The organism is Puniceicoccus vermicola (assembly GCF_014230055.1).
In the GTDB taxonomy this organism is placed as follows: Bacteria; Verrucomicrobiota; Verrucomicrobiia; order Opitutales; family Puniceicoccaceae; genus Puniceicoccus; species Puniceicoccus vermicola.
This window is the reverse complement of the sequence record NZ_JACHVA010000123.1, coordinates 1-43,715: the sequence shown is the minus strand read 5'-3', so window position 1 is coordinate 43,715 and position 43,715 is coordinate 1. Positions and strand designations below refer to the sequence as shown.

The following is a 43,715-nucleotide window of genomic DNA, read 5'->3' as shown; positions in this document are numbered from 1 at the left end:
CGGTCACGGGCGACACCCTATCACCGTAGACTCTTACCGTGAACGTGTCCGAGCGCACCGTCATATACGGGGACAGCGCCTGCAGGATATCTCCTTGCTGCAGATAGCCGGGAAAACCGGCGGCCTGCGACATTTGCCCGGGGACGGAGGGATTCGTGGCCTCCTCAGCGATATCCCCGTCTATGCTGATGTTGATCGTCCGATCAATCGCCGCCTGTAGCGCACCCGCCTCTCCCAGCTCGCCGTCCTCCAACTTCCGATTGACGAAGTCGCCCAAGCTCAGAAATGGACCCCGCTTGCGGACTTCCACGACGATCTCTTCGGCCAAGCGCCGCACCTCTTCCTGCTTCAGCGTGCGGAAGCCGATCCAGAAACTATCGTTCCCCTCCCCTGCCGGACTCTCCGGGCTGGTATTATCCATTACCATCTGCACCCGGGGGAACCGCACTCCCTCGATTTCGCTTGAAGACCAAAAATCGGCGATCTGACCATTCTCGGTGAGCTTCTGGACCGGCAGTTTGTGCGTGCCGGAAAGAAAAGCTTCCCACGCATCGACCGAGGTCGAGTTCACATTGAACATCCCTTCAACCATGAGATGACCCGCGTTGTGAAAGAAGCTTCCGGACTCCTCGTCGCCAACATCCTGGAGCACCTCCGCAGTGAATTGGGAATCGCCCGGAGTGTAGGGCTTAAAACGGGGATTGGGCAAAGAGGCCTCGCCGCTCAGCAACTCTTCGAAGGACGGCTCGATTCCCGTCTCACCGTAGTTGTCGGCGACCTGCGGGATCGTCGTAAAGATGAAGCTATCCCAAAGGTGTTCATTGACCAGATACGACGCGTCATAGAGATTGAACGATCCACTGATTCCCCAGTTTTCATCCTCGTCCAGACCCGTATCGAAACCGCTAAACTGATCGGTCACGCTCGCCCGCCATTGATCCAGTGGCTTGATCCGGGGATTCGGGTACGAGTTGCCGACAATATAAGACGGCTCGTAACTAAAGCGTCCGGCGTTTGCATGCTGCAACTGCCCGAGCGAAACCAGATCGACGCGCGGCACGTCGAAGAGAATCACTCGGTCATAACCATCCGCAGGGCCGTTTCCGGCTCCCCAATAGGAGTAGCCACGGCCATTATTTCCCGGCTTCATTTGCACCCGGGGTTCGTAGGTCTCGCCTTCGTTCTCAATACTGTAGGCCGCCAAGATCGGCGAGTCCGTTGAAGAGCTAATCCCGTAATCCCAACGGGGATTGCACCACATCGCCCGAACATTCGCAGCAGCAAGGAGCGGCACCGACTCCCCGGGCTCCTTGGTCGTGCGCAACCTCATCTCCGCGCTCAACACCACATTCCGGCTCGGAGGCACCGGGGCTATCGTTTTGAGTTTCTTGCCCGGTCGGGGAACGGCCCCCTTCTTAATTTTAAGGACCCTCTTACCATCCTCACTTTTTTTACTTAAATCTTCGTTAGCATAAGTCCATAAAACCCGATCCCACGCGAACGGAGCGAACATAACCTGGGCAGAATCGGGAACCAAACGATTGACTACCTCGCCGTTCCGATTCCTGACTCCGAGAACAGGCTTAGAGTGAAAATCCAAGCCATGCAAAAAGGCAGGATTTTCCCAAACCACGCTAGCCTCAAAAACTTCCGAATCGGTACTGATATCGTCGATTGGACTCTTGATCCCGTAAAGGGTCGGATCGGCAACCTCATCGGTAAAACCTGAAAATCTGGGACTTCCTGCAACGCTTATATCTTCCATCCGGGTCATCACATGACTACGGCCGGGCTGTAGAAGGACAGACCCTTCAACATGGGCGGAAAGAGTATAGAATCCAATATTGCCCGCATTATCCAACGCTTTAAACGAAGCAAAAAAGCTCATATCTCCGGCTGGATCCTCGATAAAATAGGTTCTTTCCAAATAATCAGTCAATGCACCTCCGTAGTTCATCTGCACACCCGGGTAGTTCATGAGAAACGGACCCCGAACCGGTTTCCTCAAGTCAGACGGACCAGCAGGCGTGACATAATTGGCTGTCATGTCGACGCCAATGTTATACGGGTTGTAGAGAGAGGACCATACTTGCACCTTTGAAAGGAGGTCGTCGTTCTCCGGATTAACCGGATTGTCGCGTCTTTTCTCCAGCCAAGAGTTCACCTGAAGAAGTGACAGCACCGGGGTAATCGGTGAATGCCTGTATTCATTGGAACGCCGCGGCAGTTCAGCCCGAGCCGAAGGATCTCCGACAGAGAACCCCCCTTCTCCCCTAAAATAGGTTACCTCATTTCCGTAATCGCTCGCTGCTACCAAAAAGTCGCCGTAAGGATGCTCTGGATGATACTCGCCCGGTTCCGCAGCCATATCATGAGGACCGAGAGCCCCTCCGTAAAATTTGTGATTAGGAAAGGAAGGATGGCCCGCATCAGTGAAACCGCTGGCGTTGAAAAGCGTGGGATCCAGAGACGCAACCTTTTCTCCAGTAGCTGGTTCCTCTAAATTCATGATGAAGCGCTTAAGATTATAATAGTCGTTGAAGACACCCCAATGGATGTAACCGCCCCGCAGTAGGTCGTCCGAGGTACTTAACTTCTCCCTGTCCATAAGCACCCGCTGCCGTCGCGGATCTCCGGTTAGAGCGGCGGGGGTCAATTTGGGACGCCCGCCTGCAAACGGATCGAAAACCTCGTCAAAGACCTCATCACGCTCAAAGGCGATCGTCAGGTCACGCTTAAGACCCCCATTCCGAACGTCTGCCAGCACCCCGAGAGACTGTGTCGTGTAGTCGAATCGCTTGTCCAAGGCGACGTCCTGATCGGCGCCCAAAGCCGATAATTGAGCCAAAGCGACGAGTAAACTCATATCCTCTGGAAGAATTCCGGAGAGGCCATCCATTCCCTCCAGAATTGCCAAGTCAAAAGCACCCGGCAAAACCCCACCGCCAAGGGGTTCAACCAAGCCTCCATCCAAGGGATCCCGAAGGGCCAACTGAGCTTTCAAGCCTTCATCATCGACGATCCACGCATACGATCCAAAATCGCTTTCGGAGTCTGCCCCACGGATCGGAACCCTTCCCCCTTCGATCGGTTTACCATCGCTCAGAAGAGCGAGATCTATACTTCCGTCATCAAAAAGTGGTATCGCTCCGCTCTCCTGGAACGGGTCTGAATCCGTGAGAGCATTGGAATCGTTATTCTTCAGACCCGACACAAGCCAAGCAACCGGAGTTTCTCCAGCGCTACGCTGAAAACTACTCTCCCCGTCCGAATCAACCACGCCAACCCACCATGCTTTCGGAGACTTCGCAGCCGGAAGATCCGAATCGGAAATGGCGATCCGTTCATCTCGGGCAATCAGTAGCGTTCGAGCATTGACCCGCGTATCCGGGCCAAGGCTGCACTGAAGCTCACCGAAAGCCACGCTTAATCCAAACAGAGCGTTCTGGCGAGCCAGGGTCAAATTACGCGAGCTCTCCGCTCCTTGAGTCTCGACTCGAAGAAAAGCAGAAAGCGCGACCGTCACTAGCAGCAAAAAGCTCAGCAGGCTCAGGGAGACCAACAGCGCAAAACCCATTTTATGATCCCAATCGATTTGGCTCTGCGGCGAAACTCCTTCAGTCATCACCCGAAAATATCACATTAATATCAAAATTGATCAAGCTTAAACCTGGACATCGTGAGTCTTTACAAAATGACTTCCCGCTATTAGCCTGCGAAAATCAAGGATAATATCACACCGATACCAAATGATAAAACTCTACCGAAACACGAACGCGGGGATCCAGCATTGCCGCAAAGACACCCTCCAATGCCTGAGCTGGCTCCTTGAGAGGCAATTGCGCTAACTCTTTGATTTTCCGAGATGAAGAAAAGCGCGCAGCGCCCGAATCAGATTCCGACAAAAAGCTTCACGGGCGAAAGAGAAAGTAAAGCCAGAAGAATCTACGAAGAGCTTAAGAATTACATAACCTCTCCAGAACGAGAAATCGGAGATCGGCTGCTATCCAATCGAAAACTGGCAGCGATGCTGAATGTAAGCACATTCCCCATCAGCCAAGCCCTGCAACGTCTTGAAAATGAGGGCTATGTGGAACTCCGAAACGGCTCAGGCACCTATATCGCGTCACGTCATCGATCCCTTACCATGGCAGACGTGGTTTCCCTTTGCATGCACTCAAAGGACCATTTGTGGAGCAACCTCCTAACCATGTTCATGGAAGCCTTGGCCGAGCACGGCAAAATTGGAAGTCTAGTAGGGATCGACCCCAAAAAGGGAAGCGGGCAAGGTGAAGTCATTCGAAGAATCGGATATTCCGAATCTAAAATCATGGTCGTTCAAGGAAGCGGACATTTCCCCTACAGCGTGTTCGACCTCCCAGGCATGAAGCAAAAGACGACGATTGCAGTCTTCTCATGGGTAAGCGAATCGACATGGCCAGGACTTTATCGGGTGCTTCACGACGTAGAAGCCGGAGGAGATATGGTCGCCAAACATCTCTGGGCTCAGGGACACCGCAAAGTAATGCTTGTCGGGACGGACACTCAGATCGCTCAGATCGAATCCGACAGGCCAGACCAAGGATACCCAGCTTGCCACTTCCGTCACAAATGGGAGTCGATGGGAGGAGAATGGACAAAACTGGCAAGCCATTCGACAAACATCCTCCACCACCATGAGCTAGACGAAAAGGCCTTCCTCAAACAGTTAAAGGCAAAAGCGGGACCAACTGCCATTTTCGGGTTACGCGACTACGAAGCTTGGCTGGCACAGAATATACTGTTGCACCGAAAACCTGCTCAAGCTGCAAACCTAGAGGTTGTCGGCTACGGAAACACCGAATGGAGTAAAGCGGGCAATGCATCCTTCAGCTCCATCGATTTCAATTTCGAAACAATCGTCAATAAAGCAATCTCGATCATTGATCAGGTGAGCGAAGGTCGAACACCAGCCAACGACCCTATCCTCATAAAGCCGAAACTCGTCATCAGGAACCACTCTAAAAAATGAGTGCGTGAGCGACTCAGACCGATACCCCCGGATCCAAACCGAGGACATTAGTTGCGATCCGAAGTTTTTACATCGCAATCCATCATTTCGTCGATCACGGAAGCCATTCCCTGTCCCCATACCCGGTAGCCATTCCCGTTCGGATGGAGCCCATCCGGCACAATCTCGCGCGACAGCTGTCCGCTCTCATCCAAGAAGTTCGCAGAAAGATCCAGATATCTCGTTTTCTCGCCGTCATCGAGCTTGGAGATCGTTTCATTGATCTTGCGAATTCGTTCCCGAATTTCACGAACCCTCTTTTCGGAGGGATCTCCTCCCCGCGGAAAGATTCCTAGAAGAAGCACCTCGGCCTTCGGAAGTTTTTCGTGGATGACATCGACAATCCGGGTAATCCCCGCCGCAATCTCCTGATTGGAATGGTGGGACAGATTATTCGTCCCGATCATTAAAACAACGACGCAGGGATCGATTTCGTCCAAAAACCCATTTTCGATGTGCCAAAGCACATGCTGGGTCCTCTCGCCGCCGATCCCCAAATTGACGGGATCGTATTGTAGAAAATATTCATTCCATGTGCGGATCCCGGCCCCGGTCCATCCCGCCGTGATCGAATCTCCCAGAAAGACCAAGTCGACAGACTCCTTTTTGCGGTTCATCCGTTCCTCATGCTTACGAAGAAATTTTTCGGAAATTTCACCGAAATGAGGATTAGGCCTCCCGACCACCCCAAGGTCCAGGTCCAAGAAAGCAACCGGCTCATCAGCGGGCTGAACCCCTCGCCGCATGCTATTAATGAGAAGCTTTTGCTCTTCATTGGGCTGTATTTTCTCACCCTCAACTTCAGCCCCAGCAGGCGAAACAAGGCCGCCAAAAATAACGGCCAAACACAGCGCAACTCGTCGTAGCGATCCCGGGTTCTCTAAAGTACTCATCCAATTAAATGCTCCATTCTCTAAATTTTCGAACGATTGATCGATAATACGAAATCTCTCCCCAGTCGTTGAGATGCAAGCCGTCGCTGTTCAATGCACTTAGCTGATCGACGACCGACAATCCGTCGACACACCGAAGATTCGGAATACCGAAACTCTCCACGACCTCACGAATCTGATCACGAATTGGCTGCACTGGACGCGTCAAGCAAACGATGGGGGTGACCACCACACACGGCGCGGAAAAACCATTGGCCAACACGATGGACAGGAACTGCCGGATCCTCTTCCGATGATCTTCCTTTCCATTCAAATTGGCCCCACAGTGGATACTGACAAAATCTCTGGGCAGACTGCCCACATACTCCGCCACCCGTGGATCGAACACACCGAACCCGCCGATTCCCAGATTGACCGCGTCCCAGTCTAACTCGCGGGCAACCATGTCAGGCCAGGCCAAGCTCGGAGTTGAGCAATTTGCCCCCTGTGTAATCGAGTCTCCATGCACCACCCAGCGCTTCTTTCTCGAAAGAGCCGGAAGAGAGAATTTCTCTCCCTCGACGTGAATCGACTGGATCGCCAGCGTGCAATGGGTTGGAAAATGGAAACGGATCGTTTCGTTCTCGATCCAGGCCGGGATCTCTACTTCGAACCGATAGGTTTCTCCTACTTTCGTAAATAGAATATTCGGCAGATGCTTGAAGGGCCCTATATAGCACTCCCCAACAAAACCATATCCGTCCGAATCAAGCAGATTCACTACAAACTCGGCCTTTCGAACCCCCAAAGGCAACTCGCAGACCAGGGAGGTCTGCATAGCTGCGACAGCTCGCTTTGAAGGATTGTCAAAGCTCTCGATCAGTGCCCGAGAAAATCGCAAGGGAAGCATGCCTTCCGGCTTTTCCTCGAGTTCTGCGGCATTAATCCAGTTTACATCCGATCTCAAATCAAGGTTCTTCATACTGAATATCTCGTGTGATTTTTCCCTCCCTCATTTAAGCAAAGATGATTGGCGCAAAACGGTTTGGCTGATGAAAAGTGAAAGGAGCCTCGCCAACCGGCTGCCAGCTCGCCCAATGCGGATGAGAGGTCTTATCGCCGCATTTATAAAAATTACAACGCCACCCTTGAACCGATGGGGAGACCGTCCGTCCCGGAAGCATCGCGCGGAACAGATCAAAAGGAACGAAAGCCTCTATTGTCCAGATGATTTCACCTACAAGCTCTGGTTCGACCGTCGATGGAAGAGAATGCTGCACCAAGATTTGGTCCATCCATTCGCCTGGAACTGGCGTCATAACCCTGTTCTGCGCCCGACCCGTAATATGGTAGAGCAACATCGTCCCCCCTGCGTTGATCTCCAAATTAAAATAACCTGCCCCAGCCACAGGCTCCACAAACCACTCCACACAGCTGTCACCACAGACCGAACTGTGATATCCCTGCTCGACCGCGCGAACGAACCGATCCGCCACTCGAAAATGAAGATACACCCCCTGAGCGCTGTAAAGCAGCTTCGCCTCTGTCTTCGGACGATGCTCGGTTGCTTGAGGCCTATCGTAAAAGTGTGCGATCTCAACCGATTCTGCAGCGGACCAAATCGGCCCTGCCCAGTCACCGAGGAGCCCGGTAGACCGCTGAACGGGTAGCACCGTGTATTGAGATGGTTCTGTTCCCATGAAATCAAGCACTTTGGTCGATCTAGCCTCCAAACAAAAGGTCCATTTCTCTCAAGCGCCTAGCGAAATTGGAAATTCATGTTCAACAAAGAAGACGTTTTTCTCCTCTCCTACCGTCAGTCAGTCTATGAAGGAAATCTCCGCTTTTTCCGCACCATTTCTGGCGACGACCCTAAAGGGGCGGCCCCGTGCATAGAGTCGATCAATCTCAATGGCCTCCCAGTCTCCGGGAAGACGAATCGGATGCTTGGCCCAGCCTTCGGGAGAACCTTCGACAATATCCAGACCGCATAATCCTAGAATAACGGCCGAAAGGATCCCTCCCTGAGCCGTGACAAAATTTTCATTGGGGCTGCCTTCGCGAAACTTGGCCGTTTCGCCAATCATGTTGAACGGCTCAAAATGCCTCGACAGATATCCGGTGTCCAAAAACTCTTTTGCCAATTCAGGCTCCCCCTCGCGGGCAGCCCAAACCACCGCATTCGCAGCCGCCATGGGCATCCCCATATAGGTGTGCAAATACTTCATATAGTGCCTCTTGGTCGCCTCATCCACCTCGGGGCTGTGGTGATATCCAAAAGGAAAATCAAGCATCATGGCCTCAATCGAGTAAATACCTTCATGAAAATTTCCGTGGGCTGCCTTTTTCTGTGGATCATAGACATAACCCTCGTGGGGCATAATCCATTTTTCTTCCGAATCGATCGGAACAAATAACTTCTCTGCGACTTCAGCCCACTTCTCGGTCGGAACCAACTCCAGTTTTCGAGCCCACTCTCCCGCCTGCTGCAACACAATCTTTGATACGCAATTGAGCGTACAATTATTATTCACGTTAACACAGCTTTCATCAATACCCACGACATGCTGAATCTCGTAGCCCCGATCCGTCTCGTCCGCACGGGAGACAACCCAGTCGGCAACCCCTTTGACTATCGGCCACGCGTGTTCCTTGAAGAAAACGTCATCGCCCGTCGCATTGACATACTGAATCATCGCAAAAGCGATATCCACATTGATGTGCAACTCAGCGTTCCCTTCGGTATAATAGCTGGTTACTTCATAACCGTCATTACTACTCTGCCAAGGGAACTGCAGACCTTCATAGCCATTAAGCTTCGCGTTCATTCGAGCTTGAGGTGCACAGCGGACACGATATTCCATCATCGCTTTTGCCGCACTCGGTGCTGTCAACAGAACCCCCGGAAACATGAACGTCTCCGCATCCCAGAAGACATGCCCGGAATACCCGTCTTGTGATAGCCCAAAGGGAGCTACACTACTGGGTGTTGCCTGATTCACTGAGCTGTGCATGTAGAAGAAAGAACTATCGAGCAGGTCCTGATATTTCTCTTCTGCGCCGACCAGGCGAATCCGGCTCTTCCACAACTCGCTCCAGGCACTGGCGTTACGCTGACGTAACTTTTCAAATTCAAACCACTTGGCCATTTGCAATTGGCGCATGGCCTGTAGATGGGGCTCGTTGTGCATCAAACTGGGCACCAAAACCCCGATTTGCTGCATGGAATATTCCCTTCCCGGCTCCCCATCGATCACAAAACGCGTAAGCTGAAGATCGCGCTCATGTCCGAAGTTATTTCTTATCGCGTCGAGATACTCGCCATCGCAGTGACAAGTGGCATGGTAACCTGCACCAATACGACTATACCCTCCTGGAGATTCCCACTGTAACAGTCCGTCAACCCTCTTTGCGGGCCGGAGCCAGTCCAGTAACTTGCCCGGCAACCCTCGTGGATCGAGCTGCGCCTGCAGGACGAGTTTACAGGGTTCATTGACCGACACACGAACCTGCTGCTGGACGATCGTCGGCATCGTCCGATTGCAGAATGTCAGAACCTTCACCGTCGCGACGACCGACTCAAAGGCATACTCGAAAGTCGACCTCAATTCACCACAATTCAGGTCATACGCCTGGGCGATAAAGTTCGCCGCAGCGGTCCGCTCCGAAAGATATCGCCCGTTGATGGCGATATCCGCACCCACCGGATAAGGCGCCGCGGAGACGGTATCACTCTCACCTGAGCAATCTTTGCCGATATATCCATTTACGAGAGCACTCCCGGCGATCAACGGGATCTGTCCAACGCGTAGGCCCACGAGACCATTGGCAAGGTATGCAGGCCGCAGAAACGGGTCGAACTCAGTTCTCACGAGAGTTTTCATACGTTCTAATTCAATTTCTTAACGGGAAGTTTAAAAGGAGGAGCGGGAAGGTTCACCCCAATTCGATCCTCAAGGCTCTATCCCCCTATTCATCGACATTACAAAGGGACGGGAACACGCTGTGTCTTTCCCCGCCGAATGCCAGTCTCTCCTGAAACGATCTATGTGAATGTTAACGCTTTTCAGAGAGCTCATATCAACCAGATACTTACGGGATATCCTTCATAATTTTTAAAATAGAGACTATGAGATTTTACATTCCATTCTCAGCCGATCCTACCGAATTGGATCCACTGATCAATGCAATCGACTCTTCGGCGAAGCGTGTGCCGAGAATTTTATATCCCTCTGGTGAATAGTGGAGATCGTTTTCCAGGACATTTCCCTTTCGATCGATTCCATCGTTCAGGTCATCGGTATCCACCCACGTTCCTCGGGGGCTGGCTTCGGCGAGTTGTACTTGTGCTTCACGGACCATAGTCCAGTGGGGATATTTCACGTTCATCATATCGAAATCGCTGAGGCGCCCGATGACGAAATAGAGATCGTCGCGCCCAAGATCTTCCGAGAGCTGGTGGATGAGACCGTTCAGGCTCTCGGCGTAGACTTCCCCATGTCCCTCGCTGGCATCCCGTTCCCCCTGCATCCAGATAAAGGTCACGGTCTCAAACTCCTGCCCCTTGGCAGCGGCATTCACTTTCTTCATCAACCGGTCGTAGAGTTCCCCGGTCGCCTTCGGCTCGTCTCCTTCTCTGGGCTTCCAGTCTTTGTACCATAGCCGGATGGGCCGTCCACCCATCGCGTCTTTTACGACGACGACATTCTCTTTTCCGAAAGCCGCTTCGACGGTCGGGGTGAAAGTGAGCTTCGGATTCAGTCTCGCCATATTGGATTGTCCCGAGAGGATGAATAAATGCTTTTCCAAATCCTGGGCGTTGAGAGATGTCATGAAAAAGAGGACGAAGAGTAGGACAGACTTCATTCGACGAGATTGCGTAAGTTGTTTTTCAAAGAGGAGGAGAAATTTTCTAATGGATCGCACATCCGGCGTAAACGGAGCGAACCCAGTTCTCACGAGGGTTTTCATGCGTTCTAATTCAAGTTACGAACGAGAAGTTTAAAGGGAGGAGCGGGAAGGTCCGATGCGTTGTAAAGGGAGCACGTTGGACTATCACACCAAGCGTAGCGAACCCATTTCGGATTCTTCAGCTTGACGCATTGGACGACCACGACATCACCATCCAGTTTCGCACCTTCCTCATGCCAAACCTTTCCGTTGACCGAAACCTCAAACCCGGCAAGTTTTCCCTGCGCTTTTAGTCCTCCACCACAGGAATCAAACTGAACCGTCAGTCTGGAAGAATTCAAGGTAGCGATTCGCGCCACCGGTCCAGTGGTCACCAGTTCCTTAAAGCCATACTCATTCGCCAAGGCGTGACGAGCCAAACGTTTCCCCACATCCTTTTTATTTTTAGGATGAAGGTCTTCCGGATCACCGACATCGATTGCCGTTGCCATGCCGGTATTTGCCACAGCGAGAACTTGCGCCTGGGCTTCACGTAGTTCAGCCCATTGCTCATTCGCAATATAGTTCGCCAATTGAACGAAATAAAAAGGGAAATCTCCCAGCTTCCACGCATTTCGCCACGAATGAATCATCAAAGCGAAAAGACGACTATATTCGTGAACACGAATGGTATTGCTCTCCCCCTGATACCAGATAACGCCTTTGATCGCGTAGGGAATCAGAGGTTTTATCATACTGTCGAAAAGAATATGGGGCGAGTGGCGATTGCCATCCCCCAAGGGACCTTCCGGTCGGGGAGGAACGATTCCATAATTGGCTTCCACCTGAAATTGCCAACTACCGGCAAGCGGGATTCTATGAGAACGATCACCACTACAGCTTACGAGCGAGAGGTCTTGGGGTTCCCCCCAAATACCACCGGCGGCGAAATTGCTACGCACACGCACCGCGATACGGTTTGTCCCCGCCTTGAGGATCTGTTTGGGCACCTTGTAACTGCGAGGAGTACACCAAGCGTCAGCTCGCTCTTCCATCGTAATGCTGCCAACCTGTTCACCGTTAAAATAGGAAACATCCGACTTATCGACAAGACCCAGGTTCAGAGTGGCATCTGACCCCAGCCAACTGTCCGGGATGCTTACGTCCATGCAGAACCAGAATACACCACTGTAATTATGCCCCTGTGATCTCCAATAACCCGGGAGACTCATACTCTCCCATTTGTCGATATCGGTCTGAGGAAGGTGCCAACCTTTTTCCAGTCCTTTGTTTCCGGGGTCGGGCGGATCGTAGCGTTCAGTCCATTGCCGCACTTCCTCATCGTGTTTACTCTTGGAAGGATTCGCTAACTCCCTCTCATAGTCAGCGACGACCTCAGCGAACCCGGGATCACTCTTTAACGCATCCTCACTAGTCCAGGCCTCCGCAGGAGTCCCGCCCCAAGCAGATTGAATGATGCCGATCGGCACTCCCACTGAGCGATGAAGCTCACGACCGAAGAAATAGCCGACAGCCGAGAAATCTGCCGCATCCCGCGGAGTGCATTTTCTCCACTCCGATCGCAGATTCACTCTAGTCGCTCGTTGAGCTAAGGGAGGAACCTTGTAAAGCCGGAGATTGGGATATTCCGCAAGCGCTATATTAGCGCCAGCATCTTCAGAGTCACGCAATGGAAACTCCATATTGGATTGGCCCGATGCAACCCAAACATCTCCGACAAGAACATCTTTTAGAATGCACTCCGGCTTACTTCTCTCCCCAACAGTTATCGAGCAGGTGTAAGGTCCACCGGCCGCCAAGGGGGGTAGCGTCGCACGCCACGCGCCATCCTTCTTAATGCGAACCGTATCCTCGACTCCATTGATCGAAACAGTCAGCCTCTTCCCGGTGAGAGATTCTGTGGCAGTTCCCCATATCGGCACATTTATGCCACGCTGAAGGACCATGCCATCTCCAAAGATATCATGAACGCGAATATTCATTTCAGCATCCTCCAACAGCAATCAGAACCTTCGAATACTGACGACTCGACCGGCATCAGGACTGAGTTTCCTGAGCGAAAGCGAGCGACCGTAAAAGTCTAGATCCGGTTGAGGTGCACCCTCCTCGGCCTGTATCTGTCGAATACCCACAAACTCCTGCCATGGCAGTTCAGGAACCAGGTTCAACGCATCCAGATCTACGCCAAGGTCTACATCCTTCGGACGCTCCCCATTGTTAAAAACGGTAAGCAAGATACGATCTGGTAATTGCCACATGGTAACTGTCACCTCCGCATCTTCACCACTGATACCCGGCAAATCGTCCGCAAGATATTGGGTGCGTGCATCGACAAAGCCATCATTATTCAACTTTACAATAAGGTCCTCCTTCGCCCATTCAGGAAGGGAGCTCTTCGCACGTTCAACACTCGCTGGCTCTGGCGCAGAAAGTCCGACAAGAATCAAACGATGCCCGGCCAGGTCCCGAACTTTGAGAGTATCGCCCTCCAATTCGGTTGATGCTATCGACAGCGGATATTCTCTAGGCTCCATGTCTGGCTTAGCAGGAACTGGTCCTCCTCTCTTCTCCGCCTTTGCGAGAGCCTTCTCATAGTCGCGCTCTAAACTGCGCATGCGGTTCTGGTCCCGACGTTCCCACCCCATTTCATCCGACCAAAGCCGAGTGCTCACCACCTGATTAGGCTCTAGACCGAGTTCCTCGAAATCGATTTCGATGTCAGCTGATTGCGGATGATTCTTATCATAATTTAGGATTCCAAGCATGACTCGTCCTTCCATCTCCCACACCGAGACTAAAATATCCTCGTTAGAACTACTCGCGAGATGGTTCCGCCAGTATGGATGATAAACAGTGTCTCTATCGTTCACTCCAAAATCCAGCACTTGCTCAGGCATACTGCCAAGCTGCGGGATGTAGGGATTCAACCATGAGTCATGCATCCAGACCCATTGCCCCTGAATCCGCTTATTTTCTACGATCTTGCCCGGATCCCGCGAAAACATATTGGCCATCCAACAAATACTCACACCCCAATTCGCCGACACCGACATCGAACGCATACGCTCGATGGGCATGACATCAATCCAGTCAAGGTCTGTCGTATCGAGTTCCCAGTTGCGTTCTCCGTCGAGGACCGCATCGGCCCAAGGCATCGCCACCGTCAAATAGGCGTTACTGGAATGGAGACCATTGGCTCCGGGGACCAATCCGGAATCATACTGCAGGGCGTGAAGGCGCATCATGAAACGACGGATGTTCCATCCGTTATATCCCTTCTGTACCCGACCATCGGGCAGAAAGTAACTAAGGCCGCTCAGGGGATCCTCAAACAGGATCGGAAAGGCAAGATCCCAATACGTCGACAACACACCTCCCTTTTTAAAAGCCGAATCGAATAGGCTCATGGCATAATCAATGTAAGAGTCGTTCCAGGTATCGAGCGATCCCTCCCATGCCGCACCAAAGTACTCGTAAGTTTCGTTTTCCAAGCTCTTCCGTCCATATCCCATAATCTGAAAAGACATGTGGGTCAGGTTCGTTCCGGCTCGGGCCTTATACGGGTCACGCCACTGCCATTCCCTCGCATACTCTTCCGCAGCCATGTAACGCGTGCCGGGAATTCCAACCGTGCGCTGCTGCTCCCACAACTGATCCCATTCTTCCGGATAGCGCGATTCGGGATGTATCCAGTTAACGTGGCCGAGGCCTCCACGATGCACAAAAACAGGCTCTCCCGTTTTTGAATCATCGCGCACCCCGCGGAACGGTCCAAAGAATGTTCCATCCTCAGTCGATTGAGTTGTTCGAAACCCTTGAACCAAAGGTCTGAAGGGGGTAGCAAGATAGCTGAAGGCAATCGTCTTGGGTTCATTCAGTTCAATCGGTCGCCCTACTATATGATTGATCAGCACCACGTCGCCATCTTGACGGACGACTTCATGAGCGGGAACATCATTGGCTTGCACCCAGCCCTTGTCGTTATCGGCCCACCAAAGAAACCCCCGGCGTTCGCTTCCGATCCAGACGGTAGGATAAAAACTTCCAACCGTCATCTGCGATCCCGAAACCCCGGTATCGTGGGTAGACCAAAGAGAACCTTCCTTCTCATTATCTAAGAGAATCGTCGAACGACTGGAATAATTCTCGCCAGGTCCGACGCATAGGAGACCGTCAGCATCTTTCTCGGACAAGGGATATTCAATCCGCATGCTGTCAATCATAACGGACTTTCCATCGCGAGGCTGATAAGTGAGGTCCACATAGACCAAACCATCCTGTTCCAACCACCCCTTAGCTTCAAAATCGAGGCCCGCTCCCTGAGCAGAACCGGTGAACTCGATCTTCCAGTCTTTCTCAACAGAAATCTCAGGAGCCCCAATCGGAATTGAAATCTCTTCCCCGTCTGCAACGACTACAACTCTCGCCGGCGCGGACAAGACACTTCCCCCAGCCGAATCAAGTGCCGTTGGAAGACCGAGGGCGTTAAGGGAGTATTTTCGGCCAAGCGGACTATAGGTCACAGAAGAATCATCAACCTTCCCTTTTTCAATCTCGGTGTAGGGAGGAAGTACCCGCTCAATATCTCCGTAGGTTTTACCCCACCAACGGGCAAATTCTTTCGCTTCATCCTTTTTCTCAAACTTGGTTACAACAGGCCCCAGTGTAGTACCATCTTTAAGAACCAGTTCGCCCTCGATACGATAATCTCCTACTTCAAGTTCCGGCAATTCGACAATATCCTGAAAATACCAGTTCGCCATTTCTTCCAGAGTGCCACGATAGACCGGCTCCGAACTCCCGTCTTTAATGACGGTAAACTCAAGTGAATCCGCTTGATCGGGATCCGGAAGATAGTATGCATCGGCTTTTACATGCAGCCACGATCGATCTGGATTAAAACGTCCATCAAATGAAAACTTCGTTGGGTCGCGCGGGGCGACTGGTCGTAACATCCGTTCATATTTTCCTACTTCAAAAAATGCATTGTAGGTCATGAGGGATCCACCTTCATACGATACCTCCAAGTTCACAGATCCACTTTCCTCTTCCTCAGGAAGCTTCTCATTCAACTCGAAAGACGCAGAGGCACCAGGAGCAACCGTCAATACTTCTTTCCTGGAGATGGATTTTCCGACCTCTACATCAACCCTGGCATCAATAGGCTCAGTAGTGGGATTGTAGATCTCGACTTTCATGCTGGCCGTTCCATCTGACGCGAGATTAGCGAGGCTATCCATCGACATCTTGGCAACCGGGGTATTCTCAACGAGGATTCCTTGAGAATATCCGTCTGGATTCAAATAGGCTCCGACAGCAGGAATTCTCGCCTGCATCCACTTGGGAAAGTGATTGATCCCGAGCATAAGATTCCATCGATCCCCGGCTTGGTTGGGTCCAATCAGCTCAAAATCTTCAATGGATCCGGAAAACTCGACCTCAAGCCAACTACCTCCATTAGGCGCCGTGCCCGGTTCGGTAATTCGCGCGTTCGACTCAAATTTCGGCGACCAACTTTTAGACTGCTGTCCGAGTGCGACACGGGCGGTATCCCCGTAAAACCCGAGAGCGTTTAGGAAAAACTTGTACGAGGTGCCGGCATTTCCTGGTGCCCGATTCATTCCCAATGGCTGAAAGCCGAGCTCCATTCCCTCATCCCAAATATATGCCTGCCCCTGACTTCGACCCGCCGCAATTTCAGGTTTGTAGCCCTCGCGAATGTAGGTACGAAACGCCATATAGATATGCTCAGGATCCCAGGCCAGATAGAAGCTACCCGGGCGAGGGATGATCAGGTCAGTACTTTGGTCAACAGCACCGCCGATCTCCACAGCCTCTTTCCATTCTTCGGGATCGATGACGCCGTCAACCGTGGGACTTTGGCTCATTTTTGGAATAGCGAAAGATGCCACTTGTTCGGGTTGTAAACCGTTTTTTACAGCCGAAGAATTGGCGAATACACTTCCTCCAAGGATAGCAATTTTTAAAGCTAAAATTAGTTTGTAGGTCTTCATAAAACGATTTTCTAATTTTGTTTGATTTAAGTTTTGGAAAGAGAAAACGAAATCTCTTCACCGTTGATGAAAAGGGTTTCTCGACTGAGGTCTGCCTTTACCACGGTGCCATCGGCAAAAGTCGTTTCCTCAGAGCCATCATCATTCAACTGCCACCTCAGAATTTGTTGCTCTTTGAGATGTCGATATTTCACACAGACGAGGTCATAGACGACCTTCATGTTTTTCGCCAAAGCATCGTTGAATGGTTTGTGCCGATGACCACCCTGGACCTGATCCCGGGCCACCGTATCCCCATGGTGGGGCAGCTGTCCCATCAGCAACATATCGATCACATCAGATTTGCTCTGATCAAATTTCTTATACACAAGAATCAGTCCCGAGACCGATAGCGCGTACAGGGGAATCGGTTTTAACTCAACCGGCAGTGCCTGATGAACTGCACTCCCTATATGCCGGTGATTACCCGGCATACAAACCGCAACACAATGCCGCGCCGCATAAAGAAATCCGCACTCGGTTGTAGTTCCCCCGTACGTGTCGGCGGACGCCTTAAGCACGCGTTCGATTCCCTGTGCATGATCTCGACGAGGTCCTCCCCGATCAGGATCATAGTTCCGATAGAGAGGATTCCCCAAGGCGTCCACGTAACCGACCCCCGTCAATCCGAGTCCTTTCATACGTCCCAAAGCCCCTTCCACCATCTCCTCGGGCAGATGCTTCATATTGAACAAATAGGCCTGTCCACCTCCCCAAGCGCCGCGTTTTTGCGGCATGCAATAGACATCGTGGAAGCACCATTTCCAATCGAAGTCCGGCGAGGATTCATACCCCTCATTGTAGTTGTCATGGACATTAATGGTGAAGCCCAGCTTCTTGCCCTCTTCAACCATTTCCAGAAAACCTTCCCGTCCACCGATTCGTGAATCAAAACGATCGTGACTGGGATAGGAGCCATCATGACCATTGGGGATGTAACCAACGCTCTGGCTATTATAACCATCGACACCAGCAGCTTTGATCTTCTGAAAGATCTCGATAGCCTCCTGGCAAGTGGTGTTACTGATGTATTCGCCATGAGTGGGATCTCCCAACCTTGCCCCTCCTGTGCCTTGATCCAGAACACCAAAAAACATCTTTCCAGTGACAGACCGCACCAACTTATCAACGGCTTCGGATTCTTTGATCTGCTCGCTGACCGGCTTAACTTTTAGATCTTCAACGATATGCCGACGTAATGTGTGAGCGGTTGTATGGAGTTGATCCGTTTCAAAAGTTGTTGGCACGAATTCAACACTGCGATCCATACGATCGACCGGATCAATCCAGTGTTCACGCAACGAGGCACCCATATCGACGCCACCGTTGCCTCGACCGTCGGTCCAAAATCGGACGCTGGCATCTTCAGGGCATTGAGTCGCCATCGAGACGATACCATTTCCATTCTCCCCTGTCGAAGTAACCGGAAGCATCGGCAGCAATTCCCAACGTGGCTGCTCCCCATAAATCAAAAACCGATCCGACATAGCGGGGGCTTTTTCCGGAGAAATCGAGAGACCCGTCCCCAGCGGGAGAATGATCTGGCCCTCGCGGCCCACGCGCATCAGGCCGGGCAGAAGAGTCACATTAAAGAGACGGTAAGATTCATTCTCGCGCTCATACAGCTCCGAAGTTTTGAACGTCGCAACCAACCGGTCTCCCACCAGCTGTAGCACAATCCCTGCGGTAATCTGACTCCACTGATCGTGAAGCTCGAAATGAAAGCCATCTCGAATCCGAGTGCAACGACGCACCTGGATCGGCTGGCACGCACGTTCTACCCGTTGACAGAAGATGACATGGGTGTCGAACCCCACCAAAGGAACAGGGCCATACTGCACTCGATTTTCGCCCTCAATCGTTACGAGAGGATAACCCTCGTCACTTTCAAAAACTCTAAGCCGAATTATGCCGTTAGAAAATTCGTAGTTATTCGTCAACTCCAGTGAACTATTCATCATTGTCTTGCTGTAAGTTATTACTCTTCGCCTCTAACCGAATGATGCGATAGCCTCGTGGCTCAATCCAGACCATGAGTCCAAGCTTATCCGTTTGGACATTTCGAATTTCAGGCTTCATTGGAATCTGACTCCACCTCTCTTCGAACTCTCGCAAAATGGCTTCCGATTCACCTCCCTTTTCGCGCTCGATGATTCGACGTTCCCTTTCTTTCTTTTGAGGCAGAACGACGTACTCGACCGAATAATGAGGATCATCGCCCACCATCATCCCCAAGCCAGCCGGATCAACCAAAACCGGAACCGTGCGGGCCTGATCTGAGTTGTTGACCACGACCAGAGCCAGAGCGTTATCCTGCAGGTAGGCGGACGCGTAAGCATCCTCAATTCTAGGGGAAAGAACTTCGGCCACATCCGGATCCCAGTACGGAAGGAAAATAGCCTTACGATCGAGATCGATCCCCTGATGCTCTGTGAATGTCGCTAAGGCAACATCATGCAGTTGATACCATCCCCGGATATTGTTTAAAATTAGTTGATTCATCTCGTGGTCGACCGAGTGGTCCTGCATGGTTAGCTGGGTCATCTGGAAACCCCATTTGCCTGCGCCATTGTTCATCACCTGCATGCGCCCCGCCGGAATTTTCACACTGATGTAGGGCTGCTTGCTGCTAAGACTTGGACCATTCTCCCCTTCCAAGAAAATGTCGGTAAAGGCGTAAGCAGAAACGGTGTTCCCGTCGGTTGTGTGCAACCAGATATAGGTTCGGTCGTTCTCCCCAGCTGGACCTTCCAGAAAAAGCTGACGCAGGCGTTTAAAGAACTCGCGTATACGAGTCAGGCCAAAACCACCTTGCACTTTACCATTAATCTCGGGTCGATCATGAAGGTCGATAAAATAACCAAATCCACTGTATGGATTAGCCGTCAGCACCGGCTCGGTAAGATCAAAATACATCCCCTTGATTCCTGTTTTCTGGATGCGGGCATTATAATTCCACAAGCGATATTCCAGATCCGCTTGACTCCCACTGCCGTTGCCTCCGTCCAAGTGGTTGTGAGACATGTGTGGATAGATATATCCGTAAATATCGCTAGCTTGCTTACCTGCAGGCATGCGGGGATCATCAACTTCGGCAAAACTCAGAATCGAATGCAGACCCTGGTAGGGAGTTACCTCAACATCTCGATTTTCCTCCGCATACTCTCTGTAGGATGCGGCCTGATCCCAATTTAAAGGATAAGGGGTAGACCCATGCCCATCGACCCATTTCTGTCCATCTACGTTGATCCGGTTTCCCATCCATCCCCACCCTGGGAATCTGTCTCCACCGAATTCGCGAGTGTAGTTGTCCTCGCGAAGAAACCCAGGGAAGGCCGTGTTTAGATCGATTCGGATATCCCGCCAGTCCTCAGGAACCGGCTTAATGGGAGTGGCCTGTAGCGAAAAACGGACCGTTCTTTCATGATCGAAGGCGAAAGGACGCGCCACCAGATTGAGAACCAGTGCCACTGAACCGTCCTCCTGACGAATCACCTCCATAGAGGGGTGATCAACCTTATTGTACGATGCATCCCTATCTTTATCACCAGGCACCCAACCTTCATCGGAATCAGCCATAAAAGCGATGCCGCGGTTCGCGCCGCCCAGCCAAACATAGGGCCGAAAATTGCCCGCCTCTAGCGGCTTTCCGTAATTTTCACTGCGCGGCGTTGTGCTTGAACCACTCATCTGACCGCTATGCCAGAGTTGGCCAATCCTCGAGGTGTCCAGGGGGATGCTGTTGACCGCAGCTCGAAACCAGTGACCTTCTCCGGCACCTATGGCATGCAAATTGAAGGCATACTTTTCCTTCAGAGGGATAACTAGTCTCAATTTTTCAACGGTCGCTTCGGCTGAAGACGAACCCTGGCTTTCAGGAGGAATTATGCGCACGATATGAGCCGCGTAGCCATCGTACTCAAGATAAACATCCGTCTCGATACGCCAGCCATTCTCGCTGACCGCGCCTTCCCACGACGCTTCATTTTCAGCATACTTTACCTGACTCACTCTCTCCTCAGGCTTCAGAACGAACGCTTCGCCGTTCTGAATCATCTCAAAGTGTATCGGTCCCGCCAGGATATTACGCTTCTCCCGGTCCAATCCACTCTCTGTGGCGACTTCGAGGTTGCGAATCAGACCACTTCCTTCGATCTCATAATCACGGCCCCATACGGAAAATTTCTCAATTCCCTCACCGATCCGTCTATATTGGATAGGCGTCCAAGGCGGCTGTACGTCGCTAGAAACACCGAGTTGATTTCCCAACCAAGGCAGATCTTTCTGGTGGTCAAAACGAATGAAGTTATAGCGAGACTCCCCCAAAACCTCCCCTTGCGCTCCACGGGCAGTCGCAGTCGCTTGATAGATCCCCGGTTCGAGGACCGGAATTTCCTCATCAAAAGTTAACTCTCCTTGGGGAGAAAAGATAACCTGAGAAATGAACCCCTGATTGTTTCCCGGATCTTTTCCCCTACCCCATCCCGTTCCTTCGGATTGATAAACTTCCCAGCTGGAAAGAGGCAATTCCTCATACACCCCATCTGGATTAGTAGTTTTGTCTGTATCAAACTTGTAGAACCAAGCTCCGTTAATTCCGCCCTGTTCGGTAGATGAGAAATCACCACCCGGAGTGTAGGTCTTTGTCACCCCATAAACATCTTGAGTTAAATTTCCACGCATGATGAATCGGTCCACCGCAGGACTTTTCCAGCTATCATAGTAAAACTGAATACGATCTCCCTTTTTAACATCAATACCATGCTTGACCAACGGTTTCCATTTCCAAGGCTCTACGTATTGATCCCGCTGGATGATCACCTTCACCTGGCCGTCCCGAACCTGTAAGACTTGCATGGCTTCGCCGTCGGTTACAGGCGGGATAGACTTGTTCCAATGCGCAGCCTCCATATCTACATTCACTAAGCCGTCATCTGGAGCCAGCCACTCAAGAACAACGCCGTTTTGGGATAAAGAGTGAAAGTTCACCACCGCTTCCGGGAGAGAAGTATTCGTAGGTGCGAGTGAAAGCAGTGGTTCCTCCGAACCGCCTTTCCGAATCGTAAGTTCTATCTCTTCGACCTCATTAATGGATTCGAAATTGCTCAGGTCAATCCGCCCATAAAAGCGATTACTAATCGGGTCGTAACCCGACGCAAAAAGAACCTGATTTTTCTTTATTCCTCCCATGTGAGAGGGATAAAGCGATAAACTTGGCAACGGTTCCCTTCGGTCTCTATAGAAGTCACCTTTCAGTGGAAGACTTTGCTCGAGTAATGTCGCACCCCCTACTTCAGTAACCGTTACCCTCGCCGCGATCTCCTGACCTGAGGTAGGAGCTTTCTGGAAAAGCTCAATGCTCTCACGCGCTCCTGGGCTGAGCGTTTTTGTGACGGTATCCGTTTCCGTCGACTTCAAAACGACTTGAACCGTTTTGGTCAAACTTCCGGTGTTCTTGAGCTGAATCCGAGATCGGGTCTCCCCTGTCGGTATACCAGCCTCCTGGCTCCACAGCTCTAGCGCCTGAACGGCCACAACCCCACTGGCTAACGTCGCTCGAAGATATTCTTCTTCCTTGAGGTATTGATCAAAAAAGGCCCGACCGTAGTGCCTCCAACCTCCGCCAAATCGCCAATCTGTCGACACTCCGAGGGCATTCTGGTCTGCTTGAGAATAGTCCCGAGCCAGGAAAATCCCCCAATCTTCACCATCGAGAACGGCTTCAACATTCATGGATGCCAAGGGGATCCTCATTTCAGCGATCCAAATCTCGTCGTCACTAACGTTGGCTTCCATTTCAGCGCCTGATTCCCAAGGGATGAGGAGGTGGGGCAACTTCACAGTCTTATACTCGCGAACAAGCTCTCGCTCGCTTAAATACCATTCGGGATCACCGGTTTTTCGATCTTTCACCTTCTCGACTAAAGGTCGAAAAGTATAGATTCCCAAAGAATCTCCGCTGCCCTTGCGTCCGGGTGCCAACCCAACAAAAAAATTTGAGTCGGAAGCATCAGGATCCCACTTCGGAGCCCAAGTCTTTGGACCCTTTTGCACCAACTCCTCGGGAAACACTGTCGATCGCTGAGCAATGTAGAAGTAGCGATCATCATAACTCAAAAAGAATACGGCCTGCCGGGGATGCGCATAGCCATCAAGCTGACTGATCACACCGGTCACAGCCGAAGCATCATCCCATTCCCCTTTTTCCAGCCTGCCATCAATCATCGGTGCATGGATGGCCTTAGGAACCGTTAGCTTCATCCGGGCAGCGTCGGCCAGCTGAGGCGATTCAGCAGCATATACGCCGCCGCAGAGACACCCTAACGCCAACAAGCTCTTTAGAAAGCCCAGCCTACAAATCGATTGTTTCCTCATACAAAGGGGCAGATTGGAATTAACCTTATCGTTATTTAAGTGTTATTTTTATGATACGAGTAAGTCAAACGATTTTCTCGAATCCAGCAACGATCTACTCCCCGCCCTTGGATCGAACCCCGCAAAACCACTATCAATCCACGGAAGTTGTTTCCGTTTCTCGACTGTGAACGAAAAACCTTGGGTCCGAAGGGTTCGCAGCTAAAGCGATCTAGAGCCTGCGCCGTTGCCGCCGTCCCAGTAGCGTCAAACTGGCAAAAAGACCGAAAATCAACGCCACAGAAGACGGCTCGGGGACAATCGAAATCTGCGTATAATCACCCACGTCCACGGCCTCCAGCGTTCCACCCCCAGTGTTGTTGAAAATCTGCGTTCCGAAGAGAGCCTGCGCTCCCCCAACTGTCAAGGCCGCTTCATTCACCTGAAAAGTCGCCATGATACTCTCGAAAATATAATCACCTGTCAGGAACGTATCCGTTCTGAAAAGCCCGTCCAAAAGTAACGTGTCACCGCTGTAGGTATCGTCACCACCCGCGAGGTAGAGAGTACCATCACCGGTCTTCGTCAATCCGGCATCGCCCCCAGATTGAGTGATATCGGTGTTAATCGTCGCCACCTGGCCAGCCTCCACGTCGAAGACATGCGAACCCGTACCGATAAGCTCCAACTTGATATCGCTGCCGATCGTCAGATCGGTTCCACTCAAATTGCCAATGGTGCCGCTGGTGAAATTGATCTCATGGTTTGATCCGGCTACTGTCGCACCAGCCTGAATCGTGGTGGCGCGAAAGATGGCAGAATCGGTCAGGTAGATAAAGCCTCCTTCCTCGACGGTATCGGCACCGCCAATATTATCCCCAAGAGTAAGCAAACCCACTGTGAGTGTCCCCGTGCCACTAATGTAAATGTTCCCTTGGCCAGCGCCAAATTTACTGCTGCTGTTCGTCCGCCCAAGAACAGCCGTGTTCATATGGACGCTCCCTGCGTCAAAATAGAAAGTCGCAAAACTTTTTCCGTTTCCGTTTATGCCTTGTCGGCCCATGCCCATTTGCACCGTATCAAATTGGGCGTCAACAGAGCCACCTCGGAGGTCGATGGTTGCTGTATGCAAGAATCCATCCGAAGGGAACTTTCCCCACGCCAGCAACAGGTCGGCGCCACCAGTTCCCGCCTTATCGCGTATGGTCACATTGGGGTCGATGAGCCCGGAATCAAAGGCCATATTGATCGTTGTCCCCCCGGATCTCTCCCCTTCACCCAACCACAATTCATCGATATTAAGCGTGTTCGATTGGCCCAGATACAACGCTGAATCTTGGCGTATTCCGCCCGCCTGCAGACGGTTCGCAGTAATCACGTTCGTCCCGGCCAGGGTCAGAGTTGTGATGCCACTATTGCTGCTATCGACATTAGCTCCCAGTAGAATCTGGTCTGCAGTCGCGGTAAACGACGACAAGCCGCTCATGTCAACCGTAGTTGTCTGTTTTGCGGCCCGCCCAAGTTGAATTATCCCAGCACCGTTGTTGTAGACGAGTGCACCATCGCCAGTGAAATCTGTCTGGCTTGTGTCTAATTCAGTAGTGGTGTTAAAAGCAAGGCCGGTAACGTTGAGCGTAACTCCACTATTGATCTGTGTCGTGTGGTAATTCGTATCGACACCGAAGTTCTCATAGACCAGCGAACCCACATTGTAATTCTGGTCCACAATATTGGTGACTGTGCCCGCCGTGCCCACGGCTGCGGTATTGTTAAAGGTGATATTGTCGCCAGCGGGATCGGCATTGTCGCTCCAATTGCCGACGGTGCTCCAGAAATCGTCTCCACCCGAACCATCCCACGAGATGTCCGCTGCCCAGACCGAAGCAGTTCCTAGCGCCCCCGCAACCGCGATTGCAGGAATTCGAAGGGACCAAGCCCTCACTTTCAGAATCTGAGCCATAGTTAAATTCTTTTTCATGATGATTTCGTTTTTGGGGTTAGAGGAAGTATTTGTCGACGAGAGCGACCCTTCTTGATTCTCGCTATGAATGCCACTTGTAGGACGGTCTAGGCTCTAGGGTTTTTTCTGGAGCAAAACGAAGAACCCGGCAGTGGGAATGGAAAGCGATGAAGAAAGGAACGCCATATCGTTATTAATGTGATATTTCTAAACCCTGAGGGCTGTCAACCGTTTTATTAGATTCTTACGCTTCACCTGGGATGGCTCCCCACCGAAAACCAGTCAGTGAGACCCCAAAGCATAGATAGGGGTTTCATAATCACCGACCTACCTGAACGAGCAATGACTGGCGCGGCCGCAATTCGACGAAAAGACCGTGCTCGTTCGTCTGAATCCTTTCGCCCGTCCAAAAGTCATGCAGAGGGGTCTCTTCGCCAATCCCGAGGGCGGCATAGACCGCCCCTACCACTCGTGGAGCCTCACTCCAGTTAAAGAGGGCAATGTGCTTGGAAACGCCCCGTTCAGCACTCGGGCTCCCTGTAGGGTAATCGACGTAGAGCACTTCGGGGAGCGGCTCGCCACGCCAGGCTTTTTCGTCGGGACAGAAACACCGGTGCCCCCGGTCACAGTGGTCAGTGTATTTGCGAAACGCATCCTTGAAAGTAACCGGGAGCTTTTCAAGAAAGCCTCCGATCTCTTGGGTGCCCTGGGTGATGAAACACCAATTGAGGCGGAAGAAATTTTCATCCTCGCCGCAGTCGGCATTGACCCCGACGCTGTCGTTATTGTGCAAATAGCTCTGTCGACCTGCTCGACCGAGGGCGGGAAGCGTCCAAAAGCTGGTATGAATCTGCTCCCGCCAACTCCCTCGTCCAATGTCGATCGTGTTGCGAAAGGCGTCGGCGTGAGTCGCCAGAAAAGGATTTCCCATCCCGGTGGCACAACAGGTCATAAAGATCCCGTCTTCGGGCATATATTTTCGAACCAGATCGAAAAGGAGTTTGCGGGCCATCGGCCCTGTGACATTGGGCTTCGAATAACGCAGATGGCGCATCTCGAAAGCATGGCTCCAGAAATCCATTTTTAGGGCTGTGGCCCCCCATTTCTCGAAAATCGTAGAGATTACTTTTTCCGTGTAGGCGTAAGCTCCCGGCACAGTCAGATCGAGGTGCCCGGTACCGCCATACCCCTGCAAGATCAGAGTTTCGCCGTCCGTGTTGCGCAGAAACCAATCCGGATGCTCTCGATGCAGACGGCTGTTAATGACACACTGCGGCGACCACCAGATGCCGGGCTTGAGACCAAGTCTACGCAAGTCTTCAAAAAAGCCATCCACCCCCTTCGGAAAACGCTCTCGGTTCACACAGTTTTCAGGATCGGGATAGAAGGCGTCATGAAAGTTGAAAGGCTCCCGACTGCCATCTTCGCGGATCGAACCCCGGGTGTAGCCGTCGTCCAGGAGATACGTACGGATATTGGGAATCTCTTGGGCAATGAACTCCGCCGTAGGCAGTTGGTTCGCCGCGGTCTGATCCGCCATCCGTCCATAGTTCCACGAGCAGTAGAAGGCTTCGCTGCGCAACGGGGTTTGGGTTCCCCGGAAGTCATTTCGCTCCGCAAGGAAAGCGAGATAACCCTCAAAGGCATCCTCCGGATGGGTATCCTGCAAAAGTTCTACGTAGATTCCGTCCAAATCGCACCGGCTCCCCGGTTCGAGAACATACCCATTGCACAACGGAAATTCGTGACAAATGGAAAAATCGCCAAAGCTGGTGAGATCACTCGATGCTCCCAAGCGCTGCAGCCGATAGCTCTGAAAATTCAGATCCTGCGATACGGAAGCGAGGACCATACCGTTCCCATACTCGCGGTTGGTCAGGTAAATTCCCGGAAAGGGCTGATCCTCGCCACGCCCAAGATGGATCGGGTCGACCGGAGGAATCTTGAGATAAGGCAAATCCATTTGGCAGTGCGGGTACCTTTCGATGCGCAGGTTGTCGGTGTGACAAAATCGAATATCCCAATCGCTGACTCGACCCACCTTGACTCCGTCCCCATCCCCAAACTGGCCGGTTTCGACCTCGCCCAGTTGAACAGTCTGTGAACTCGGATTCTCAATCGTGTACTCAATTTGGTAAGCGCGTCTGCCAGGAACCTTGATCAACCGAATCTGGCAACGGAGAAGGCCATGATAAAATATCCCCGCCGCAGATGTCTCGGTGATATCTTTGAACACGACGGGATAAAATACTCCACCTACGTCAACACGCACACCAAGCTGAAGTAAGCCGAGTTCACGCTCAGCGTCAAAAATAGAGAAACCATCTGTACCGATCGAATGCATAAGATTCATATTATTTATTAATTTGCCTGGCGCATATACCGGGAACACGAGAATGCAAAACACAACAGAAACGCGGAACGATCCAACGGACCGAATCTCCTTTCGAACAGGCAAAAACTTCACCTGCTCCGAGCACACAGACCAAGCAACTCATCCGCCATGATCTAGCCTGAGACTCGGGCATAAAAATAATCGCTTGACCTGCCGACCCAAAGAAAATACCACTTTAATATCGATAAGCTCTAGCCAATCAAGCCCAAAAAATACTGCACCCCAGATAGGCCGCACCAATCGTCATTCCCACCAACGACAGCGCTTGTTTAGCAAACATTCAACATCTCCAGCTTAAGAAGCGAGAACGCCCTCAAAAACAAGACACTGGCAACCGCCTGGAAAAAGATCAGGCCCTACTAATCTTTCAACATTACCCTCCACCCCATAGCCCAATACAAAATCCCACCGCCCCCCAAACAAAGATGCCCATGAGATTGCAGCCCCACGCCCCCACCCCGATCTTACATTCTGCCCTGCGAATAATTCATGCAGAGAAACAACGTCTCTTATTCCTCATTTTGATGCCATGTATGCTTCTCTCTCATCCATCAGAACTGTTGCCAGAATATACCGACTACGAAACTCCTCTTGGAAATCCCCTTCTCCCAAACACTTTCGACACGTTTAATCCCGATTTCGGAGTAGCATCCCCAGCTACTGGAGCTTGTGAAATCGCAGAGTTTACCCGTAGCGCAGCGCCTGGCGACTCACTCGCTATCAGTGCATCGGGGATGAGCAACTATGTCGGCAACGACTCAGCCAAAGACACGGAGTTCATGGCGTATGGCCAGACCAGCGTAGAAGACTCCTTCCTCGGACCACCAAAAATACACCGCATTGATGACCAGCTCGCGGCAATCAGTCTGCCTGCTACCCTCCCGGTGAACTCGGCGTATTTATTATGGGCAGGAAATGACAATGGCTTCTCCGCTCCAGTCATGATCAACAAAGCCGAAGCCTGGTGGGTAGGCCCCGATCAGACCAGCGCAGGACATACAATCAGCATCTATGGACGCAATCTCAGCCACAATAAAGGGACGACTGATTCTTGGGTCTGGATCGAGGATTCATTAGGAAACGGACAGTGGGCAACGGTTACTTCCGTCAACCCATACAAAGTCGATATCTCCGTTCCAAGTGGTCTGGACAATGGCGATTACTCCGTCTGGATGCACAATGGTCATGGCGGAACATATGGATGGTCTGATCCCTTAACTTTGACAGTACAAGACGAATTCAGCTACTCAGAGTACACCATCAACGCGACAGATTACGGGGCCGACGGCATGGATAGCGACGATGACTTCGATGCAATCAGTCTGGCTCTCTACAATGCCGCTGGTCTCCGCTGCGTTCCAATCTATCGTTCTGGCAGCATAGGCACGCTTGTAAGATACGTCTATACCGCCTCAGATTCCACATCGGATCTAATTCTCAATCGGGTAAACAACAACCCAATTGTCAGCGCTATTACCGTGAAGGAGGTGTCTTCACAGAGTGACTCCTTCAGCATCAGCCATTTCACCGGAGGCGACCCCGGAGAGGGTCTATCCCTAAGCGGCAATTATGACTATGCCGTCGATATGAGCCTGAATAGCGACACCGTCCTCCAAGGAATCACGTTTACTCGATATTCTGCTGTTAGTGGCCTAAGCGTTCAGGCCAACCGCTATACCGCTTCAGCCAACTATGGATCAACGGCAGATGACAACGCATTGGAAAAGCTGATGGCAACCCAAGTCTTTCCGAAGGGATCGAATCCAGACCAAACCATCATTCAGTACAACGTAACCCAAGGCAAAACATATGAACTCCAACTTCTCCTCTGTGGAGGCGATGTCGGCGCAAATGTTCGCAGGCTCGACATCACACTTGATGGTGCGCGGCCCAGTGACAGTGGAACGCTAGTCTTTCCTGCAGGCACCTTCTATATAAGCGACGAAATTTACATTCCCGATTCCGTTCAGGTCATTGGAGCTGGTATGGATGAAACCAGCCTCACCATGATGAGCACCCATTCCGGTGACTCGGTCCTGCGAGGAGATTATCCTAATCAAAATATTACGGTCAAGAATCTGACTCTAGATGCGAACAATGCGCTCGGAACTGGATACCCCGGAGTCATCGACATGAACAGCAGTAATACGGTTTTCGAAGGAGTTCGTATAAAGAATCTTCTTGGGCAAAGCGGCACCTTGCACCTATTTGCCAACCGCACAAAATTTCTAGACTGTGAGGTAATCGGTCGTGGTTTCATTATGTACGGCAATGATCGAGTCTCGTTTGATCACGTGGATTTTTATGGCGTCAACGCTGGGATCTCTCTCATTCATAGCTGGGGAGGTGGGAAAATTTCTGTAACAAACTGTACAGCACAAGACTACGGAAACACAGCGACTGAATCCTTCTTGGGTCGTTTCTTCACCGGAGCCGGATACAGAGGATCCGTTGAATATATTTACCTAGGAGAAAACATTGCCAACAACCTAGGGCCCCATGAAGACCATATTAATGCCAATAGCGGCGAAGCCTTTATGTTCGAAGGCTTCGACTTTGATCATCTCGGCGCACCCACTTCATCCACCTCAACCACCGTCACCATCAACGGGTTGACAACGGAGAAAATCGGAAGTCTCGGCAGGAATCGCCGCATGGTGGTCGCCAACGGCAAGGGCATGGGCCAAACACGAACTGTCATTGATTTCGACGAAACTACCGACACCGTCACCCTCGACAAACCTTGGCGAGTGATTCCGGACAGCACCAGCGAATTGACAATTCTGGGCGCCGCTGACCACGTAGCCATCTACAACAATCAACTTGACGCCAAGGATCGGTGCTACACTTCGCCCTCGCACATCGCATCCACCGCATTTCAACCGTTTGAAGGCTCCAGCAACTGGATAGTCGATGGAAATTCGGTCACCGACTACCGTTATGGAATCGCCATTTTCGCAGGGATCAATTCATCTCACGAAGTAGGAACCAATATTTCTCGCCCAAACGTATTCGGGCTTTATGAGAATAACAACTTCACGAATGCACGTTGGGGCATCAAAATGCATGACCACCGATCCAATTACGGACCCGGAATGTTAGGAAACGTATTCCGAAATAATTCTTTCTCAAACGTAATTGAACAAGGCATTCAGATTGTTCGAGCCTATGAGACAGTTTCCCCCTGCATGGACATGAACGTTTTTGAGAAGAATGTTTTCATAAACACAGCTGAGGCGATCTACGTGGATTCAAAATTTCAATCCACAAATGACGGGCAGATCAATAATACTGTTTTCTACAGCAATTCCTTTGACGGCACCTCAACGGGGGTAGCCTATTACAACGAGTTGACCGAAGATGGGAACCCAGCCTTTCGTAACAATAGTTGGAGCCAGTATCTAACGACCTACTCCGGCACTCTACCGGACGCGATTCCTGAACTACCCCAACGCGTGATTCGACTGACGGTCGGAGAAGGCAATCAAACCTCCACCCAATTCTCGATTCGAAACGCCGGCACTAGTTCACTGAATTGGACGCTTATTGATGACGCATCGTGGCTGATACCATCAGCCTCCAGTGGAACTGTCTACGATGAAGCAAGCTCATCCGACCTATTGATAACAGCCGATGCCTCATCTCTTGGAATCGGCGAATATACTGCGAACGTAGCGGTATCTGGGAACAGTCAGACGGTCAAAGCGACTGTAATTCTAAGCGTAGTTTCGCAGAACCTGATAGGACATTGGAAACTAGACAATAACCTTACTGACAGTGCTGGCAGCAACAACGGAACCATGTTCGGAAGCGGCTCAACCTACGCCTCCTCCATTGACGGCGAGGGACTAGAACTAACTGGCAATCAGCATGTAACCTATGGCGACATCCTCGATCCTGATTCCGGCAGTCAGACCATTATGCTCTGGTTCAACTGGGATGGCGCCACCGGCGGTCGTTTCCTTGCGAGTAAAGGTGGCCAACAGAACTCTCTGGACGGATGGTCCATGATGCTGAATGCCGAAGAGAAGATCGTTCTCCGCGTCATGGACGGCAACGGCCATCTTGCCGTGCAACTCAGCCCGGAAATTGCAGAAAACGAATGGCACCACATTGCAATGGTAATTGATCGGGAAGGAAAAGTTGTAAATGGATACCTTAACGGTAGCAATGATGGGTGGGCCTCCAGCGGACAAGGTATTTATGACAACAGCCTAGTAGATTTCGGAGCAATCAACACGGACAGCCCCTTGGCTTTGGCCGCCTCCTACAACGGAAGTTCGAGCTTCGTGTATCCAATGCGATTCCCCGGCCTTGTAGACGACTATCGCGTCTATAACCGGGCATTGAGTGCTGGAGAGATCGACTACATATACAATTCCATGTCCACAGCCTCAGGCATGCTCAACCACGCCCAAGAAACCTCCCTTACTACACAAATCACTAGACGACGTGCAGATCTTAAAGAAACTGTGGGGCAATCTACCCGGGCTACGGGACCATACGATCATACCATGATCAATTCCACGGACATTTCTGGTCAGGATCCGCGGAAATCGGCGTTTGTTCAGCTCGACGATGAGGTGCGTCCAAAGCAGTCGCCGCGCGCCTACTCTACCAGCAATAACACAGATACCCGTAATAATCTCGAACGGTCCGATACGAAATTGAAAATAACAAGCGTTATACCGAGTTCAGTCGATAATTTCGGTATGGCGATCGTTGAAATTAACGGAGCCAACTTTGATTCTGGAGTCGAAATCATTCTAATACGGGATGAGTGGCCTAACACATTAAATGCCACGGTGTATCACCAAGACTCCCATCAAGTGTTTGCTGCGTTTGAGTTAAGCCACGATGAAGTATCTCCGGGCACCTATGATATTCGAGTCAGGAACCAGAATGGAGATTCATTCACCTTCCGCAAAAGTCTCACGATTATTGACTGGGACGACTGATTCGACCGTAGGACACTGGCTCTCTATGCAGCGCGATTGGTTTATTCCGTTCCCGAAGTGCCGGATATCGGTGATCCAGATAACCTCTTAGACCACTGCATAAAACCACATATTGGCACGACGACTATACCACCGAACTCTATATGAAAAAAACAGTAACACGACTTTCCTTTTCGCCCGCGATTCTCGCCCTTTTGCTGATGACGGCTCCTATTTTCGGAAAGATCGCGTCTCCCACCACCGACGGAATTACCGACGGGAGCTCTACCGTCGGCAGAAACGAACCGATTGATTCTGTTCAACCACAGCGAGCCGGAACTCGAACCGAGGCGTCGAACTACAGCACCCCCTCGGATCCGGAGAAGCCGCTGCGCATCATGCCATTGGGGGATTCCATTACGGTGGGCTACACGAATGCGGACTGGTCCGGCGGAGCATGGGAGTCTGGTTACCGCAGCGGGCTCTACACCCTGCTGACCCAAGCTGGCTATTCGTTTAAATTTGTTGGCAGCTCTCAAGAACCAGAGTCTCTAAGGAACCCGAGAAATACCGACCCCGCCTACCCTCCTACTCTCGATCTAGAGACTCTCAATCAGGCAGAACACAACGGCTATGGCGGCAAGAATGTCAGCTATCTACGAAAGAACATCCTCACCTGGCTGGCTGCCGACGATCCGGATCTGATTCTACTCAAGATCGGCACGAACGGACAGGATCAAAACGGCCTCGACAAACTGGTCGATACGATCACGACCGCAAGCCCCGACAGCCATCTCATCATCGCCCAAATTATGCCGAAAATCAGATACCAACCGGGAATCGTGGACTACAACCGTTACATTCGCGACACACTCGTTCCCAAGTATCAAACACTCGGAAGAAAAGTAACTCAGGTAGACCTATATGCCCCTTTCCTCACCGACACTGATGATCTTCGCTCAATCGACCCGACGCTGTTCTCAAACGGCATCAATCACCCGACCAACGACGGCTACCAGAAAATGGCTGAGGTCTGGTTCGAAGGAATCGAAGCGCTCGGGAACCAACCGCAAAATTAAGAGAACGAAGTTTTCTCCATTTCACAGCACGAAGGCGTAAGCATCCGAAAATGTCAGAAAATAAACAACCCCATGTTCTATTGCTGATTTCCGATCAACATCGGGCGAGCACGCTTTCCTGTGCTGGTGACGCCTTGGTGCAAACCCCAGCACTCGACTCTCTCGCCGAACAAGGCGTCCGTTTGGAGAACCTCTACTGCAACAACCCCATTTGCGTGCCATCGAGAATGTCGTTTATGACCTCTCGCTACAGCCACCACTGCGAAGTCTGGGACAACTCGGATTCGCTACACTCCCATATTCCGACCTTCGCCCATGCCTTCGGCCTCGCCGGCTATCGGACGGTCCTCTGCGGACGAATGCATTTTGTCGGAGGCGACCAGCTCCACGGATTCCAGGAACGCGCGTTTGGGGATGTTTGCGGCGGATACCTCGGGACCAATCGCGCCGAGTATCGATCCCGTGGGTTTTTCGGCGTCCGCGAATCGATCGAGAACGCAGGTCCCGGACCCGCAAACGATTTGGCATACGACCAGGGAGTCACAGCAAACGCCTGCCGAATCATTCGCGACCATGAGGAGACGGGTGATCCAAGGCCTCTCCTACTCGTTGTATCGTGGTATTCACCTCATGACCCCTACCGTGCCTACCGGAAAGATTTCGAACGTCACACAGCCGATAATGACTCGCCAAAGATCGATCCGAGAGGCGAAAAATTGCACCCCCTGCTGACCACTCTACGCGCACGACAAGATCTCGATTCACTGGAGGATGCCCAACTTTCTGTCGCCAGAGCCTCTTACCGGGCCAAAGTCGAATTCCTGGATGAGCAGATTGGGCGGGTCCTCGAACATTGGCGATTCTCGTCTTTTTCCGAGAATCAGGCGGTCTGCTATCTCAGTGATCACGGCGAGATGCTGGGGGACCATGGTCTCTGGGCAAAAAACTGTTTTTACGACCCCGCCTCGAAGGTCCCCGGAATTATGGTTTTCCCGGATGAATTCTCATCCGGGAAAACTGAAGCCCGACCTGCCTCGCTCGTGGATATAACCGCCACTCTGGTCGACATTGCGGGAGCCCCACCTCTCCCAGCCAGCGATGGCCAATCCCTCCGGGATGGACTCCGGGGAGAAGAGACGTGGCCATCGGAGGTTTTGGTAGAAATGATCCCGAGTGACGGAAACGTGAGCCGGATGATTCGCCGGGGAAAATGGAAGCTAAACTGGTATCCCCAAAGAGACCACGAGTGGGAACTCTTCGATCTTGAAAACGACCCTGACGAACTGGAGGACCTGAGTCGACAGCCTGAAGCCAGCCAGCGCATCCAAGAATTGGCACCGCTTCTCAGAAAAGACGAATGGTCGCCACAGGCGTGCCAGCGAATCCGTCAGAAACAGACAGAAGGCAAACGGTATCTTTCGCAATGGGCTCTGGCAACCATTCCTCAGGATCCCACAATGTTCGGCATAGCAGCTCCTCTCTAGAACTAGAGTCTACTTTAGAACTCAATAAACCTATCCGAGACTTTTGATCTAAAACGTTCGGGGAAAGATATGCGACGAAAGTCCTTTAACGACTAGTTCCTCACATTTTCGCCTCTATTCAAAAAAAGATACTGAACTTCTAAAAAGTCACACCGCCAACGAAAATTTTCAATGTCCCAAAAACCCAATATCATCCTAATAAATTGTGACGATCTCGGCTATGGAGATCTTGGCTGCTACGGTTCGCACCTCAACCAAACTCCACATATAGATGCCCTCAGTCGCGGCGGAATGCAGTTCACAGACTTCTACATGGGGAGCCCCGTCTGCTCAGCTTCGCGGGCGGCGATGTTAACCGGATGCTATCCGCAGCGAGTAGGCTTCGGCTCCAACCCTGTCCTATTTCCCGGCGACGCCGTCGGTCTGCGTTCGACCGAAAGCACTATCGCCACCCAACTCAAATCCGCCAGCTACGCCACCAAAATCATTGGGAAATGGCATTGCGGCGACCAACCGGACTTCCTTCCTACCCGTCACGGCTTCGACGAATACTTTGGCATCCCCTACAGCAATGACATGGGGCGCCAAGTCAACAACCCCAAGAATCCCCCCTTACCCCTAGTCCGCAACGAAACCGTGATTCAGCAGCAACCCGACCAACGGGGCATAACGGAACGCTACACCGACGAGGCACTCCAATTCATCCGTAACCATCAAGAGAGGCCATTCTTTCTCTACCTCGCTCACATGTACGTGCATGTGCCACTTTTTGTACCCCCTCAGTTCCTGAACCGCTCTCAGAATGGTGCTTACGGTGCTGCCGTGGAATGCATCGACTGGTCGACCGGGATTCTGATGGATTGTTTGAAGAAACTCGGCCTCTTCGAAAACACTGTCATCCTCTTCACTAGCGACAACGGCTCCCGCGCCCTAGACGAAGGAGGTAGCAATGGAAAGTGCCGCGGAACCAAAGGAACGACATGGGAGGGAGGACAACGAGTCCCCTGCATCATTCATTGGCCCGCGAGGATTCAGTCCGGTCGCGTCTGCTCTGGCGTAGCGCGGTCTATCGACCTTCTTCCCACACTATCCTCCATAGCCAATACCCCCACCGAGCCGGCTGCTCCGATCGATGGAGTAGACTTCTCGGAATACCTCTTCGGACAATTAGAAGAATACCCAAACAACCAATTCAATTACTACTTGTGGCACGACTTGGAAGCTATTCGAATCGGCCATTGGAAGCTTCATTTCAGCAAACGCAAGCACGACAAACGCACTCCCAACCACGAGCTCTACAATCTTTCCGAGGATCCCAGCGAAACCACCAATGTCTACGAGCAGTACCCGGACATTGTAAGAGAACTCGAAGAACGCGCTCAAGAGCAGCGAGAACGCCTCGGTGACGAAATCACCGGAAACCGCGGTTCAGAGGTGCGCCCAATTGGCAGGGTTAAAATTCCTACCCCTCTTACCGAATACGATGAATCCCATCCCTACATGATCGCCATGTATGACCTCCCAGACATGCCAACCATGACCGGATAGAGAGTCCAGTTGTTATAAAACTGGCAGCCCCCCCCTGAATTTGGCCTATTGCTGTTGATAGATATTCCGGACAGATAAAACCGAAATGTCAGATGAAAAGGAGAACTAAAACCGAAGAGATCATCCGCATTCTTCGCACGAGCGAAGTCATGCGTGTGGATGACATATGCCGCGAATACGGCGTCAGCGCTCCGGAGTACCACCGCTGAAAGAAGCAGGATAGCGGGTTGATCGTAAAGGAGATGCAACGGCTCAAGGAACTGTAGAAGGAAACTAATCAGCTCAAGAAGATCGTGACTGACCAGTTGATTCAGATCAAACCCTTGGAGATCTCGTTGAATAAAAACCTGAGCCCGGTTCGCCAGCGCAGCACCACCACGAAGGTGGTTGCGATGCGAATTCATAAACTAAGCCATAACATTTTCAAATGACCATAGCCAAGGAATTCAAACCACATGAGATCATTCCATACAAGGAAGTCTCCACGTCCAGACTTCAGCTTCACGTCTTCTTTCCCAAAGCCAACAAGACCTCCGACCGACGACCGGCAATTGTCTTCTTTTTTGGCGGCGGATGGAAGAACGGCTCGCCCGCTCAATTTTATCCGCAGTGCGAACATCTGGCATATCGCGGAATCGTAGCCATCTCAGCCGAGTATCGTGTTGAATCTCTCCACAGAACGTCGCCTCGGGAATCGGTTATCGACGGTAAATCCGCTATCCGGTGGGTCCGCCAACATGCCATGGAACTGGGAGTGGACCCCGAACAAATTGTAGCGGGCGGCGGCTCAGCCGGAGCTCACGTCGCAGCGGCCACCGCAATGATTGAGGGATTCGAGCAGCCGGGCGAGGATACGAGCGTGAGTTGTCGCCCCAATGCCCTCGTGCTCTTCAATCCCGTCTTTGACAATGGGCCGAACGGCTACGGCTATGATCGTGTCAAGGAATACTGGGAGGAGTTTTCTCCTCTACACAACATCCGCGAGTCGACTCCACCCACGATCGTTCTCCTTGGGACAAAGGATAATCTGGTACCAGTCGAAACGGCCGAAGCCTACAAGGATCAGATGGAGATAAAAGGGAACCGCTGCGACCTCTATCTATTCGAGGGACAACCGCATGGATTCTTCAACTATAACAACCCCGAGAACTTTGCCGGGACCGTAGACAAAATGGATCAATTCCTCATGTCGATCGGATTCCTTGAGGCGGAATAGGAGTGATCGACTTAACAATCTCAAAGTTCAATCGAGCCGAAGCAATTAAAGCGAAGCCGGAGATTGGCTAAACCCAAAAACGCTTGGACCGATCGATTCGATATCCCCGGTCAGACGTTGAACCCGGAAACCATTATGCCTAGTGGTTCGTAGGAAGCCATACACCTCGCGTTAGGGTTCTACGGAATTATTGAGCGGCGGCAGACGAATCAATTTGTCCCAATCCGACCAGCACACGGTAGTCGCCATCAAAGATATCCACAAAACGCTCGATAACCTCCTCTTCTGTTTCGGAGACAGATTCGTCTTTTCCGCGGAAGACAATGGCATTCAATTGCGGACGCTCGTCAGCGTATTGGTCAAAGAACAGGCGCTGCTGCTGCTCGAGCCAATCCAGCGTTTCCCGCTCGGAGATCGTCAAAGACTCATTCTGTGCCATGCCTGAAATGGGGGGCGTATAGTCCTTAAAGTCTTTCGCCACCTGCTTCTCAACCCTGTCCCTAAGTTCAATATTCTCTTTTCGAGAATATACCCGTGGAGGAATACCTTTTTTGGCCCGCGCGGCAGCTTCCTTTCGCTTCACGTCTTGCACCCGCTTGCTGATCTCAGCGACAGTCGCTGAGCGCGCTTTTCGATATTCCTCAACCGTATCAAACTCAGTCCTCTCTTCGATACGGTCCAAGAATTCCTTCTTTGACCGTTCGATTTCTTTTTCTGATTTTCGCACAGTTTCCGAGAGATTAGTCAAATCCGGCATTCTATCGGACAGGATGTAAATCGCGTCTGGCCTCTGCTCCAGCCCAGCAACGGCAACCATGAGCATCGCATTATTCTGCGCAGAGTCGCGTGATAAAATTCTCTGCGCAAACGGCTGCTTGAATGACGAAGGCTCATAATTTCGCCTACGAATCCCCGTTGTGTTAATACTGGAATTCACTGGCATGAGCCATTGCTCAAAATCTTTTTTATTACTCGCAGTCGCCGCCACTAGTTGTGGCTGATAGATCTCCATGCGGACCCGATCAAAAAGAATCATGTTAAAAAGAACGCCCGAGGGCAGTTCGTTAATCAGGCGGATCACATCTTCCTTGATCACTCTGTAGGTAGGAATCCCCCCTTTCGCATCCTGCAACAAATCCTTACGAACATCGACAATGAAGAGGAACTTTTCCCCTTTTGCCTTGATATCGAAGAGATCTACGGAAACTGCTCCGAGATTCAGCCCCGCACCATCCGACAGGTCGCCAAAACCGTTTTCGCCGAAACGTCCAATCCCTCCGGCACCATTGATGTTCGGCATCTGGATGTCCACATCCGGCATATTGATGTCCGTGATCTGCTTAACCTGCAGCTTTTGCTTAGGGCGCTGAGACTTTCTCTGCTGCTGCTGCATCCGCACCTTATATTCGAGCTTCACTCGCTCAATTTTCTCCACAGAAGGAGGCTCCTCAAAAGTCCTGTCATCCGGCACAACCGCCTGATACACAGTCCAACCGCCAAAAGCGATCAAGGCGATGAGGTGAACGCCAAGAATTCCAAGCATTATGCTCCAGAGAATTTTGTTGGGGGATTTTTTGGAAGGGCGATACATAAATTAATAAAAAAGATCACATAGATAACAGACTACCCAAACATCAGCGCCCCTCATAAAAGGCCTACATTACAGCCTTTGCTACCGCCGGAACCCATCCAAGAGGATCAATGCATTTCCACCGCTACCGTCCCAATTCCCGACCGAAGGAAGTTGAATCGCACGTCCGGATGATCGGCAAGAAGTGACATCGGCACCGCGCTACTCCGAAACCGTTTTGAAATCATCAAAGCCGTCAGGCGCATTCCGAAGGGATTATCATGGTGCCCCGGATGCCAGATACTCACGGTTTCGGCCTTCCAGGTTTCCCGCGGGCCAACCGTGCAAGCACGGGTGGGAACAAGCGAGACGTTCCCTCCTCCGGAAGTGCGTGCATTCTGCATGATGGTTACGGGATGCAGGTCCACGACGCGCGCCGCTTTTGCCAAATATTCTTCGGGAGTGGGCGGATTCTCCTCGAATTTTCCTTCGCGACGCACCGGATCATTGAAGGCCCAATGCTTGATCTCCCCCTGCCCTCCCTGCATCAATACGCACCGAACCGAATCGTAAGTCGCGGTATATTCGGCAAGATCCCCACCGGGGAAATGTTTGTTCGAGTCCCGCATGGCCAAGTCGGAACGGATGCGGTCGAAACAAAGTTCGTTGTCACAGCGAGCGAAAGAAAGGGGATGATCCGAATCAACGGGCATTCCACGCTCATCCACCCACTCGTCCATGCCCCAGAAATGCGCTTCGCGTTGATTCAGATTGAGCTCCAACGCGTTCACCATTTGGGCAACAATCGGCAGTTGCTCCGTCGGTCCAATCGGACCACAGATGCCAGCGGGATTGTCGGGAGTCGACTGCTGCCAGGCCTGAATGTATTCGAGGGCTTGAGCCGCATAAAATTCTTCCACCGAGTCATAGAAGCGAACGGAAAACCCAGGACGGGACAATTGCTCGAGATCCGAAATGGTCAACCGGGCAGCATCATCCAGTATATCACTTTCGAGAGTCGTGTAATCCCACCAGGTCGGGGCTAATTTGCTAATTGGATGGCTCATGGATTCTAGGTTTCAGATTAATGATTCAGGAATGGACGGGTCGCAGCGCACTCTCAACAAGGTCCGGCAACAGTGATTCTAAAGGATGATAATCTCGCGGACAGAACCCGAGATGATGATGAATCCGCCAACCCTCCGCACAGGAGAACCGACAAGAATTATGCTTGGCCAGCTGATGCCCAATCTCAATCATCTCATCCACATAGGATCCCATGCCCTGGGTGGTCTCGAGCCACTCCTTTTGGCTTCGGTGACAATCCAGCATCTTCTCTTTGATCGAAATTTTCGTAGAGATATCAGCAAAAAGGTCCGGCTGAAACGGGTTCCCCATACTATCATGCAAGCCATGAGGTGCAGCGTGATAGATGCGAACTGGATCGTTATAGGTCGGAACCTCCGGAGTCGTCATATGGTTCGGCATAGCACGACTGAAGGCAGCTGACACCACCAACCGGCATACGTTCTGATGGTCCTCCATGTAGTCTTCCGGAGAATGGGTCAGGATGATCTGTGGCCGAATCTCCCGGAGTACCGCGCTGACCATGGAGAGCGAGCGGCGATCATAGAAAACGGCGAGGTCATCAAAAACCGGTTTGTGCGCGTATGCGCCCAATACCGCGGCGGACGCTCGGGACTCTTTCCATCGAATATTGGCGGTCTCCTCTCTGCCGCGAACCGCATCCCCACAACAGCCATTCGCCAGATTCCACATATGCACGGAACAACCTACCTCTTTCAAATGAGCAAGAGTGCCTGCAAAGCAGAACTCAATGTCATCCGGATGCGCTACAGCGGCGAGAACCGTTGGGAGGGGGGGGGAAGAATTCATCGGACCTCAGTATAGATCGAAGTCAACAGATTCTCTTCTACCCTATTGCAAATGTTTCAATACTATTTTAACACAAATCCATCGAGAGACGTGTATCATGAATCATAACGTTCTCCGTGAGAGAAATAATCGCGATGACTCTTCCAGACAGAACCTAAGATGACCCATCTGATATGATACCGGATCCACCACAGCTTGAAGCCCTTTCCGGAGGCCAGATTGGAGTCAAAGTTTCCACCTTCTCCAAACCAAGCGTGGATTCCCATTGGCATTTTCATCCAGAAGTCGAAGTTGTCTGGATCGAGAAAGGTCGGGGCCTTCTTCATTCCGGTCGAGCAATGCGCCCCTATGGACCGGGCGATCTGGTGCTGACTGGATCAAATCTACCTCATGCCTTCACTTCGGATCCCTCCAACAAAAGCGGCGCAAAATGGACCGTCCTCCATTTCCGTCCGCTCGCCTGGGGGGAGAATTTTTGGGCTCTCCCTGAAAATCGCCCTACACGTCTTCTCCTCGATCAGGCGGAGCGCGGAGCGATTTTCCCCAAATACTCCGCCAACAATTGCTACGAAATACTGCGACGGATGGAGAATCGAACCAAGATGGATGCTCCGATCGCGTTGTTGCTCGACCTTCTCCATTCTCTCGCGATTACCACCTCTCATGAATGGTTGAACACCCCGAATTTCTCAGTGAAGAAAGCGGCGCATATTGATTCTCGTCTAGAATCTGTTCTCCGGAAAATAGAAACTAGATTCACGGAGTCCAACCTCACCCAAGCTGAGATCGCCAAGGGTATCGGTATGTCGCCCCAAGCATTCTCGCGGTTCTTCAAAAACAAAAGCGGACGGCACTTTCACCGCCACCTAAACGAATTGCGAGTCGCTCGCGCCTGCTCTATCCTAATTGGAAGTCGTAAATCCGTTACCGAAATCGCTTACGCGGTTGGATTTTCGAACCTATCAAACTTCAATCGGCGCTTCAGGGAAATTACAGGAATGCCCCCCACCGCCTTCCGCTCTAATTTCTACAAGGACTGAACGCATTCATTCATCCAGCAAATCGCCTTTCACCCAGCTTTTCAATGCACTGAACATTTCGGGTGCGTGGCGGGCGACGACTAAACAAGGAATCGATTATCGGGGAACGATGGATACGGGTTGACAGGTTCCGGATTGCTGGGAACGTCGGGCGCAGGGCTTCCCCAAAATCGTTCATGGGCTCTTTCTCCTTTTTCGACTTCATTTGAGTTTCGTCCAGTATTTGCGCTTTTCAGCGTAATTCTGGACAAAAACAACCGCTCATTCCCGTAGCCCTACCCTGCATCCGTAGTAGATCTCGCCCAGACAGAAGTTGACCTCCCCCCGATCAAGAAGTGTCCCGACTCACTGACTTGTCTCACGGTATAGTCTTCGGGGTAACGTATTTTGTCCGTTTCGCCGAGACGCCGGGAACTGGGGCGGTAAACTTCGCCGGGAAAAAGCATGTCCAAAGCCTCGTGAGGACGATCATGATTATACTCATGACGCCAGCGGTCGAAGCGCTTTTGTTGGGCTCTCATGTTCGCCGGCGGAGGCCGAACCGCCTCGGCTTCCAAGTCCAGGTGAGTGCGCTCGTGCCACCCGTTCTCCTGCGGCGATCCCGGCGTCGTGAACTCGACACGGATTCCCTGCTCGATCCACCACACGCTCAGACGCAAGAGTCGGCCCAGAGACCCGGAAGCAAACGGAGAACCGTTGTCCACCCGGATGACCTCCGGCAGCCCGTGATAGCGCATCAGCTTTTTGCAGCTTCTCAAAGTCCCCTTGAACTGCTGATTGGGCTGACACTTGCAGCCGATCACATAACGGCTGTAGCGGTCGCACACCGTCAGCGGATCGCAGAAAGAATTAAACGCTCCACTTCCTCCTCGGTTACAGAAGGACTGCTCCCGGGACAGCGGCTCCTGTCCTTCAACCCGGCCCGTCCTTCGCGACTGTGCCGTTCCAGGTATTTATGCCCGGTCTTCCGGCTGATTCCAAAATCACGACACAGATCCGTGATCGTGAAACGGCCGGTCCCCGCAAGGGTTACAAAACGTTCTTTTTCGGTCATCGATTCGGTCTCTCTCCATGGCATGAATGCCACTATAGAGTGTTACCGATGTCCTTGGGTCATACCAATTAAGTTAAAGCAGGAACGAAATACTACCTTTATATATTCAAAATCGATATGCTCCTGCTCTAGGCGGAGCCCGGAATTCTCACGAAGCATCTCAACCATCGACCTCTCTCCAGGATTTAATGAATCGAATTCACGATCACTGATTGATTGCGCGGCTTCGTGTTTTTGCGTCCGGGAACTAAAGTGTTTCCATGTCTCTAGGTTCATCATGAGCGATTCTACGTGCG

At 51.6% G+C, this 43,715-nt stretch carries 25 protein-coding genes; 7 read left to right on the top strand and 18 right to left on the bottom strand.

What is annotated here, in order from left to right; genetic code table 11:
- On the bottom strand, positions 1-3,625 hold a 3,625-nt coding region (locus H5P30_RS15525; RefSeq protein WP_185693829.1), incomplete at its 3' end, for a hypothetical protein.
- Positions 3,626-3,865: 240 nt separating this feature from the next.
- Here H5P30_RS15525 and H5P30_RS15520 point away from each other — a divergent pair.
- Positions 3,866-5,011, top strand: a complete 1,146-nt coding sequence (locus tag H5P30_RS15520) for a GntR family transcriptional regulator (protein ID WP_185693828.1) — start codon at positions 3,866-3,868, stop codon at positions 5,009-5,011.
- A 47-nt stretch (positions 5,012-5,058) separates the two neighbouring features.
- Here H5P30_RS15520 and H5P30_RS15515 read toward each other — a convergent pair whose 3' ends face one another.
- The 11 genes from H5P30_RS15515 to H5P30_RS15465 all read right to left on the bottom strand — a co-directional run bounded on the left by H5P30_RS15515 (position 5,059) and on the right by H5P30_RS15465 (position 27,544).
- Positions 5,059-5,667 (bottom strand): GDSL-type esterase/lipase family protein, encoded by a 609-nt coding sequence (locus H5P30_RS15515; protein ID WP_185693827.1) that lies wholly within the window; start codon positions 5,665-5,667, stop codon positions 5,059-5,061.
- 280 nt (positions 5,668-5,947) lie between these two features.
- On the bottom strand, positions 5,948-6,904 hold the full coding sequence (locus tag H5P30_RS15510; protein ID WP_185693826.1) for an SGNH/GDSL hydrolase family protein: 957 nt from the start codon (positions 6,902-6,904) through the stop codon (positions 5,948-5,950).
- A gap of 34 nt (positions 6,905-6,938) precedes the next feature.
- On the bottom strand, positions 6,939-7,622 hold the full coding sequence (locus tag H5P30_RS15505; RefSeq protein ID WP_185693825.1) for a carbohydrate-binding family 9-like protein: 684 nt from the start codon (positions 7,620-7,622) through the stop codon (positions 6,939-6,941).
- Between the two features lie 120 nt (positions 7,623-7,742).
- Positions 7,743-9,806 (bottom strand): glycoside hydrolase family 65 protein, encoded by a 2,064-nt coding sequence (locus tag H5P30_RS15500; protein ID WP_185693824.1) that lies wholly within the window; start codon positions 9,804-9,806, stop codon positions 7,743-7,745.
- 253 nt (positions 9,807-10,059) lie between these two features.
- Positions 10,060-10,788, bottom strand: coding sequence for a sialate O-acetylesterase (locus tag H5P30_RS15495; protein WP_185693823.1), 729 nt, complete (start codon positions 10,786-10,788; stop codon positions 10,060-10,062).
- Between the two features lie 110 nt (positions 10,789-10,898).
- Positions 10,899-12,815: a sialate O-acetylesterase gene (locus H5P30_RS15490; protein ID WP_185693822.1), complete on the bottom strand. Its 1,917-nt coding sequence runs from the start codon at positions 12,813-12,815 to the stop codon at positions 10,899-10,901.
- A 21-nt stretch (positions 12,816-12,836) separates the two neighbouring features.
- Entirely contained in the window at positions 12,837-16,721 is a 3,885-nt protein-coding gene (locus H5P30_RS15485; protein ID WP_185693821.1) for a glycoside hydrolase domain-containing protein, read from the bottom strand.
- Between the two features lie 152 nt (positions 16,722-16,873).
- A complete protein-coding gene (locus H5P30_RS15480; protein WP_185693820.1) occupies positions 16,874-18,847 on the bottom strand; it encodes a DUF5696 domain-containing protein in 1,974 nt (657 codons plus the stop codon).
- The gene (locus tag H5P30_RS15475) at positions 18,837-23,147 is read right to left on the bottom strand and encodes a glycoside hydrolase domain-containing protein (RefSeq protein ID WP_185693819.1); all 4,311 of its coding nucleotides are present in this window, start codon (positions 23,145-23,147) and stop codon (positions 18,837-18,839) included. Before H5P30_RS15475 ends, H5P30_RS15480 begins: the two co-directional genes overlap by 11 nt.
- A gap of 325 nt (positions 23,148-23,472) precedes the next feature.
- Positions 23,473-25,218, bottom strand: coding sequence for a PEP-CTERM sorting domain-containing protein (locus tag H5P30_RS15470; protein WP_185693818.1), 1,746 nt, complete (start codon positions 25,216-25,218; stop codon positions 23,473-23,475).
- 301 nt (positions 25,219-25,519) lie between these two features.
- Entirely contained in the window at positions 25,520-27,544 is a 2,025-nt protein-coding gene (locus H5P30_RS15465; RefSeq protein WP_185693817.1) for an alpha-galactosidase, read from the bottom strand.
- Between the two features lie 584 nt (positions 27,545-28,128).
- Here H5P30_RS15465 and H5P30_RS15460 point away from each other — a divergent pair.
- The 5 genes from H5P30_RS15460 (at position 28,129) to H5P30_RS15440 (ending at position 37,859) form a co-directional block, all read left to right on the top strand.
- Complete coding sequence (locus tag H5P30_RS15460; protein ID WP_185693816.1) at positions 28,129-32,553, top strand: LamG-like jellyroll fold domain-containing protein; 4,425 nt, start codon at positions 28,129-28,131, stop codon at positions 32,551-32,553.
- A gap of 143 nt (positions 32,554-32,696) precedes the next feature.
- Entirely contained in the window at positions 32,697-33,611 is a 915-nt protein-coding gene (locus H5P30_RS15455; protein ID WP_185693815.1) for a GDSL-type esterase/lipase family protein, read from the top strand.
- 50 nt (positions 33,612-33,661) lie between these two features.
- Complete coding sequence (locus H5P30_RS15450; RefSeq protein WP_185693814.1) at positions 33,662-35,095, top strand: sulfatase-like hydrolase/transferase; 1,434 nt, start codon at positions 33,662-33,664, stop codon at positions 35,093-35,095.
- A 171-nt stretch (positions 35,096-35,266) separates the two neighbouring features.
- Complete coding sequence (locus H5P30_RS15445) at positions 35,267-36,643, top strand: sulfatase family protein (RefSeq protein ID WP_185693813.1); 1,377 nt, start codon at positions 35,267-35,269, stop codon at positions 36,641-36,643.
- 427 nt (positions 36,644-37,070) lie between these two features.
- On the top strand, positions 37,071-37,859 hold the full coding sequence (locus H5P30_RS15440) for an alpha/beta hydrolase (RefSeq protein ID WP_185693812.1): 789 nt from the start codon (positions 37,071-37,073) through the stop codon (positions 37,857-37,859).
- Positions 37,860-38,046: 187 nt separating this feature from the next.
- Here H5P30_RS15440 and H5P30_RS15435 read toward each other — a convergent pair whose 3' ends face one another.
- From H5P30_RS15435 to H5P30_RS15425, 3 genes are all read right to left on the bottom strand, one after another.
- Positions 38,047-39,450 carry a hypothetical protein gene (locus H5P30_RS15435; RefSeq protein ID WP_185693811.1) on the bottom strand — a complete coding sequence of 468 codons (1,404 nt, stop codon included), beginning with the start codon at positions 39,448-39,450 and terminating at the stop codon, positions 38,047-38,049.
- Positions 39,451-39,557: 107 nt separating this feature from the next.
- Positions 39,558-40,496, bottom strand: coding sequence for a sugar phosphate isomerase family (locus H5P30_RS15430; RefSeq protein ID WP_185693810.1), 939 nt, complete (start codon positions 40,494-40,496; stop codon positions 39,558-39,560).
- Between the two features lie 25 nt (positions 40,497-40,521).
- A complete protein-coding gene (locus H5P30_RS15425) occupies positions 40,522-41,325 on the bottom strand; it encodes a PIG-L deacetylase family protein (RefSeq protein ID WP_185693809.1) in 804 nt (267 codons plus the stop codon).
- Between the two features lie 173 nt (positions 41,326-41,498).
- On the opposite strand from H5P30_RS15425, the gene H5P30_RS15420 reads away from it, so the two are divergent.
- Positions 41,499-42,365 carry a helix-turn-helix domain-containing protein gene (locus H5P30_RS15420; protein WP_185691751.1) on the top strand — a complete coding sequence of 289 codons (867 nt, stop codon included), beginning with the start codon at positions 41,499-41,501 and terminating at the stop codon, positions 42,363-42,365.
- Positions 42,366-42,640: 275 nt separating this feature from the next.
- On the opposite strand, the gene H5P30_RS15415 is transcribed toward H5P30_RS15420, so the two are convergent.
- The 3 genes from H5P30_RS15415 to H5P30_RS15405 form a co-directional block, all read right to left on the bottom strand.
- Positions 42,641-43,192 (bottom strand): integrase core domain-containing protein, encoded by a 552-nt coding sequence (locus tag H5P30_RS15415; protein ID WP_185691750.1) that lies wholly within the window; start codon positions 43,190-43,192, stop codon positions 42,641-42,643.
- 2 nt (positions 43,193-43,194) lie between these two features.
- Positions 43,195-43,419 carry a leucine zipper domain-containing protein gene (locus H5P30_RS15410; RefSeq protein WP_185691749.1) on the bottom strand — a complete coding sequence of 75 codons (225 nt, stop codon included), beginning with the start codon at positions 43,417-43,419 and terminating at the stop codon, positions 43,195-43,197.
- A 42-nt stretch (positions 43,420-43,461) separates the two neighbouring features.
- The coding region (locus H5P30_RS15405; RefSeq protein ID WP_185693808.1) for a Wadjet anti-phage system protein JetD domain-containing protein at positions 43,462-43,715 on the bottom strand (254 nt) is incomplete at its 5' end.

Coding starts and splice junctions, on each gene's coding strand:
- H5P30_RS15515 (WP_185693827.1), bottom strand. CDS start 5,667: ATGAACCGCAAAAAGGAGTCTGTCGACTTGGTCTTTCTGGGAGATTCG.
- H5P30_RS15450 (WP_185693814.1), top strand. CDS start 33,662: ATGTCAGAAAATAAACAACCCCATGTTCTATTGCTGATTTCCGATCAA.
- H5P30_RS15420 (WP_185691751.1), top strand. CDS start 41,499: ATGATACCGGATCCACCACAGCTTGAAGCCCTTTCCGGAGGCCAGATT.
- H5P30_RS15445 (WP_185693813.1), top strand. CDS start 35,267: ATGTCCCAAAAACCCAATATCATCCTAATAAATTGTGACGATCTCGGC.
- H5P30_RS15485 (WP_185693821.1), bottom strand. CDS start 16,721: ATGAGCCAAAGTCCCACGGTTGACGGCGTCATCGATCCCGAAGAATGG.
- H5P30_RS15475 (WP_185693819.1), bottom strand. CDS start 23,147: ATGAAGCTAACGGTTCCTAAGGCCATCCATGCACCGATGATTGATGGC.
- H5P30_RS15440 (WP_185693812.1), top strand. CDS start 37,071: ATGACCATAGCCAAGGAATTCAAACCACATGAGATCATTCCATACAAG.
- H5P30_RS15495 (WP_185693823.1), bottom strand. CDS start 10,788: ATGAAGTCTGTCCTACTCTTCGTCCTCTTTTTCATGACATCTCTCAAC.
- H5P30_RS15500 (WP_185693824.1), bottom strand. CDS start 9,806: ATGAAAACTCTCGTGAGAACTGAGTTCGACCCGTTTCTGCGGCCTGCA.
- H5P30_RS15460 (WP_185693816.1), top strand. CDS start 28,129: ATGCTTCTCTCTCATCCATCAGAACTGTTGCCAGAATATACCGACTAC.
- H5P30_RS15490 (WP_185693822.1), bottom strand. CDS start 12,815: ATGAATATTCGCGTTCATGATATCTTTGGAGATGGCATGGTCCTTCAG.
- H5P30_RS15510 (WP_185693826.1), bottom strand. CDS start 6,904: ATGAAGAACCTTGATTTGAGATCGGATGTAAACTGGATTAATGCCGCA.
- H5P30_RS15435 (WP_185693811.1), bottom strand. CDS start 39,450: ATGTATCGCCCTTCCAAAAAATCCCCCAACAAAATTCTCTGGAGCATA.
- H5P30_RS15480 (WP_185693820.1), bottom strand. CDS start 18,847: ATGATGAATAGTTCACTGGAGTTGACGAATAACTACGAATTTTCTAAC.
- H5P30_RS15455 (WP_185693815.1), top strand. CDS start 32,697: ATGAAAAAAACAGTAACACGACTTTCCTTTTCGCCCGCGATTCTCGCC.
- H5P30_RS15470 (WP_185693818.1), bottom strand. CDS start 25,218: ATGAAAAAGAATTTAACTATGGCTCAGATTCTGAAAGTGAGGGCTTGG.
- H5P30_RS15430 (WP_185693810.1), bottom strand. CDS start 40,496: ATGAGCCATCCAATTAGCAAATTAGCCCCGACCTGGTGGGATTACACG.
- H5P30_RS15520 (WP_185693828.1), top strand. CDS start 3,866: ATGAAGAAAAGCGCGCAGCGCCCGAATCAGATTCCGACAAAAAGCTTC.
- H5P30_RS15505 (WP_185693825.1), bottom strand. CDS start 7,622: ATGGGAACAGAACCATCTCAATACACGGTGCTACCCGTTCAGCGGTCT.
- H5P30_RS15425 (WP_185693809.1), bottom strand. CDS start 41,325: ATGAATTCTTCCCCCCCCCTCCCAACGGTTCTCGCCGCTGTAGCGCAT.
- H5P30_RS15465 (WP_185693817.1), bottom strand. CDS start 27,544: ATGCATTCGATCGGTACAGATGGTTTCTCTATTTTTGACGCTGAGCGT.
- H5P30_RS15410 (WP_185691749.1), bottom strand. CDS start 43,419: ATGACCGAAAAAGAACGTTTTGTAACCCTTGCGGGGACCGGCCGTTTC.